The organism is Streptomyces niveus (genome assembly GCF_001723055.1).
Lineage (GTDB): Bacteria > Actinomycetota > Actinomycetes > Streptomycetales > Streptomycetaceae > Streptomyces > Streptomyces niveus.
Genome location: NZ_MDCR01000039.1, coordinates 57,672 through 114,318, shown reverse-complemented (window position 1 = coordinate 114,318; position 56,647 = coordinate 57,672). Strand labels below are relative to the sequence as shown.

52 protein-coding genes (2 of these 52 only partly in view) are annotated in these 56,647 nt (G+C 71.0%); 17 read left to right on the top strand and 35 right to left on the bottom strand.

The window, feature by feature from the left end; all coding sequences use genetic code 11:
- The 13 genes from hypE to BHU15_RS05895 all read right to left on the bottom strand — a co-directional run.
- Positions 1-432, bottom strand: partial view of a hydrogenase expression/formation protein HypE gene (hypE, locus tag BHU15_RS05950; RefSeq protein WP_079127931.1) — the beginning only. 561 nt of this gene lie to the left of the window's left edge; 432 of the gene's 993 nt are visible here — the first part of the coding sequence; its start codon is at positions 430-432; its stop codon lies off the left edge, out of view.
- Between the two features lie 116 nt (positions 433-548).
- A complete protein-coding gene (gene hypD / locus BHU15_RS05945) occupies positions 549-1,652 on the bottom strand; it encodes a hydrogenase formation protein HypD (RefSeq protein ID WP_069626201.1) in 1,104 nt (367 codons plus the stop codon).
- Positions 1,653-1,946, bottom strand: a complete 294-nt coding sequence (locus BHU15_RS05940) for a HypC/HybG/HupF family hydrogenase formation chaperone (RefSeq protein ID WP_031232392.1) — start codon at positions 1,944-1,946, stop codon at positions 1,653-1,655.
- A 67-nt stretch (positions 1,947-2,013) separates the two neighbouring features.
- A complete protein-coding gene (gene hypF / locus BHU15_RS05935) occupies positions 2,014-4,584 on the bottom strand; it encodes a carbamoyltransferase HypF (RefSeq protein WP_079127927.1) in 2,571 nt (856 codons plus the stop codon).
- Positions 4,585-4,586: 2 nt separating this feature from the next.
- A complete protein-coding gene (locus BHU15_RS05930; RefSeq protein WP_069626200.1) occupies positions 4,587-5,117 on the bottom strand; it encodes a hydrogenase maturation protease in 531 nt (176 codons plus the stop codon).
- Between the two features lie 6 nt (positions 5,118-5,123).
- Positions 5,124-5,330, bottom strand: a complete 207-nt coding sequence (locus tag BHU15_RS05925) for a hypothetical protein (protein WP_069626199.1) — start codon at positions 5,328-5,330, stop codon at positions 5,124-5,126.
- A 29-nt stretch (positions 5,331-5,359) separates the two neighbouring features.
- Positions 5,360-5,479 carry a DUF6893 family small protein gene (locus BHU15_RS42250; RefSeq protein WP_376199435.1) on the bottom strand — a complete coding sequence of 40 codons (120 nt, stop codon included), beginning with the start codon at positions 5,477-5,479 and terminating at the stop codon, positions 5,360-5,362.
- Positions 5,476-6,975 (bottom strand): hypothetical protein, encoded by a 1,500-nt coding sequence (locus BHU15_RS05920; protein ID WP_069626198.1) that lies wholly within the window; start codon positions 6,973-6,975, stop codon positions 5,476-5,478. Before BHU15_RS05920 ends, BHU15_RS42250 begins: the two co-directional genes overlap by 4 nt.
- Positions 6,972-7,676 (bottom strand): DUF6084 family protein, encoded by a 705-nt coding sequence (locus tag BHU15_RS05915; protein WP_247748661.1) that lies wholly within the window; start codon positions 7,674-7,676, stop codon positions 6,972-6,974. Before BHU15_RS05915 ends, BHU15_RS05920 begins: the two co-directional genes overlap by 4 nt.
- Complete coding sequence (locus BHU15_RS05910) at positions 7,673-8,374, bottom strand: DUF5947 family protein (RefSeq protein WP_069626197.1); 702 nt, start codon at positions 8,372-8,374, stop codon at positions 7,673-7,675. Before BHU15_RS05910 ends, BHU15_RS05915 begins: the two co-directional genes overlap by 4 nt.
- Positions 8,371-9,330, bottom strand: a complete 960-nt coding sequence (locus BHU15_RS05905) for a NifU family protein (protein WP_218028045.1) — start codon at positions 9,328-9,330, stop codon at positions 8,371-8,373. Before BHU15_RS05905 ends, BHU15_RS05910 begins: the two co-directional genes overlap by 4 nt.
- Positions 9,331-9,367: 37 nt before the next feature.
- A complete protein-coding gene (locus BHU15_RS05900) occupies positions 9,368-11,140 on the bottom strand; it encodes a nickel-dependent hydrogenase large subunit (RefSeq protein ID WP_069626195.1) in 1,773 nt (590 codons plus the stop codon).
- A 126-nt stretch (positions 11,141-11,266) separates the two neighbouring features.
- Positions 11,267-12,322 (bottom strand): NADH-quinone oxidoreductase subunit B family protein, encoded by a 1,056-nt coding sequence (locus tag BHU15_RS05895; protein WP_069626194.1) that lies wholly within the window; start codon positions 12,320-12,322, stop codon positions 11,267-11,269.
- A 53-nt stretch (positions 12,323-12,375) separates the two neighbouring features.
- Between BHU15_RS05895 and BHU15_RS05890 the strand changes: the two genes are divergently transcribed.
- Both BHU15_RS05890 and hypB read left to right on the top strand, forming a co-directional pair.
- Positions 12,376-12,840, top strand: a complete 465-nt coding sequence (locus tag BHU15_RS05890; protein WP_218028044.1) for a hydrogenase maturation nickel metallochaperone HypA/HybF — start codon at positions 12,376-12,378, stop codon at positions 12,838-12,840.
- Positions 12,841-12,844: 4 nt separating this feature from the next.
- Positions 12,845-13,648 carry a hydrogenase nickel incorporation protein HypB gene (gene hypB / locus BHU15_RS05885; RefSeq protein ID WP_069626193.1) on the top strand — a complete coding sequence of 268 codons (804 nt, stop codon included), beginning with the start codon at positions 12,845-12,847 and terminating at the stop codon, positions 13,646-13,648.
- A 41-nt stretch (positions 13,649-13,689) separates the two neighbouring features.
- Here hypB and BHU15_RS05880 read toward each other — a convergent pair whose 3' ends face one another.
- Positions 13,690-16,182, bottom strand: a complete 2,493-nt coding sequence (locus BHU15_RS05880) for an alpha-L-fucosidase (RefSeq protein WP_069626192.1) — start codon at positions 16,180-16,182, stop codon at positions 13,690-13,692.
- 503 nt (positions 16,183-16,685) lie between these two features.
- Here BHU15_RS05880 and BHU15_RS05875 point away from each other — a divergent pair.
- Positions 16,686-17,141 carry a hypothetical protein gene (locus BHU15_RS05875; RefSeq protein WP_069626191.1) on the top strand — a complete coding sequence of 152 codons (456 nt, stop codon included), beginning with the start codon at positions 16,686-16,688 and terminating at the stop codon, positions 17,139-17,141.
- 123 nt (positions 17,142-17,264) lie between these two features.
- On the top strand, positions 17,265-18,104 hold the full coding sequence (locus tag BHU15_RS05870; RefSeq protein ID WP_069626190.1) for an SAM-dependent methyltransferase: 840 nt from the start codon (positions 17,265-17,267) through the stop codon (positions 18,102-18,104).
- Here the strand turns inward: BHU15_RS05870 and BHU15_RS05865 are convergent.
- Positions 18,085-19,008, bottom strand: coding sequence for a helix-turn-helix domain-containing protein (locus BHU15_RS05865; RefSeq protein ID WP_079127924.1), 924 nt, complete (start codon positions 19,006-19,008; stop codon positions 18,085-18,087). The genes BHU15_RS05870 and BHU15_RS05865 overlap by 20 nt on opposite strands.
- A gap of 76 nt (positions 19,009-19,084) precedes the next feature.
- Entirely contained in the window at positions 19,085-19,312 is a 228-nt protein-coding gene (locus tag BHU15_RS05860) for a DUF397 domain-containing protein (protein WP_069626188.1), read from the bottom strand.
- 208 nt (positions 19,313-19,520) lie between these two features.
- Between BHU15_RS05860 and BHU15_RS05855 the strand changes: the two genes are divergently transcribed.
- The 3 genes from BHU15_RS05855 (at position 19,521) to secD (ending at position 22,783) form a co-directional block, all read left to right on the top strand.
- Positions 19,521-19,781 (top strand): hypothetical protein, encoded by a 261-nt coding sequence (locus BHU15_RS05855; protein WP_023543342.1) that lies wholly within the window; start codon positions 19,521-19,523, stop codon positions 19,779-19,781.
- A 160-nt stretch (positions 19,782-19,941) separates the two neighbouring features.
- A complete protein-coding gene (locus BHU15_RS05850) occupies positions 19,942-20,358 on the top strand; it encodes a hypothetical protein (protein ID WP_141726773.1) in 417 nt (138 codons plus the stop codon).
- Positions 20,359-20,434: 76 nt separating this feature from the next.
- Positions 20,435-22,783 carry a protein translocase subunit SecD gene (secD, locus tag BHU15_RS05845; protein ID WP_069626186.1) on the top strand — a complete coding sequence of 783 codons (2,349 nt, stop codon included), beginning with the start codon at positions 20,435-20,437 and terminating at the stop codon, positions 22,781-22,783.
- 92 nt (positions 22,784-22,875) lie between these two features.
- On the opposite strand, the gene BHU15_RS05840 is transcribed toward secD, so the two are convergent.
- Positions 22,876-24,087 carry a S8 family peptidase gene (locus BHU15_RS05840; RefSeq protein ID WP_069626185.1) on the bottom strand — a complete coding sequence of 404 codons (1,212 nt, stop codon included), beginning with the start codon at positions 24,085-24,087 and terminating at the stop codon, positions 22,876-22,878.
- A 376-nt stretch (positions 24,088-24,463) separates the two neighbouring features.
- Between BHU15_RS05840 and BHU15_RS05835 the strand changes: the two genes are divergently transcribed.
- On the top strand, positions 24,464-25,138 hold the full coding sequence (locus BHU15_RS05835; protein WP_069626184.1) for a TetR/AcrR family transcriptional regulator: 675 nt from the start codon (positions 24,464-24,466) through the stop codon (positions 25,136-25,138).
- Between the two features lie 97 nt (positions 25,139-25,235).
- Positions 25,236-25,994, top strand: a complete 759-nt coding sequence (locus tag BHU15_RS05830) for a dienelactone hydrolase family protein (protein WP_069626183.1) — start codon at positions 25,236-25,238, stop codon at positions 25,992-25,994.
- 43 nt (positions 25,995-26,037) lie between these two features.
- Here BHU15_RS05830 and BHU15_RS05825 read toward each other — a convergent pair whose 3' ends face one another.
- The 8 genes from BHU15_RS05825 to BHU15_RS05790 all read right to left on the bottom strand — a co-directional run bounded on the left by BHU15_RS05825 (position 26,038) and on the right by BHU15_RS05790 (position 35,359).
- Entirely contained in the window at positions 26,038-27,336 is a 1,299-nt protein-coding gene (locus BHU15_RS05825; protein WP_069626182.1) for a Gfo/Idh/MocA family protein, read from the bottom strand.
- Between the two features lie 39 nt (positions 27,337-27,375).
- Positions 27,376-28,686, bottom strand: coding sequence for an alpha-glucosidase/alpha-galactosidase (locus BHU15_RS05820; RefSeq protein ID WP_069626181.1), 1,311 nt, complete (start codon positions 28,684-28,686; stop codon positions 27,376-27,378).
- The gene (locus BHU15_RS05815) at positions 28,683-29,735 is read right to left on the bottom strand and encodes a carbohydrate kinase family protein (RefSeq protein ID WP_079127923.1); all 1,053 of its coding nucleotides are present in this window, start codon (positions 29,733-29,735) and stop codon (positions 28,683-28,685) included. The genes BHU15_RS05820 and BHU15_RS05815 overlap by 4 nt, the downstream gene beginning before the upstream one ends.
- 56 nt (positions 29,736-29,791) lie before the next feature.
- Positions 29,792-30,685, bottom strand: a complete 894-nt coding sequence (locus tag BHU15_RS05810; protein WP_069626180.1) for a carbohydrate ABC transporter permease — start codon at positions 30,683-30,685, stop codon at positions 29,792-29,794.
- Entirely contained in the window at positions 30,682-31,728 is a 1,047-nt protein-coding gene (locus BHU15_RS05805) for a carbohydrate ABC transporter permease (protein WP_079127922.1), read from the bottom strand. The genes BHU15_RS05810 and BHU15_RS05805 overlap by 4 nt, the downstream gene beginning before the upstream one ends.
- Before the next feature lie 12 nt (positions 31,729-31,740).
- Positions 31,741-33,084 carry an ABC transporter substrate-binding protein gene (locus tag BHU15_RS05800; RefSeq protein WP_069626179.1) on the bottom strand — a complete coding sequence of 448 codons (1,344 nt, stop codon included), beginning with the start codon at positions 33,082-33,084 and terminating at the stop codon, positions 31,741-31,743.
- Between the two features lie 174 nt (positions 33,085-33,258).
- Positions 33,259-34,077 carry an endo alpha-1,4 polygalactosaminidase gene (locus BHU15_RS05795; protein WP_069626178.1) on the bottom strand — a complete coding sequence of 273 codons (819 nt, stop codon included), beginning with the start codon at positions 34,075-34,077 and terminating at the stop codon, positions 33,259-33,261.
- Positions 34,078-34,351: 274 nt separating this feature from the next.
- A complete protein-coding gene (locus BHU15_RS05790) occupies positions 34,352-35,359 on the bottom strand; it encodes an aldo/keto reductase (protein WP_069626177.1) in 1,008 nt (335 codons plus the stop codon).
- Between the two features lie 86 nt (positions 35,360-35,445).
- Between BHU15_RS05790 and BHU15_RS05785 the strand changes: the two genes are divergently transcribed.
- The 4 genes from BHU15_RS05785 to BHU15_RS05770 all read left to right on the top strand — a co-directional run bounded on the left by BHU15_RS05785 (position 35,446) and on the right by BHU15_RS05770 (position 40,475).
- The gene (locus BHU15_RS05785) at positions 35,446-36,336 is read left to right on the top strand and encodes an AraC family transcriptional regulator (RefSeq protein ID WP_069626176.1); all 891 of its coding nucleotides are present in this window, start codon (positions 35,446-35,448) and stop codon (positions 36,334-36,336) included.
- 139 nt (positions 36,337-36,475) lie between these two features.
- On the top strand, positions 36,476-37,888 hold the full coding sequence (locus BHU15_RS05780; RefSeq protein WP_069626175.1) for a hypothetical protein: 1,413 nt from the start codon (positions 36,476-36,478) through the stop codon (positions 37,886-37,888).
- An 89-nt stretch (positions 37,889-37,977) separates the two neighbouring features.
- Complete coding sequence (locus BHU15_RS05775) at positions 37,978-39,213, top strand: AAA family ATPase (protein ID WP_069626174.1); 1,236 nt, start codon at positions 37,978-37,980, stop codon at positions 39,211-39,213.
- Positions 39,210-40,475: a vWA domain-containing protein gene (locus BHU15_RS05770; RefSeq protein ID WP_069626173.1), complete on the top strand. Its 1,266-nt coding sequence runs from the start codon at positions 39,210-39,212 to the stop codon at positions 40,473-40,475. The genes BHU15_RS05775 and BHU15_RS05770 overlap by 4 nt, the downstream gene beginning before the upstream one ends.
- 20 nt (positions 40,476-40,495) lie before the next feature.
- Here BHU15_RS05770 and BHU15_RS05765 read toward each other — a convergent pair whose 3' ends face one another.
- The 3 genes from BHU15_RS05765 to BHU15_RS05755 are packed head-to-tail and all read right to left on the bottom strand — an operon-like array spanning position 40,496 to position 42,719.
- A complete protein-coding gene (locus BHU15_RS05765) occupies positions 40,496-41,122 on the bottom strand; it encodes a hypothetical protein (RefSeq protein WP_069626172.1) in 627 nt (208 codons plus the stop codon).
- Between the two features lie 30 nt (positions 41,123-41,152).
- Positions 41,153-41,647, bottom strand: coding sequence for a hypothetical protein (locus BHU15_RS05760; protein WP_069626171.1), 495 nt, complete (start codon positions 41,645-41,647; stop codon positions 41,153-41,155).
- Positions 41,648-41,684: 37 nt separating this feature from the next.
- On the bottom strand, positions 41,685-42,719 hold the full coding sequence (locus BHU15_RS05755; protein ID WP_107422790.1) for an alcohol dehydrogenase catalytic domain-containing protein: 1,035 nt from the start codon (positions 42,717-42,719) through the stop codon (positions 41,685-41,687).
- A 148-nt stretch (positions 42,720-42,867) separates the two neighbouring features.
- Here BHU15_RS05755 and BHU15_RS05750 point away from each other — a divergent pair, with 148 nt between their 5' ends.
- A complete protein-coding gene (locus tag BHU15_RS05750) occupies positions 42,868-43,725 on the top strand; it encodes a helix-turn-helix domain-containing protein (protein WP_069626169.1) in 858 nt (285 codons plus the stop codon).
- A 13-nt stretch (positions 43,726-43,738) separates the two neighbouring features.
- Here the strand turns inward: BHU15_RS05750 and BHU15_RS05745 are convergent, their stop codons facing one another.
- Complete coding sequence (locus tag BHU15_RS05745; protein WP_069626168.1) at positions 43,739-44,431, bottom strand: TetR/AcrR family transcriptional regulator; 693 nt, start codon at positions 44,429-44,431, stop codon at positions 43,739-43,741.
- Positions 44,432-44,519: 88 nt separating this feature from the next.
- On the opposite strand from BHU15_RS05745, the gene BHU15_RS05740 reads away from it, so the two are divergent.
- Positions 44,520-45,479, top strand: coding sequence for an NAD(P)-dependent alcohol dehydrogenase (locus tag BHU15_RS05740; RefSeq protein WP_069626167.1), 960 nt, complete (start codon positions 44,520-44,522; stop codon positions 45,477-45,479).
- A 9-nt stretch (positions 45,480-45,488) separates the two neighbouring features.
- On the opposite strand, the gene BHU15_RS05735 is transcribed toward BHU15_RS05740, so the two are convergent.
- The 6 genes from BHU15_RS05735 to BHU15_RS05710 all read right to left on the bottom strand — a co-directional run bounded on the left by BHU15_RS05735 (position 45,489) and on the right by BHU15_RS05710 (position 55,403).
- Positions 45,489-48,230, bottom strand: coding sequence for a glycoside hydrolase family 38 N-terminal domain-containing protein (locus tag BHU15_RS05735; RefSeq protein ID WP_069626166.1), 2,742 nt, complete (start codon positions 48,228-48,230; stop codon positions 45,489-45,491).
- Positions 48,227-51,118 (bottom strand): glycoside hydrolase family 2 TIM barrel-domain containing protein, encoded by a 2,892-nt coding sequence (locus tag BHU15_RS05730; RefSeq protein WP_069626165.1) that lies wholly within the window; start codon positions 51,116-51,118, stop codon positions 48,227-48,229. The genes BHU15_RS05735 and BHU15_RS05730 overlap by 4 nt, the downstream gene beginning before the upstream one ends.
- A gap of 10 nt (positions 51,119-51,128) precedes the next feature.
- On the bottom strand, positions 51,129-51,950 hold the full coding sequence (locus tag BHU15_RS05725; RefSeq protein WP_069626164.1) for a carbohydrate ABC transporter permease: 822 nt from the start codon (positions 51,948-51,950) through the stop codon (positions 51,129-51,131).
- Positions 51,947-52,921 carry a carbohydrate ABC transporter permease gene (locus tag BHU15_RS05720; protein ID WP_069626163.1) on the bottom strand — a complete coding sequence of 325 codons (975 nt, stop codon included), beginning with the start codon at positions 52,919-52,921 and terminating at the stop codon, positions 51,947-51,949. The genes BHU15_RS05725 and BHU15_RS05720 overlap by 4 nt, the downstream gene beginning before the upstream one ends.
- Positions 52,918-54,123 (bottom strand): extracellular solute-binding protein, encoded by a 1,206-nt coding sequence (locus BHU15_RS05715; protein ID WP_167756180.1) that lies wholly within the window; start codon positions 54,121-54,123, stop codon positions 52,918-52,920. The genes BHU15_RS05720 and BHU15_RS05715 overlap by 4 nt, the downstream gene beginning before the upstream one ends.
- Positions 54,124-54,401: 278 nt before the next feature.
- The gene (locus BHU15_RS05710; protein WP_069626161.1) at positions 54,402-55,403 is read right to left on the bottom strand and encodes a LacI family DNA-binding transcriptional regulator; all 1,002 of its coding nucleotides are present in this window, start codon (positions 55,401-55,403) and stop codon (positions 54,402-54,404) included.
- 237 nt (positions 55,404-55,640) lie between these two features.
- Between BHU15_RS05710 and BHU15_RS42090 the strand changes: the two genes are divergently transcribed.
- A complete protein-coding gene (locus BHU15_RS42090) occupies positions 55,641-55,745 on the top strand; it encodes a putative leader peptide (protein WP_364643049.1) in 105 nt (34 codons plus the stop codon).
- A 200-nt stretch (positions 55,746-55,945) separates the two neighbouring features.
- Positions 55,946-56,647, top strand: the 5' portion of a protein-coding gene (locus BHU15_RS05705) for a DUF1684 domain-containing protein (protein ID WP_069626160.1). Its footprint extends 69 nt past the window's final position; 702 of the gene's 771 nt are visible here — the first part of the coding sequence; its start codon is at positions 55,946-55,948; its stop codon lies off the right edge, out of view.

Here is a 56,647-nt window from a genome sequence, read left to right as displayed (position 1 = left end):
GATCACTCCGATCCCCGAGGTGTTGACGTAGACGCCGTCCCCACTGCCGCTGTCGACGACCTTGGTGTCGCCGGTGACCAGCCGGACTCCCGCGGCCCGCGCCGCCGCGCCCATGTCCTGGGCGACGCGGCCGAGGTCGGTGAGCGCGGTGCCCTCCTGGAGGATGAAGGCGGATGACATGAACAGCGGTGTCGCGCCGGACATCGCCAGGTCGTTGACGGTTCCGTTGACGGCGAGGTCCCCGATGGAGCCGCCGGGGAAGAACATCGGCCGCACGACGTACGAGTCGGTGGAGAAGGCGAGCCGGGTGCCGTCGCCGACGGTGAGGACGGCGGAGTCGCCCAGTTCGGGCGCGGCAGCGTCGCCGTACGCGGGGAGGAACAGGTGCTCGACCAGTTCGGCGGACATCGCCCCGCCACCGCCGTGGCCCATGACGACGGTCGGGGTCGCGCGCAGGGGGACGGGGCAGGTCCAGCTCTCGAAGTCGAGACCGTTGCCCGCGGGGGCGCTCGCCGGGGCGGGTACGGGGGGTGTCGTCCGGGTCTCAGTCACTTCGCATCGACCAGTTCCAGGCGGCGGTAGGTGAAGTAGGCGGCGCACGCGCCCTCTGAGGACACCATCGTGGCGCCCAGCGGATTCCTCGGGGTGCACTCCTTGCCGAAGGCGGCGCACTCGTGGGGCTTGATCAGCCCCTGGAGCACGTCGCCCGAGCGGCACAGCGCCGACTCGGCGGTGCGGATGCCGGTCACGTCGAATCTGCGCTCGGCGTCGAACTCCGCGTACTTCTCGGACAGTTGCCAGCCGCTGCCCGGGATCATGCCGATGCCGCGCCAGGTCCGGTCGGTGACCTCGAAGACGTCGCGCAGCATCTCCATGGCGGGGATGTTGCCCTCGTCGCGTACGGCGCGGGGGTAGGCGTTCTCCAGCTCGTGGCGGCCCTGTTCGAGCTGGAGGATCGTGCGGCGTACGCCTTCGAGGATGTCGAGCGGCTCGAATCCCGTGACGACGATGGGTACTTGGTACTTCTCCGCCAGCGGCGGGTACTCGGCGGTGCCCATGACGCTGCACACGTGCCCGGCGGCGAGGAACGCCTGTACCCGGCAGGTGGGTGACTCCATGATGGCGGCGATGGCGGGCGGTACGAGCACGTGCGAGACGAGCAGCGAGAAGTTCCGTACGCCGAGCCGACGGGCCTGATGGACCGTCATGGCGTTGGCGGGGGCCGTCGTCTCGAAGCCGATGCCGAAGAAGACGACTTCCTTGTCCGGGTTGTCACGGGCCAGTTTCAGCGCGTCGAGCGGGGAGTACACGACCCGTACGTCGCCGCCCGCGCTCTTCACCGAGAACAGGTCCTGGCTGCTGCCCGGCACCCGCAGCATGTCGCCGAAGGAGCAGAAGATGACGCCGGGTCGGGCGGCGATCGCCAGCGCGCGGTCGATGATCTCCAGCGGGGTCACACAGACCGGGCAGCCGGGTCCGTGGATCATCTCCACGCCGTCGGGCAGCAGTTGGTCGATGCCGTGCCGGATGATCGAGTGGGTCTGGCCGCCGCAGACCTCCATCATCGCCCAGGGGCGGGTGGTGACGGCGTGGATCTGGTCGACCAGGCGCTTGGCGAGATCGGGGTCGCTGAACTCGTCGAGGTATTTCACTTAACCGGTGCCTTCCGCTGATTCCCGCTGTCTGGCGGCCAGTTCGAAGCCGTCGCCGAACTCCTCCTCCAGGAGCCCGAGTTGTTCGAAGTTCGCCAGCGTGCGCAGGGCCGACTCCTCGTCGAGCCGCTGGATGGCGAAGCCGACATGGACGACGACGTACTCGCCGATCTCCGCGTCGGGGATGTACTGGAGGCAGACCTCCTTACGTACGCCGCCGAAGTCGACCTGGGCCATCAGGGCGCCGTCGACCTCGGCGGTACTGAGCACCCGCCCGGGGACTGCCAGACACATGGTGCCTCCTCCTTCTCTCTTGACGCGGTGATGGATGGGTTGATGGACGGAGTGCTCCGGCGCGGGATCAGCCGGACGCCGCGACCAGCAGTTGGCCCAGTGCGATGCCGCCGTCGTTGGGCGGCAGCAGCCGGGGCCGCAGCACGGTGAAGTCCTTCGCCCTCAGGGTCCGTTGGGTCTCTTCGAGCAGGACGGCGTTCTGGAAGACCCCGCCGCCGAGAGCCACCACGCCGAGCCCGGTGCGGTGCCGGAACAGCTCCGCGAGGTCGACGGTGAGGGCCGCGACGGCAGCGTGGAAGCGCGCGGCGATCAGCTCGGGCGGGACGCCCGCGCGTACGTCGGCGACCACGGCGCGGATCACCGGCGCGGCGTCGGCGACCACCGGTTCCCCGATGTCGCGGCCCGCCAGGACCCCGAAGTCGTACGGCGTTCCCGAGGTCTCCCCCGATGCCGACCGGGCCAGGCCCTCCAGCGCGATGGCCGCCTCCGCCTCGTACGCCACCTCGTGCCGTACGCCCGCCAGTGAGGCCACCGCGTCGAAGAGCCGGCCCATGCTCGACGTCGGCACGCAGCCGAAGTCAGTCGCGAACTGGTGCGCCAGTACGTCGCGTTCCTTGGCCGGGCAGGCGGCCACGGCGGGCAGCTTCTCGTCCCAGGGGATCTTGGCGGCGTGCAGTTGGGCGAGCGCCATCCGGTACGGCCGCAGCACGCTCGCGTCACCGCCCGCGAGGGGGACGTACGCCAAGTGGGCCGCCCTGCGGTAGGACTTGTAGTCGGCGATCAGTGTCTCGCCGCCCCACACCGCGCCGTCGGGGCCGTGGCCGGTCCCGTCGTACGCGAAGCCGATGACCCGCTCGCCGGGGTCGACGCCGTGCTCGCCCAGCACGGCCGCGATGTGCGCGTGGTGGTGCTGCACGGTGCGCACGGCACGGCCGTTGGCGTGCGCGCGGGCCCAGGCGCCGGAGCGGTAGCCGGGGTGGGCGTCGGCCACGAGCTGTTCCGGTTCGACGCCGGTCAGCAGCGCGAGTCGATCCGCCGTGCGGGTCAGCGCGTCGACGGTGGAGAGGTCGTCCATGTCGCCGATGTGCTGGCTGACCCAGGCGTAGCCGCCCTCGCCGAGCGCGCAGGTGTTCTTCAGGTCGGCGCCGGCGGCGAGCAGTGGCGGGATGTCGAAGGGCAGGGCGAGGGGCAGTGGCGCGTACCCGCGTGACCTGCGCAGGGGCAGTTCGGCGCCGGCGACGAAGCGGCTGACCGAGTCGTCGCACGGCACCTGGATGGGGCGGTCGTGCCGCAGCCAGGCGTCGGCCAGCGGGGCGAGTTCGGTCAGCGCCGACGCGTCGTCGGTGACGATCGGCTCGCCGGACCGGTTGCCGGATGTCATGACCAGGGCGTCGGGACCGGGGGTGTCGTCACCGATGCCGAAGAGGAGGACGTGCAGCGGGGTGTACGGGAGCAGCACGCCGAGGTCCGGGTTGCCGGGCGCCACGGTGGCGGCGACGCCCGTCCCGGCGGCCGGGGTACGGCGTGGCAGCAGCACGATCGGCTTCCGGCCGCCGCCGAGGAGGGCCCGCTCGTCGTCGTCGAGTGTCACCAGTCCCTCGGCGACGTCGAGGTCCTTGACCATGACGGCGAAGGGCTTGCCACCGCGCTGCTTGCGGCGCCGGAGTTCGGTGACCGCGGTCTCGTCGCGGGCGTCGCACGCGAGGTGGTAGCCGCCCAGTCCCTTGATCGCGACGATCTTTCCCTCGGCGAGCAACTGCCGTGCGGCGCGCAGCGCTTGGTCGCCGCGGCCGAGCGTCTCGCCCTGCCCGCCGACGAGTTCGAGACGGGGGCCGCAGGCGTGGCAGGCGATCGGCTGGGCGTGGAAGCGCCGGTCGCGGGGGTCGTCGTACTCCGCGCGGCAGTCGTCGCACATGTCGAACGCCGCCATCGTCGTCGCCGCGCGGTCGTAGGGCATGCCGGTGACGATGGTGAAGCGCGGGCCGCAGTGGGTGCAGGTGATGAAGGGGTGGCGGTGGCGCCGGTCGGCCGGGTCGCGCAGTTCGGCCAGACAGTCCCGGCAGGTCGCGGTGTCGGGCGAGACCAGGGTGCGTACCCGGTCCGACGCGCTGGAGGCGGCGATGACGAACTCCGCTCCCCCGGTGGGTGGTTGCTCCGTCACGGCCACGGACTCCACGACCGCGAGCGGGGGCGGGTCGGCCTGCAGCCTGCGGCCGAACTCCGCGACCGCGTCGGCGTCGCCCTCCACCTCGGCCACCACGCCGGAGCCGGTGTTGGACACCGAGCCGGTGAGCGCGAGTTCGGCGGCGGTGACATAGACGAACGGGCGGAATCCCACGCCCTGGACGACACCGCGAACCTCGAACCGGCGGCGTACGCGCGGCTGTTCGGCGTCTTCCGTCTCACGGGCGCCGCTGCCCATCATCTCCAGGCCCGACAGCGCCTCCGCCGCCTTCGTCTCGTCGATGATCTCCATCGCGAAGCCCATGTGCAGCAGCACCCAGTCACCGGCGGCCGGGGGTGCGTCGAGCATGCCGACGTTGATACGGCGCCGGGCGCCCTCCACGTCGACGAGGGCGAGCTGGTCCGCGTACCCCTCGACGATCTCCACCACTCGCCCAGGGATACCGAGACACATGATCAGGACCTCCGGGTCCGGGCGGGTGCGGGTGCGCGTTCTGGAGTGGGTGCGGGTCCGGCCGCCGAGAGCCGCCGGACCAGCGCCCGCACCTCCGCCACCGCTTCGGGTACGGCGGCGGCGACGGCCTCGGTGAGGCCGATGCCCTCCTCGACGTCGGCGGGGGTGCACCCCACAACGTGGGTCAGCGGAAGCGTACCGCCCAGTTGGCCCAGATTTGCCAGGACAGATACCGGATTCATGCCGTGTGCGTCGAATTCACCCGCTCCGAGGTCGTCCGCTCCGACCTCCAGCACCGTCAGCTCACCGGGTGCGCCGCCGCCCGGGTAGGCGTCGACCAGCACCAGCGCGTCGTACCCGTCGAGCAGGTCGTACGCGAGGTGCATGCCCCGGATGCCGTAGTCGACGACCCGGACGCCGCCCGGGAGCGGCGGACCGGGGTCGGTGGCGAGCCGGCGTACGACCTCGGGGCCGAAACCGTCGTCGCCGAGGAAGAGATTGCCGATGCCGGCAACGAGCACGGCTCTGGTCACGTCAGGTCAGTTCCCGCCGGACCGGAGGTTCGGCGAGTCCGGGTCGATGGGCTTCTCGGGCTTGACGGAGGTGTCCGACCTCTTGTCGGAGCGGCCGGCGGGCCGCTCGGCCGGGCCGCCGGAGGGCCGGTCCGAGCCGGTGTCGCGCGACCCCTTCGGGCCCCGCTCCTCCTGTGGTTCTTCGTCGTGGCGTCCACGTGCCGTGTCAGTCATGGGATGTTCCTCTCACTCGTGCGACGCGCTCACATCGAGCGCATGCGGACGTATCGGCGGATGTCGGGGATCGAACGCACGCCGACGGCGACGGCGACGACCGCCATGGCCGCGGCGGCACCTGCGGTGACCATTCCGAGGATTCTCACGAGGGGGTCTCCTTCCGGTGTTCGGGTGATTGGGGCGTTTCGGAGGCGCCGGGAGTGCCGGGGGTGCCGGGGACATCGGTGAGGTCGGGCAGGGGTTCGAGTTCGTCGGGGGCGAAGTAGAAGTAGCGGCCGTACCAGTCGTGCATGTCGGCCGCCGGGTCGTCGACCAGGACGAGGGCGACGTGTACGCCGCCGTCTACGTCCGACAGGACGGCGGTCACGCGCGCCACCTGACCGGCGAAGAAGAGGTCCTGCGCGTCGGCGCGGCGTGACGGGTGGACGCGGACGAGGCTGCCCTTGGCGACGGCGACCCCCTCGATCATGACGGCGTCGGAGCCGGGCGACACGGCGGCGTCGGCCGCCGGGTCCCACCAGGGCGCGCCGCCGGTGTCGAACGCGGCCGGCTCGGCGTCCCGCAGATCGCCGACGGCGCTTGCGGCGGGCCCGGGACGGGGGCCGTGAGGGTCGCGGAGAAGGCCGTGGAGCTGCTGGAGGTCGCCCGGCGACATCTTGTCGCAGCGGTCGATGATCTCGCGGGCGCGGGGGTCGGTGGCCCGCGCCTCCGCCTTCTCCTCCTCCGTCATGGTCATCACCCGGAGGGTGAGGATCTCGTCGATCTCGGTGGAGTCGAACAGCGCGCCGGGGCTCTGTTCGGCGATCTCCGGGTGGTCGTAGAGGATGATCGGCGCGCCGAGCACCGTGTCCGTGGAGCCCTTCGCGCCGGCCAGCACCGGCCAGCACCTGCGCTGTTCGCACCGGGCGGCTGCGGGGGCCGCCTCGTCCGGGGGCTCGCGCAGGGAGAGGAAGCCGGCGCCGTGGGCCTGGAGGAGCAGGTGGGTGCCGATCAGGGAGGCGCGGATCGCGGCGTCCTTGTCGGTGGCGGTTCCCGCGTGCTCGTTGTCGACCGACACCGACAGCCGCAGGAAGCCGTCGTCCCGTGTCGTACGGGTACGGACGCGGGCCGTCAGCGGTTCGCGGCGCCGTACGACGCGGCCGACCGTGACACCGGCCGCGTCCGTCAGCGGCTCGGTCTCCTCGCCGCCGGGGACGGTCCGCAGTTCGTCGGTCGCCCCGTCCTCGCCGCTCAACGGGACCGCACCCAGGTCGAGTTCGCACTCGACCGCCTCGTCCCAGCTCAGGACGGACACACCGGCGACGTCGAGTCCGGCGACGGGGGTGTGGCCGCCGTCCTCGTCCAGCCGCTGCACCTCGCGCACCTGGAGCTGGAGGAACCGGAGGCGAACGGTCACCTGGGGCACGTCGGCCGACGGTTCGTCGGAGATCTGGAGCAGGGTCTGCATCGCCATGCCCGGGTCCTCGGCGAAGCTCCCGGGCGCCGCGTGGGGCGGGCCGAGGACGCCGAACTGCCAGCGGGACTGGTTCTTGTGGGAGCTGGCGCGGTACGGGTACAGCAAGTACCCCTCGTACAGCACCGCGTCGGCGATCGTACGGACATGGTCGAGGCCCACGGGGGGCGCGGGCGTCACCGGGGTCATGTGACCACCTCACCGATCTCGTCAGCGGCGGCCCGCGCCCGCGCGTCCGCCAGTACCGTGGTCACCGTCTCGTCCCAGCTGATCAGCCCGCGCCGCTCCCGGAAGTCGGCGAAGCGGGCGAGGACGTCGTGATCGAGCCTGATCCAGCCGGAGTTGGGGAAATGGGCCGCGATCATCTGCCGCCACACCGCGACGGGTAGCTGATAGCGCGCCTCGCAGTCCCAGGGCACCTGCCGTACGCCGAAGCCCGAACCGCCGCCGCTCCCACCGCCCTTGGTGAAGACGGTGCCCGAGAAGAGCAGGCTGATCGGCACCGTCCCGTCGCCGAGCGCGTGCAGATAGCGGGAGCCGATGACGTCGAAGTCGTAGGTGCAGGGCAGTGCGAGGTCGACCTCGGTGGATCCGGTGAAGCCCTGGACGGTCGTGTGGCACTGCATCCACTGGAACGGCCGCAGGGTGTCCGACCACCTCTCGCGCTCCCCGAACAGCCCGCGCAGGGAATCCTGTTCGGCCGGTCCGTAGTGGCGGCGCTGCGGTTCGATACGGACCTGGCAGCGCAGCACCATCGCGTGGATCCGCTCGTCCGTACCGTCCTCGATCCGCAGCCGCGCGGTCAGTTGGGGAGCGGCGGAGTACGGCTCGGCGACGATGTCGCGTACGGAGAACTCCAGGCCGGGACCGGGGGCAGCGGCGCCGCTCACGAGGGACCACCCGAGGTGGGCGCGGGCCGGCTGCGGGCCTGTACATGCTCGAAGAAGGCGTCCATCGCGGCGTGCGCCTCCCGGCCGCCGTCGAAGCCGCGCCACAACGTCCGCAGCCGGCCGACCAGTTCGTAGCACGCGTCGATCGGGACCAGATGGCAGGAGGCGGCGATCTCGCGACCGCCGCCTCCGCCGCCCGTGTCGGTGCGGCGTACGAGCAGTGCCTCGACGTCCGGCCGCAGCACGGCCAGTTCGGGGCTGGCCTCCACGATGGTCGACCACGCGTCGAGGGGCAGTTCGGACTCGGTGGCCCCGGCCGGGCCGGGGTAGAAGGCGATGGTGCGGTCCTGCGCGGAGTTGCGGAACAGGAACGCCAGACCCACCGGGATCTGCAGTTCGTCCCAGGTGCGCGCGTCCAGCGGGAGCCCGTCGAAACGCAGGTACCGGTCGGGGACGGCGCGGTAGCGCAGTTGCGCGCCGTCGTCGGTGAAGAGCAGATAGCAGGCGCGGCAGCCGCACATCAGGCTGCGGCTCTCCAGATTCACCACGTGCTGGTGTTCCTCGCCGATCGGCGTGGCGCACATCTCGCACCGCTCGCCGGCGACCGGCTCGGGCCGGTTGCGGCTGACCCGCAGCAGCGCGGCGACCGGGGACGCGGCGCGCCCCCGGGGCACGGCGCGGCCGGTGGGCGCGCTCATGTCGCGACCACGTGCGTGGCCGGTACGGCGACGGAGACCGACGCCCCGTCCGCGAGCAGCGGCAGCGGGTCCAGATGCGCCCCGTCGGCCTCCGGGTCGAGACAGGCACCGGCCCGTCGTACGTCGTAGTGCGCGCGGCAGGCGGCGCAGCGCAGCACCCCGTCGCCCGAGCCGCCGCCCAGGCGCCGGGCCAGCGTGGCGCCCTCCATCGGGCGTTCGCACCGGGCGCAGCGGTCGCGGAAGGCGAACAGGTCGGGGCCGATCCGGCAGGCCACGACCGGCAGTCCCCCGGCGGTGAGGCGCGCCACGCCGCCGGGCTCCAGGGTGAGCAGGTCGGGTACCGGCTCCCAGGTGGCGCCGGAGTCCTGACCGCCCGCGCCGTGGAGGGGATCCGCGTCGTGCAGCCGGGCGAAGAGCGCGTCCACCGGTACGAGGGGGCCCGCGGCCTCGGCGGCGTTCCGCTCGGCGGACTCGACCTCGATGGTGGTGATCTCCGGCGCCGCCGCCTCGACCGCGCCCTGTACGGCGAGTTCGAGGGTGGCGGAGGAGGACGGGCAGCCGTCACAACTGCCCAGCAGCCGTAGCCGTACGACGCCTTCGTCCGTGACACCCAGCAACTCGACGTCGCCGCCGTGCGAGCCGAGATACGGCCGCACGCTCTCCAGCGCGTTCTCGACGCGCGTCGTCACGCTGTACGGGTGCAGTCCGTGCACCAGCAGCACGCTCGCCACCAGGTCGTCGGCGGCGAGGGCGGCCAGCAACTCGTCGTCCAGCCGCCCCTGTTCATGGACGAGGTCGAGGAGGCGTTCCAGGCCGGCGCCGTAGAAGTCGGTGACGAGCCGCACCAGTTCCTCGCTGCGCTCGCGGGCGACGACGCCGCCGGCCGCGCTGGCGGCGATCAGGGTGTCGATACGCTCCCCGGTCGCCCGCCACTCGTCGGTCACCGGGCCGGTCACTTCGGGAGCCTCGGTCGTCCGGGGAGCCTCGGGCACGTCACTCACTGCCCGCGGACTGCGTGGGCGAGTGCAGCAGCTCCAGCTTCTTGCCCTCACCGAGATACATGTGCACGCCGCAGGGCAGACAGGGGTCGAAGCTGCGGACCGTGCGCATGATGTCGATGCCCTTGAAGTTCTCCCGGTCGTTCTCCTCGAAGATCGGCTGGCCCTGCACCGCGTCCTCGTAGGGCCCCGGTGTCCCGTAGGTGTCGCGCGGGCTCGCGTTCCACGGGGTCGGCGGGTACGGGTGGTAGTTGGCGATCTTGCCGTCCTTGATCACCATGTGGTGCGAGAGCACACCGCGTACGGCCTCGGTGAAGCCGCAGCCGACGGCCTCCTCCGGGACCTCGAACTTCTCCCACGTCTTGGTGCGGCCGGCCCGGATCTCCACGAGGGCCTTCTCGGCGAAGTGCAGGGCGCAGGCCGCCGCGTACGCCTGGAAGTAGGTCCGCGCGCGGTTGCGCTCGATCGTGTTGCTCCAGCGCGGGACGTGCCACTCCAGCTCGACCGGGCCCTTCAGCGCGGTCTTGGGGAGGTTGATCTTCACGCTCTTGCCGGTGGCCTGGATGTAGCCGATGTCGACCAGGCCGGCCAGCGCGGTGACCCAGAGCCGGGCGAGCGGCCCGCCGCCGGTGTCGAGCGCCAGGTAGTCCTTGCCGTCGAACCAGCGCGGCGACATGACCCAGCTGTACTTGTCGCCCAGGTCGCGCTTCTGCGGCTGCGGGTTGGTGTGCTGGTTCCACGGGTGGCGCTTGTCGACCGGGTTGCCGAGGGGGTCGTGGGTCACGAACATCTCCTGCTCGTCCCAGTCGTTGTAGTACGACGAGCCGAGCAGGATGCGGATGCCGAGGTTGATCTTCACCAGGTCGGTGGTGACGAGCTTGCCGTCCACGACGACGCCGGGGGTCACATACATCTTCCGACCCCAGTCGGTCATGTCCTTGTACTCGAAGTTGCAGTGCTCCGGGTCCTGGAAGGAGCCCCAGCAACCCAGCAGGATACGGCGGTTGCCGACCTGCTCGTAGCCGGGCAGCGCCTCGTAGAAGAAGTCGAAGAGGTCGTCGTGCATGGGCACGACCTTCTTCATGAACTCCACGTAGCGCTGGAGACGGGTGATGTAGTCCGTCATGAGCTGGATGGTCGCCACCGTGCCCACCCCGCCGGGGTAGAGCGTGGAGGGGTGCACATGGCGGCCCTCCATGAGGCAGAACATCTCGCGGGTCATCCGGCTGACCTGAAGGGCCTCGCGGTAGAACTCGCCCGTGAAGGGGTTCAGCGACCGCATGATGTCGCCGATGGTCTTGTACCCGTGGTCCGCCGCGTGCGGCGACTCGGTGCGGTTGGCCTGTTCGAGTACGCCGGGATTGGTCTCCGCGACCATTTTCTCGCAGTAGTCGACCCCGACCAGATTCTCCTGGAAGATGTTGTGGTCGAACATGTACTCGGCGGCCTCGCCGAGATTCACGATCCACTCGCCCAGATGCGGCGGCTTCACGCCGTACGCCATGTTCTGCGCGTAACAGGAACAGGTGGCGTGGTTGTCACCGCAGATTCCGCAGATCCGGCTGGTGATGAAGTGGGCGTCGCGCGGGTCCTTGCCCTTCATGAAGACCGAATAGCCGCGGAAGATCGAGCTGGTGCTGTGGCACTCGGCGACGACCTTCTGCTTGAAGTCGATCTTCGTGTAGATACCCAGACTCCCGACGATCCGGGTGATGGGATCCCACGCCATCTCCACCAGTTCGTCTTTGCCCTGGCTCGTCGCCGTCATGAGGCCGCCTCTTCTTTCCGGTTCGCGATGTCGTGGAACGGTGAATTGCCAGGTGATACCCGGTGCTTGCCAGCCGAGTGCCCCATCGGCCGCCGGAGCGGCGGCCGATGGGGCAGTTCGACGGATTTACCAGTTGCGGGTGGCGCCGGTGGTGAGTTCCTTGCCGCGTTTACGCCATTTCGGTTCGCGGTCGAGGGTGTGGGTGGTGATGTGTCGCAGGCGCCGCATCGTGGCCCCGTAGAGGCCGACGGCATTCGTGGAGAGCTTCCCGCCGGGGGGCTCGTCCATGAACGGCATGAATTTGTCGGGGAAGCCGGGCATGGTGCAGCCGATGCAGATGCCGCCGACGTTGGGGCAGCCGCCGATGCCGTTCATCCAGCCGCGCTTGGGCACGTTGCACTTCACCGTCGGGCCCCAGCAGCCGAGCTTCACGATGCACTTGGGCGAGCCGTACTCCGTCGCGAAGTCGCCCTGCTCGTAGTAGCCGGCCCGGTCGCAGCCCTCGTGCACGGTCTGGCCGAACAGCCAGGTCGGGCGCAGTTCGTCGTCGAGGGGGATCATCGGGGCCTGGTCGGTGGCCATGTAGAGCAGATAGGTGAGCGTCTCGGAGAGGTTGTCCGGCTGGATGGGGCAGCCGGGGACGCACACGATGGGGATGCCCGCCTTGGACTTCCAGTCCCAGCCCAGATAGTCCGGTACGCCCATGGCGCCGGTGGGGTTGCCCGCCATGGCGTGGATGCCGCCGTAGGTGGCGCAGGTGCCGACCGCGACGACCGCCGTGGCCTTCGGCGTCAGCCGGTCGAGCCACTCGCTGGTGGTCATGGGCTGGCCGGTCGCCGGGTCGTTGCCGAAGCCCGACCAGTAGCCCTCGTCGTGCAGCTTCTCGTTGGGGATCGAGCCCTCGACGACCAGGACGAACGGCTCCAGTTCGCCGCGGTCCGCCTTGAAGAACCACTCCAGGAAATCGTCGGCGCCGCCGTTGGGGCCGCACTCGAAATCGATCAGCGGCCAGTGCACGGCGATCTGCGGAAGACCGGGCAGCGCGCCGAGCGCGATCTCCTCGATGCTGGGCTGCGTCGCGGCGGTCAGCGCGACCGAGTCCCCGTCACAGCTCAGTCCGGCATTGATCCACAGCACGTGAATCAGTGTGTCCTCGGCTTTTTTCGCCGCTTCTGTCGGCATAGCACCGCTGCCTTCCGGGATTGTCCCACCCGATACCCATGAATCTCATGTGTGTGGCCTCGCTCACATTGCTACCATCTAGGATCTGGCTGAGTGTTCTGTCAACACGAGTTTCGTCCGGGCGGCCCTATCTGTTCCGCCCCGCGAAGCTGAGCCAATTGGGTGACTTGGGGAAGGCCGGCCCGTCGATGCATGAATTGTCGATTACGCAGAGCATTGTCGACGCGGTATGTGAGCGTGCCGCGGGAAGGCCGGTGCACACCGTCAGTGTCCGGGTGGGAATGCTGACCGCGGTGGTCCCGGACTCCATGCGCTTCTGCTTCGATCTGACCACCGCGGGCACGGTCGCGGAAGGCGCGGCACTCGAAATCGAGCAACCTCCGGGAACCGCGCGCTGCCGGGCGTGTTCGGCGGACTTCACCCTGACCGATCTTGTATTGCTGTGTCCGTGCGGGAGCGCCGATGTGGAGATCACGTCGGGCCGGGAACTCCAGATCATCTCCATGAGAGTGGGCTGACCCTATGTGCGGTACGTGCGGTTGCTCGGGCGGAAGCGAGGGGGGCGGCGGGACGCGTGTCGCCGTACCCCACACCCATCCCCACGAGGGCGATCTCGACCACGGTCACGACCACAGCCACGGCCACGGCCCGGCGGTCGCGATCCGCGGGGCGGCCGGCGGCGGCGAGACCATCACCCTCGAACAGCGGGTCCTCGCCAAGAACGAGGATCTGGCCGCCCGTAACCGCGCCTGGCTGGCCGAACAGGGCATCGTGGCGGTGAACCTGATGAGTTCACCCGGCGCCGGCAAGACCACCCTGCTGGAGCGCACCATCCGGGACCTCGCCGGCCGGCGTCCGGTCGCGGTCGTCGAGGGCGACCAGGAGACGATGCTCGACGCCGAGCGGATCAAGCGGGCGGGCAGCACCGTCGTCCAGGTCAACACCGGCGCGGGCTGTCATCTCGACGCGGAGATGATGCGCGACGCGCTCACGACCCTGACGCCGGAGCCCGGATCGCTCGTCCTGGTGGAGAACGTCGGCAATCTGGTCTGCCCCGCTCTCTTCGACCTCGGGGAGCGCAGTCGGGTCGTGATCATCTCGGTCACCGAGGGCACGGACAAGCCGCTCAAGTACCCGTACATGTTCGCCGCGGCGGACCTGGTGATCATCAACAAGGTCGACCTGCTGCCGTACGTCGACTTCGACATGGCCCGCTGCGAGGAGTACGCCCGCTCGGTCAACCCGGGCCTGCGCCTGCTGGCCGTGTCTGCGACGACCGGCGAGGGGATGCGGGCCTGGTACGACTGGGTGGCCGAGCAGTACTGAGCGGTGGCACGCCCGCTGCGTGTCCTGGTGGCCGTACGCGGCTATCTGGCCCGGACGACGACCTCCGTCAGGGACAGCGGGTTGGTGGCCGACGCCAGTTGGACGCGTACGTAGCGGCCCCGTGCTCCGTCGAGTTCGACGTTTGTCGGGCGGCCCGCCTGGTCCTTCAGGTGGACGGCGGTCACGCCCGGTGCGGTGCGGGTCTCCTCCAGGGAGTCGGAGGTGAAGGGGGTGTCGGAGACCAGCACCCAGTAGTCGGCCAGGCGTTCGGCGCAGCAGTCGGTGCGGTTGAAGATCTCGACGGTGTCGATGGCGCGGGACGCCTCCAGATCGACCTGCCACCACGCCTCACGGGAGGGTTCGGCGGTGTGGGTCGTGGTGTTGTCGCGGAGGTAGTCCCCCGCGGTGTCGCCGTCCACCGCGCGGCTCGCGACTCCGTCCCAGGCCGTGCTCGACTGGGTCGCCGTTCTGCCGCGTGCCACGTTGGGCAGCACGACCTCGGTGCGGCTGGTGAGTTGAAGGATCTTCCCTCCACCGCCGGTGACGACGGCTTCCAGTGCGGCCGGGCCGGTCGCGCCGGTCGCCGGTATCGACACGGGGGCCGTCAGGGTGTGGGTGCGGCCTGCTTCCAGGCCGTCAAAACGCTCTCCCCCGCCAGTGGTCCACCCCTCGGGTGTCCGCAGGGTGAGGGTGCCGCGCGCCGCCCGGTGACCGAGGTTCGTCACATGGACCGGTACGTCCGTCACGGTCCCGACCGTGAGCCGGTCCGGCGCCTGGGCCCAGGAGACGACGCTTCCGGCGGGTGCGACGAGCAGCGCGTCGAGGCGTAGCCCGAGATCCTCGCCCGCGTGGGCGGGCCGCGCGAGGGTGAGGGTGACGGGGGTGACCTGGCCGGGTTGTACGGGGAAGGGGCCGACGGCCTCGCGGGTCAGTTCCTCGCCCGTCACCAGCTTCGACCGGGAGCCGACCTGGAGGCGGTAGAGCGCGTCCGGGCGGGCCTCTCCCCGTACCGCCAGTGACACCCTCCCGGCACGGTCGGGGGTGACGTACGCGGTGTGGCGCACGGTGGTCCGCCGGGTGCTGGAGTAGCTGCCGTCGTCGGCGTAGCTGTAGCCCTGCTCGAAGTCCGCGGCGCCGAGCGCCGCCGCTCCGTCGCGGCCCAGAGGGACGGTCCCCTGCGGGATAATCCGCAGCTCGGAGCCCAGTTCGACCTTGATCACGGGAAGCACCTGGTCGCGGGGGGTCGCGGGCAGCGAGACGACGAGGTCGTCTCCGTCGAGGCGCCAGCCGAGTGCCCCAGCCGCCCCGTCCTCGCGGACCTCCCGTACAGCGCTGGCCAGGCCGGGCAGGCGCAGTTCGCCGGTCTCCGGCCAGTCGGTCACGTGCAGGAACAGATCGCGGTCGTTGACCGTCACCTCGCCCCAGGGCTGTCCACCGAGCCGGGTCGCGGAGGCGTCGAGTACGGCGTCCGGGTGGCGGTCGAGCCAGTCGCCCATTCCGCGCAGGACGTCGGCCTCGAACTCGACCACCGAACCGTCGCCGCGCGGGCCGATGTTGAGCAGATAGTTGCCGCCGCGGGCCCGTACGCCGGTGAGTCCGACGACGAGGTCGCGGATCTTGCCGGGCAGGTCGTCGCGGACCTGCCAGCTGCGGTAGCCCCAGGTGTCGTGGTAGATCGACGCGGGGGTCTGCCAGGCGCCGTCGAGTGCGACGGAGGGGATCTCGTTGTCGCCGAGTGTGCGGAAGTCGCCCTTGTTGTTCCATACCCGGCTGTTGACCGCCGCCTTCGGCTGGAGTTCGCGGACGATGCCGGCGAACTCCTCGCTCTGGGTGCCGGTGGGCGACGACATGTCGAACCACACCTCGGCGATGTCGCCGTAGTTGGTCATCAGCTCGCGTATCTGCGCCTTGATCACGGGTTCCATCGAGGCGGGAATCGGATTGTTGTTGTTGCCGTCGAACGCGTGGCCCTGGTGCCAGTCCACCAGGGAGAAGTAGAAGCCGAACTTCAGTCCCTGGCTCCGGCATTCGTCGGCGAGCGCCTTCAGAGGGTCCTTGCCGTAAGGGGTCGCGTCCGTCACGTCGTAATCGGTGGTGGCGGTGTCGAACATGGAGAAGCCGTCGTGGTGCTTGCTGGTGATGACGACGTAACGCATACCGGCCTGCTTGGCGAGCGAGCAGATCTCCGCGGGGTCGAAGCGGTCGGGCCGGAAGCGGGCGGCGACATCCAGATACTCCTCCTCGGAGATGTTCGCCCACATCTGGATCTGCTCGCTGTAACCGGAGGTGACGGGCTTGCCCTGCCAGACGCCGCCCAGTTCGGAGAAGAGACCCCAGTGGATGAACATCCCGAACTGGAGCCGCTGCCAGGCCGCGAGATCCTCGTCGGCGCTGAGATCGATGGCGCCCGGTACGCCGCGGACGGCCGGTCTGTCGGGCCGGTCCGCCGAGGTCGCGACGGCCGCGGGAGGGCTGGTCGCCACCGCCCCGATGGCGAGCAGCAACGCGAGCACGACTCCGATCACCTTGCGCATGGCGACACTCCTCCGCGAGCGATCCCGTGGATACATCCGACCCCGACATCCCAATTGGGCACTTTGCGCCCAACTTTGACCATCGTGCGGGCCAACTCATCGGATGTTAGAGGTCAGTTGGCGCCGCGTCACCCCCTGCGACGCGGCCGGTTCGGTGGCTTCGATCGAATTCGAAAGGAAAACGACTCACTCGCACAGAAAGTGGATAAGAATTCGAATCGAATATCGAACAGCACTGCGATGGCCGCCCATTGGGGTGTCCGGCCGAATCTGACTTTGCATGAGGGGCTGTTCACGAGAGTCGCGGAGTGACACACGGTACGGTCGTTTCAGCTCCCGGTAAGGAGCCCGCCCCGGGAATGGGTACCAGCCAGAACCCAGGGTGCGAATCGATCAAAAGCGGAGATTCGATGCTTGACCAATTTCGCCGAGGTTGGATAGATCCGCCCTCCGGGCAATCGCACGATAGCAGTGCGCCCGGCATTTCCGCAGCCGTTCCCGGTATGCCGACCAATCAGCACAGCCTTCTCGGCCTCGCCGCTTTCGTACAGCTGCACCGGCCCGACTATCTCCGCTACGCACGGGCGAGACTGGTCGACGAGAGCGCGAGCCGGGCCGCCGTCGAGGCGACCCTCGCCGCCGTCGGCGGCCGGTGGGGCGACTTCCTGCGCGGCGCCCGTCCCGCGGCGGACGCCTGGGGGCAGTTGCGCGCGCAGATCCGGGCCGCGAGCCCGCACGTCGTCGGAGCGGACCCGGCCGTCGCCTGGCTGTACGCCGCCCTCCCGCAGGACGCCGCGGACATCGCCTTGTTGCGGTGGCGGCTGTCCATGACGATCGAGGCCGTCGCCGATCTCATGGGCATCGATCCGCCGGCGGTCGCCGCGTCTGTGCTGACGGTCCGGCGAAAGTGCTCGGCCACGGCACTCCGACAACTGGAGCATCGCGCTTCCCGTCCGTGACACGGACCCGACTCCGGGGCGCATCATCACGCCGACACGTGGTGGTGCGCCTTCGGCTGCCCTCCTAGGATGGGCTCGTATTCCCTGGCGAGATCGGGGCTCGAACCGGGAGGAGTCTGTCCCTTGGCGGACAACAGGCGTGTCGATTTATCCGTACCGAGTGCGGCGCGAATGTACGACTGGCTGCTCGGCGGCCATTACAACTACGAAGTCGACCAGAAAGCGTCCGAGCAACTCCTGAAGGTCGCACCCACCACGAAGGAACTGGCCAGGAACAACCGCTGGTTCCTGGAACGCGTGGTGCGGGTCATGGCCGAGGAGCACGGAATTCGGCAGTTCGTCGATTTCGGCTCCGGACTGCCGACGCAGAACAATGTGCATCAGATCGCTCAGGCCGTTGATCCCCGGACACATGTCGTGTACGTCGACGACGACCCCGTCGTTCTCGCCCACGGACAGGCGGTCTTCGACGAGAACGACCAGAGCGTGGTCATCGCGTCGGACATGCTGGAGACGGACCACATCCTGGGGCACACCGACTTCAAGCGGCTCATCGATCTCGATCAGCCGGTCGGTGTTCTCTTCAACTCCGTCCTGCACTGCATTCCCGACTCCGCCGGACCGGCCGAACTCGTCACACGTGTCGTGGACCGCCTGCGGCCCGGCAGCTTCGTGGTGATCTGCCAGTTGGTCAGCGACGACGCCGAGCTGCGCCGCCAGGTGACGGAGATGATGCTGGAACAGACCCACGGCCGATGGGGTCAGGTACGCGAACGGGCCGAGGTGGACCGGTACTTCGACGGTCTGGTGGTCCAGCCGCCAGGACTGGTCGATGTCACGGACTGGCGCCCCGACTCGGAGCTCCAGCAACGGCAGCGCAGCATCGAGTGGACGGAGTACGGCGGGCTGGCCGAGGTCCCGGCGAGCCGGCGGAGCGCGGTCCCTAGACCTCGTACTGCTTGATCGCGTCCAGCAGTATGGCCCGGCTGTCGCGCCAGGAGGCCGCCGCCTCGTGGCTCAGGCGCAGCATCAGCTCGACGCGCCGTTCCACGTCGTCCGGCTTGACGTAGTACGTCGCGTCGTCGTCCCCCTCGACATACACCATGGCGGGTGGCCCGAGGGGGGCGAAGCGCAGATGCGCCATGGAGCCGTGGTTGGACACGACGCTGCTGCTCAGCGGCACGAACTGGATGGTGACACCGGGCCGGTCGCTGTATTCGAGGAGCTTGCGCAGCTGCTCGGCCATGGTCTGCCGGGTGCCGACCTGGCGGAGCAGCACCGACTGGTCCAGCAGGAACTTCCCCTTGGGCGGGTCGGGCTGCTCGAAGAACCGCCGCTGCCGCTCCTCGCGCAGCGCGAGGCGCTGCTCCACCTGGTCGCCCTCACAGACGCGCAGGCCGTCGCTGATGATCTGGCGCGCGTACGCGGGGGTCTGGAGGAGGCCGGGTGCGATCCGGGCCTCGTAGGCGCAGAAGTACACGGCGTCGGACTCCAGCGCGATCAGCCGCTGCATCCACGAGGCCGCGTAGTCCGAGTAGCGGTCGAACCATTCGGGTTCCAGCGCGCGGCGGGCGAGATGCCTCAGATCGGCGCGCTCGGCCGCGTTCGCCCCGTACTTGGTGGCGAGGATCTCGACGTCCCGCAGATCGGGCGGGCTCAGCGCCCGTTCGAGCCGGCTCACCTTGGAAACAGAGGCGTTGATCAATTTCGCCGAGTGGGTGGCGGTGAGATCGTGGGCCTCACGCATTCTGCGCAGTTGCGTGCCGAGCACGATACCGGCCGCTGTCGGATTGAGACTCGTTTGACGAACGGGGCCGAAAAGCGGGACCGGGTTATCAGGTTGATGGGACACGCGCGCTCCGTTCATGAATAAGCGTGGCTCATCATGGCACGGCGAAGCTCGCGTGTCCCACCGAACTGGTATTCAAACCACACCAGTTGGACTACAGGGTGTCGAACTCGCCTTTCCTCGCACCGTCCAGGAAGGCCGCCATCTCGGTCGCCTCGAAGATCAGCGCCGGCCCGTCGGGATCGGTCGAGTTGCGCATCGCCACCTTACCGCCGGGCAGGGAGGCGAGTTCGACGCACTGACCGTTGGCCGAACTCATCTCGCTCTTGATCCAGTCCGCCGTGAGGGAACCCGCGGAGACACCGTTGCGATAGCCGTCCATACGCTTCTCCTGCCTGTGTGTGGGGGCACGTGCATTCCCGTGCAATTGCACGGGCTGGAACACGGCGATAGTAGACCGGGACCCTCGAAGGGAACTGTCCCCCTGAAGAGTGATCACGGTGTACCCGCCGAGCGCGGCATCAGCCGGAAGAAAAGCGTTCGATTACCCTCGCCGGGTCCCGCCGGTCCACTTTCAGCCAGGAGCAGCCATGACCACGGAGCAGGAAGCCCGCGACGCCATCCATCACGCGTTCGGCGAGAGCGCGCACGCCGAGGTGACCGCCTTCCCGGCGGGCAATCTGTCGATCACCCTCACCAAGGGCGAGCACGCGGCGACGATCGACGGGCACCCGGAGAGCGGCTGGGGATGGACCATCGACCCCGCCGAGGACGAGGGGTTCAGCGGGCACGAGAACACCGCCGACACGCTCGACGAGGCGCTCGCCGACGTACGCGCGGGGCTCATCTGACCGTATCCGTACGGCCGTCCGCCCGACGGCTCGCACCAGGTACCTTGAGACGGTGAATGTCCAGGCACGGAAGCCGCGCGCCCGTCGCGCGAGCCCCGCGCCGGCGAACTCACGGGTGCGGCGGACGGCTTGGAGAGTCCGGCAGCGTGCCGCGGGGGTGTTGTCGGCGCTGCTTCTGGGCGTCGTCACCCTGGTGTCCCCCGCTCCGGCGTCCGCGCTCGGCGTCACGGGCGTGGGCGCCGCGGCGGCCACCCCCGTACAGCGGACACTCCCCCAGCAGACCGACCGGCCGGCGCGTTCCGAGCGGACCTCCGCGGGTGCGCCGACCCGGGTGGCGTCCACCGGAATCTGGGCGCCCGAGCGTACGCGGCAGCATCCGCCGCCCCAGCCCGACAGCGGCGCCCTGCCGGCCCCCTCGGTACTTCCCGTCCCGCGCGCCGTCGTGGAGTGCGGCGCCCTGGCCGGCATCAACGCGCCGGCGACCGGTCCTTCGGGTCTGCCGGACGTCCGCGGACCTCCTCGCGGGAGCAGTCATCCGCACTGTCCCGTTCCCGCGCCGGTGCACCGCCCTCGGTAGAGGTGGGCGGGCCTGAGAGCCAGGCCCGTATCCCCCCGTGGCGCGGCGCGTTCCGGCGCCCTCCCGGAGGATTCCCATGACTCGCGCCACCACGGTGCGGGCAGTTCTGGCCGCGGTCGTGCTGCTCGTATCGCTCTTCGTCACACTCACCATGAGCCCCAGACTGGGGCTGGACCTGCAAGGCGGCACCCGGCTCGTACTCCAGGCCAAGGACTCACCGACCGCGAAGGCGGACCGGGAGAGCACCGACCGTACGGTGGAGGTCCTGCGCGAGCGGATCGACGCGTTGGGGGTCGCGGAGCCGACCGTCACGCGTTCCGGCGAGGACCGTGTTCTCATCGAGCTTCCCGATGTGACCGATCCGCGCGAGGCCGCGGAGGTGCTCGGCCGGACGGCCCAGCTGACCTTCCATCCCGTCATCGGCGTCCCCGACGACGCCGCGCCCGACCCGAAGCCCGACCCGGAGTCGGAGTCGGACTCGGACTCGGACTCGGACTCGGAGGAGCTGGTGCTGCCCGACGAGAGCGGGGGCCGGCTCAGGCTCGGGGCCCCGGATCTGTCGGGCGCGGGGGTGAAGGACGCACGCGCGGAGTTCGACGGGCAGCGGGGAGCGGGCTGGTCGGTCTCCCTCGACTTCCGCGACGACGCGTCCCGCGACTGGACGCGCCTCACCGGAGAAGCCGCCTGCCACCCGCCCCAGGACGAACGGCGCCGGGTCGCGATCGTGCTGGACGAGAAGGTGATCTCCTCACCGCAGGTGAGCCCTTCGGTGACCTGCGGGGCCGGGCTGCCGTCCGGCACCACACAGATCACCGGATCGTTCTCCGCCGACGAGGCCAAGAACCTGGCGCTGCTGATCAAGGGCGGGGCCCTGCCCGTACCGGTCGAGGTCGTCGAACAGCGCACCGTGGGCCCGACGCTGGGCGCCGAGGCGATCAGCGCGAGCGCGCGGGCCGCGGTGATCGGCGCCGGTCTGACCGCCCTGTTCATCACCTTCGTGTACCGGCTCTTCGGCGGTCTCGCCGCGCTGGCCCTGGCCGGGTACACGCTGATCTCGTACGCCGCGCTGGTCGCGCTCGGCGTGACCCTGACGCTCCCCGGACTGGCCGGATTCGTCCTGGCCATCGGTATGGCGGTCGACGCGAATGTGCTGGCCTTCGAACGGGCGCGGGAGGAGTACGCGAGTCGTTCCGGTCGTACGAGCCGCCCGCTGCGGTCCGCGCTGGCCGCCGGATTCCGGAACGCCCGCACCGCTGTCGTCGACTCCAACGTGACGACGCTCCTCGCGGCGGGCCTTCTCTTCGGCCTCGGATCGGGGCCGGTGAAGGGGTTCGGAGTCACGCTCGCCATCGGCGTACTCGTGTCGATGTTCTCCGCGCTGGTCATCGCGCGGGCGTTGACCGAGCTGGCGGCGGGCTCCCGCTTCGTCACCGATTTCCCCGGCGTCAACGGGATCGGCCTGCGGGGCCGGGTGCGTACGTATCTGACCCGCCGGGCCCCTCAGCTGTTCCGCGGGTACCGGCGGTGGCTGGGGGTCTCGACCGTCGTGGTGGCACTCGCCGTGCTGGGTGTCACGTTGCGCGGGCTGAATCTCGGGGTGGAGTTCACCGGCGGGCGGCTCATGGAGTACACGACGAGCCGGCCGGTCGGCATCGACACGGCGCGCACGGCCCTGGCCGACGCGGGCTTCGCCGATGCCGAGGTGACGACGGCGGGCGGGCGGGAGCTGTCCGTACGGACCGGAGACACCGGCGATCGGACCGAGGCCGCCATCAGGGACGCCCTGAGCGCGGAGGGCGGAGCGGCCACGAAGGTACGGGACGACCTGATCGGCCCCAGTCTCGGGGACGAGCTGCGGCGTCACGCGCTCATCGCGCTGGGCATCGCGGTCGGGGCCCAACTCCTCTATCTGGCCGTGCGGTTCCGCTGGTCGTTCGCGGTGGCGTCGGTGACCGCGATGGTGCACGACGTGGTGATCCTGGTCGGGGTCTTCGCCTGGCTGGGCCGTCCGGTCGACGGGATCTTCCTGGCCGCGCTGCTCACCGTGATCGGCTACTCGGTCAACGACTCGGTGGTGGTCTTCGACCGGGTCCGTGAGCTGTGGGCGAGGAGGCCGGGCAGTCCCCTGCTGCCGGCCGCGCGCGCAGCCGTACTCCAGACCGTGCCCAGGACGGTGAACACGGGGATGGGCGCGCTGTTCATCCTCACCGCGCTGGCGGTGCTCGGCGGGGACTCGCTCAGGGACTTCGCGCTGGCGCTGCTGATCGGTATCTGTGTGGGGACGTACTCGTCCGTGTTCACGGCCGTGCCGGTGGCGCTGGAGATGGAGTCGCGCCGGAAGGACGGTGGCCGTACGGGTCAGGGACAGCGGCAGCGGCCGAAGGCCGGCCGCGGGCGGCCGGCCGACAACGGCGCACGGGTGTGACGCGGGCCGGGGACCCAGGCGTGGGGGTGCTCCCACGCCCGGATCCCCGGCCGTCGTGCGGTGAGTTGCCGCGGTGTCGTGCTGCGGTGTCGTTACGGGACGAGCCTGAGGAGCTTGTTCGGGGAGCCGGTGCCGACGCCCGTGATGACGTTGGACGTCGCGCCGTTCACCAGCGCCGTGGCGACGGCCGCCGGGGAGGCGCCCGGGTGGTTCGTCAGGTAGATCGCGGCCGCGCCCGAGACGTGCGGCGCGGCGAAGGAGGTGCCGTTACCGGTGTAGGTCGCGCTGTCCGAGGTGTTCCAGCCGGCCGTGATGTCGGAGCCCGGCGCGAAGATGTCCACGGTCGGGCCGTAGTTGGAGTACGTGGCCCGCGCGTCCGTCCTGGTCGTGGCGCCGACGGTGATGGCGGTGGCCACCCGGGCGGGTGAGTAGTTGGACGCGAGCGCGCCCGAATTGCCGGCCGCGATCGAGTACGTCACCCCGGACGCGATGGATCTGCGTACCGCGTCGTCCAGCGTGGCGCTGGGACCGCCGCCGAGCGAGACGTTGGCGACGGAGGAGGCGACGTGGTTGGCGGTGATCCAGTCGACACCGGCGATGACCCCGGCGGTCGTGCCGGAGCCGTTGTTGCCGAGGACCCGCACGGCGACGATCTTCGCCTTCTTCGCCGCGCCGTAGGTGGTGCCGGCGACGGTCGTGGCGACGTGCGTGCCGTGACCGGCGCCGTCCTGGGCGGTGGCGTCGTTGTCGACGAAGTCCCAGCCGTACGAGGCCCGGCCGCTGATCTCCTGGTGGCTGATGCGCACGCCGGTGTCGAGGACGTAGACGGTCGTGTCGCCGCCCGCCGAGTCCGGGTAGGTGTAGGTGCCGTTGAGCGGGAGGTTCGGCTGGTCGATGCGGTCCAGACCCCAGGGTGCGTTGGTCTGGGTGGCCGTCGCGTGGACCTTCTGGTCCTGCTCGACCCGCGCGACCGCCGGGTCGGCGGCGAGCCGCTTCGCCTCCGCGGTGCTGAGCGTGGCGGCGTAGCCGTTGAGCGCGGAGGTGTAGGTGCGCTTGATCTGGCCGCCGTAGCCGGATATCAGCTTCTTGCCCTCGGCCGTCGACGCCTTCAGCCCGGCCGTCTGCTTCAAGGTGACGATGTAGCTGCCGGGCACCGCCTCGGCCGTGCCGGCGTGCAGGATCCTGCCTTCCGCCGGGGCCGCCTGGGCGGGGGCGGCCAGACCCGCGCCGAGTACCGCCGCCAGGGTCGCCGCGGTGGTGACCGCCACGGTGATGCGCCGCTTGGTGTCGCGTACTGCTGCCATCGAGAGAGTCCTTCGAAAGGTGGCGCGTTGGCTTTCCACGCGCCTGGTGGGGGTGGCGTACGGAGTCGTACGCCGCACACCGACGATGACCTGGCGCGTTCAGGCGGAACAAGCGATTCCGGGGTGATGTCATGGCCGCGACATGGAATTGACACTCCGTCAAGTCGCCGTAACGCAGAGGCAACGCGACCTTCGCGAGACCGTCCGGGGCGGAGCACGTGCGTTGATCGAGTCGGCCCGTGGCTTGTATTAAGTCAGTCGATTGACTCGCTAATCGATCTCGGATTGACTGCGAAGGCCGAGGGGTTCGAGGGGTCGGGGGGCCGGACGCCGAAGTACCCACCCACGCAGCGGCAGCAGTTCGAGGAGGCCAGCGATGAGCGGCGGACACGGCGGGCACGGCAGGACCACGCGGGCCGACCGTGTCACGGACACCCGTGAGGCGATCATGTCGACGGCGGAGCGGCTCTTCGCCGAGCACGGGCTCTCCGCGGTGTCGAACCGTCAGATCTGCGAGGCGGCGGGCCAGGGCAACGTCGCCGCGGTCAGCTACCACTTCACCGGCAGGGCGGGGCTGATCCGCGCCATCCTCCTGAAGCACGGCGAGCAGATCGATCTGATCCGGGGGCGGCACCTGGCGGAGGCCGGCGACAGCGACGACATCCGGGACTGGGTGGGCTGTCTGGTACGGCCCGTGGCGGAGCATCTGGCCTCGCTCGGTATCCCGTCCTGGCAGGCCCGCTTCGGGGTCCAGGTCATGAACGACCCGCTGCTGCGCGCGATCAGCATCGACGAGGCCCTCGTCAGGACCTCCCTGCGGCGGACCCTCGAAGGGCTCAGGCACTGCGTGGAGGACATGCCCGTCGGCGTACGGGCCGAACGCGCGGACATGGCACGCCAGTTGATCACCCACACCTGCGCGGAACGCGAACACGCCCTGGCCCGGGGCGCCGCCCCGCCGCGCTCCTCGTGGGCGCGCACGGCCGGCGCGCTGACCGACGCGATCGTCGGCATGCTCACCGCGCCCGTCACGCCCCGTACCGCCTTGTAGCGTCGCGTCGTACGGCCGACGCCGCACCACCGCGAGCCCGGCCTGAGCCGCGCCGACCACCCGAACCACCGCTCCAGCCACGAAGTGAGACATCCACATGAGCACCGCTGTACAGGGATCGACCGTCGACATCCCGACCCCCGACGGAACCGCCGACGCCTACCTGGTCCACCCCGAGTCCGCCGGCCCGCACCCCGCCGTCCTGTTCTACGCGGACGCCTTCGGGCTGCGCCCGAAGCTGACGGGCATGGCGGACCGCGTCGCGGCGGCCGGCTACACCGTCCTGGTGCCCAACGTCCTCTACCGCGCCGGGCGGGCCCCGCTGGTGGAACTGCCCGCGTTCATCAGCGACGACCGGCGCCCGGAGATCTTCGAGAGCCTGCTTCCCCGACTGCGGTCACTGACACCGGAGATGACCGTCAGCGACGCGGGCGCGTACCTCGACCGGCTGGCCGCCGACCCCCGTACCACCGAGGGACCGATCGGCGTCACCGGCTACTGCATGGGGGCCGGTCTGGCGCTGCGCACCGCCGCCGCGTACCCGGACCGGGTCGCGGCGATGGCCGGGTTCCACGGCGCGCACCTCGCCAGTGAGGCACCCGACAGCCCGCACCTGGGCGCCGGCCGGATCACCGCCGAGCTGTACTTCGGCCACGCCGATCAGGACGCCGCGATGCCCCCGGAGCAGATCGACCGCCTCGAAAAGGCCCTCACCGACGCCGGTGTCCGCCATCGGGCGGAGGTGTACGCGGGCGCGCACCACGGCTATACGCAGGCGGACACCGCGTCGTACGACGCCGAGGCGGCGGAGCGGCACTGGACGGCGCTGCTGGACCTGCTGGGCCGCGCGCTCTGACCGGCACGGCGTGAACGGCGCCGCCGGCCGGGTCGGCGGCCGGTCAGGACGGGGCAGCGGACGCGTCGAGCGGTGCGAGCCGGACCACGCGCCCGGTGGTCCTGGCCTCCTCGGCGGCCCACACCACCCGGTGCGTGGCCAGGCTCTGTCCGGCGGTGGACAGCAGCGGCGAGGGGTCGCCGGTCGCGACGGCCGTGAGGAAGGCGGCCGTCAGCTCCTCGTCGCCCCCGCCGTGACCGTCGTCCTCGGAGGCGCCCGAGCCCGTGAGGGTGTCGATCGTCGTCTCGGAACCGTCGCGGAAGTCCACGACCCGAAGGGTGTGTCCGTCGCCGTCGATGAAGCCGTGCGTGCCCATGAGCTGGGTACGGCGCTGCTCCACGCGCGTGAAGGCGCTCATCGTGAACGAGCAGGTGGCGCCCGACGGGAACTCCATCGCCACCACCTGGTGGTCCACGACGTCGTTGTCGCACGCGTACACGCACCGCCCGTAGGGCCCGGTGCGCAGCGCGTCCAGCACACCGTCCTCGGTGTGGTCGGAGGTCACCGCCGACAGCGGCCAGAACTCGGCGTCCGGGTCGCCCAGGCAGCCGAGGTACAGCCGCTTGGCCGAGTACGGGCAGTCGGGTTCCAGCGGGCAGTCCAGACAGCGCGCGGTCGCGCCGGCCGGGGTGTCCCGCGCACGGAAGTGCGTCAGGTTCCCGAACGAGCTGACGCGGGACGGGCTTTCGCCGATGACATGGACCAGCCAGTCGATGTCGTGGCAGGACTTGGTGAGCAGCATGGGCGCCGAGGTGTCCGTGCGGCGCCAGTTGCCCCGTACGAAGGAGTGCGCGTGGTGCCACCAGCCGACGGGTTCGAGATGCTGGACGCTGACGAGCCGGCCGATCCGCCCGGCGTCGAGCAGCTCCTTGAGGGCGCGGGTGTACGGGGTGTACCGCAGGACGTGGCAGACGGCCAGCATGATGCCCGCGTCACGGGCCGCCTCCGTGATCGCGACGGTGTCGCGCTCGGTGGTCGCCATCGGCTTCTCGAGGAGCAGGTGATAGCCGAGCCCGGCCAGCGCCACGGCGGGACCGGTGTGTGACCGGTCCTGGGTGGCGATGACGGCGGCGTCGGCCAACCGCCGCCCTGTCGCGGCGAGTTCACTCGCGTCGGCGAAGACCCGCTGCGGGGGTACGGCGAACTCGGCGGCTGCCTCCGCGCGACGGCGGGGGTCGGGTTCGGCGACGGCCACCACGGTGCCCGTGCCCTGGGCCACCGCGTGCCGCGCGTAGGTCAGTCCGCGCAGACCGGCCCCGACGAGCGCCAGTGTCACGGGAGTTGCCGTCGCTCCGGTCGTCATCCTGTCCCTGCCTTCCGTCCGAGTGGGGTGGCGCGCCGGTCAGAGCAGGCCGGTGGCCCGCAGCGACGGCTGGAGCAGCTCGCCGTGCGCGCGCACCATGTCGTCGCACAGCTCCCAGATGCGTTCCACGGGCAGCGCGGCGGCGGTCGCCGGGTCGGCCATCGCGGCTTGGCGTACGGAGCGCGGGTCGTCCTCCAGGGCGGCCCTGACGACCAGGCCGTTCATGCTCAGATAGCCGCGGTTGAGCGCCGCGCACTGGGCGGGCAGCTCGCCTATGCGGGTCGGCTGGACGCCCGACGCGTCGACCAGGCACGGGACTTCGACGGTGCCGGTGGCGGGGAGGTTGTCGATCAGACCGTGGTTGGGGACGTTGCCGTAGACGGTCCGGGGGGTGCCGGTGACGATGCTGTGGATGACCTGGGGCGCGTACTCCATGGTGCCCTCGACATCGAGCGGGGCGCCGGCGGCGAGCGCGTCGCGGGTCTTCTCGTAGAGGGCGACGTTCTCGTCGACGATCCCGAGGTACGCGCCGACGGGCAGCCGCAGCCGTTCGATCTCGCTGTCGTGGTGCAGATACCAGGGCACGTACTCGGACGAGTGCTCGCTCGTCTCGGTGGGGTAGTAGCCGAGGCGCCGGTACATGTCGACGCGGACCCGGCGCCGCAACTGGGGCTCGGCGGCGATGAGTTCGTCCAGCCGGGGGTAGAGGTCGGTTCCGTTGTGCTCGAAACGCAGCAGCCACGCCTGGTGGTTGACCCCGGCCGCGCGGTAGGTGACCTCCTCGTAGGGCACGTCGAGCAGGTCGGACAGGTCGCGCAGGGTCCAGTAGACGGAGTGGCACAGGCCCACGACGCGGGTCAGTCCGGTGGCGGCGGTGAGGTACTGGACGTTCATCGCCATGGGGTTGGTGTAGTTGAGCAGCCAGGCGTCGGGGCACAGTTCGGCGATGTCCGCGCCGAGCGCCTTCAGTACGGGGAAGGTGCGCAGCGCGCGGAAGATGCCACCGATACCGAGGGTGTCGCCGATGGTCTGGCGGACGCCGTACGCGGCGGGTACGTCGAAGTCGGTACGAGTCGATCCACCCATGCCGACCTGGACGATGTTGATGACGAACTGGGCGTCGGCCAGGGCCTCCCGGCGGTCCGCGTGCGCGGTGATGCGTGGTGCGGCGCCGCTGCGGTCGGCGATGTGGCGGGCGGCGCCGTGGGCGGTGGCGAGCCGTTCCGGGTCGATGTCGTGCAGGGCGATGTGGATGTCACGGAGTTCGGTGAAGGCGAAGAGGTCCGTCAGGAGCCCCTGGGTGAAGACGACGCTTCCGGCGCCGATGAAGGCGATCTTGGTGGTGCTCATGCGAGGGTGGCTCCGTTGCGATGGGTGGTGGTGCGGGCCGCGTCGGCGGCGGGCGCTCCATGGGTCTGGTGGGCTTCATGGGCCTCGTCCCAGGTGGGCTGGGCGGGCGTGCCTCCGTAGGCGCGGGTGGACAACGCGCCGCAGACCGCGGCGAGTTCGAGCGCGTCGGCGGTCGAGTGTCCGGCCAGGACGGCGGCGACGAAGCCGGCGTCGAAGCTGTCGCCCGCGCCGACCGTGTCGAGCGGGCGGGCGGGGATGCCGGAGGTACGGACCGCGGAGCGGCCGTTGTGGGCGAGGGCTCCGTCGGCGCCGTCCTTGACGACCACCAGCGGTCCACGCGCGGCGAGTTGGCCCGCGACGGTGTCGAGGGGCGCGTCCTCGGGCAGCCCGGCGAGCGCGCGGGCCTCCCGGGCATTGGGCAGCAGGATGTCGGTGACGGCGAGCAGCGCGCCGAGCCCCCGCGAGCCGTCCTTGTCCCAGGTGCCCGCCGGGTCGTCGTTGGTGTCGAGCGAGGTGGTGACGCCCCGGTCGTGCGCCGTACGGAACAGGCCGGGCAGCGCGCGGGCCAGGTACGGCATCAGGAAGTAGGAGGCGGCGTGCACATGGCGGCAGTCGCCGAGCAGCGCGTCGGGTACGTCGTCGGCGCGGGTGGCGGCGAGGGTGCCGGGCGCGGTGAGGATCGTACGGTCGCCGTCGCCGCGTGTCACCACGACGGTCAGCGGGGTCGACAGGGCCGGGTCGGTCCGTACAGCACTGGTGTCGACGCCCCGCGCGGCCAGGGCCGCGACGACGAACCTGCCGGCCTCGTCGTCCCCGACGCGGCCGGCGAAGGCGACCTTCAGCCCGAGCCGGGCGGCGCCGCACGCCATGATCGCGGCGGAGCCGCCGAGTGTCAGCAGCCCGCTGTCGACGAGTTGTTCGCGCTGGCCGAAGGCGAGGGGCGCGTCGAGTGGTCCGACGACGATGTCGGGGTTGACGTCCCCGACGACGAGAAGGTCGAAGGCGCGGGCATGGGGCGAGGCGTGGGAGTTGGGCGGGTTGTGCGGCATCCGGCTTCCCTGGAGTACACGGCGACGTGAGGAGAGATGGGCGAGGTGGTCCGGTCTCATCCCTTGAGCCCGGAGGAGGTGATGGACTGGATGAACGACTTCTGCGCCACGAGGAACGCGATCAGCACCGGCAGCACGGTGATCACGTTGCCCGCCATGACGGCCGCCCACTTGGTGTGGTGCTGCCCCTGGAAGGTCGTCAGTCCGAGCTGCAACGTGTACTGCGTGTCGTGGTTGATGGCGATCAGCGGCCAGGTGAGGTCGTTCCAGGTGGTCAGGAAGGTCAGCACCGCCACGGTGCTCAGCGCGGGCCGCGACATCGGCAGGACGATGAGGAACAGCACCCGCAGCCGGGAGCAGCCGTCCATCCACGCTGCCTCCTCCAGTTCCCTGGGCAGCGAGAGGAAGAACTGCCGCAGCAGGAAGACCGCGAACGGGGTGACGAGCGAGGGCACGATCAGCGCGCCCAGGGTGTCGATGAGGCCGAGGCGCTTCATGACGAGGAAGGTCGGGACCATCGTGAGCTGGAACGGGATCGCCATCGTGGCGAGCATCAGCCCCATCAGCAGCCGGGACCCGGCGAACCGCATCCGGGCGAAGGCATATCCGCCGAGTGCGCCGAACAGCAGGTTGGACGCGACCGCGACGACCGACACGATCAGCGAGTTGGCGAACCAGCGGGGGAACATGGCGTTGCCGAGGACGTAGCGGTAGCCGCCGAGGTCGATGCCCGAGGGCCACAGGGCGGGCGGGAAGCGGTTGATCTCGGCGTCGCTCATCACGGAGCTGAGCACCAGCCAGACCAGCGGGACCGCGAAGACCAGTGCGAGCGGCGCGAGCAGCAGATGCCAGGCGCTGAGCGGCAGCCGGGCGAGCCCCCGGCGCCGGGGCGGCGTGGCGACCGGTGGGGTGGCCGGTGAGGTGGCGACCGGTGCGGTGGTGACCGTCATTTGCCGGCTCCTTCGAGGCGTACGGGGCGGGCCGAGCGCCGCTGTTCACGGCCCCGGACCAGCCGCAGGCCGACGGTGACCAGGCCCAGCGCGACCGCGAGCACGTAGGCCGCCGCCGCGCCGTAGCCGGCGGTGAAGTTCTTGAACGCCTGCTCCCAGATGAAGTAGACGATCACGGTGGTGGACCCGAGCGGCCCGCCCTTGGTCGTCACGTACACCAGGTCGAAGACCTGGAGCGCGTTGATGGTCTGCCACACCAGCAGGAACACGCTCACCGGTGTCATGGCGGGCAGGGTGACGTGCCTCAGGAGCTGCCACCGTCCCGCGCCGTCGAGGCGCGCCGCCTCGATCAGGGACGGCTGGACGTCCTGGAGCGCGGCCAGACAGACCACGACGCAGAAGCCGGTGCCGCTCCACAGCGAGATCGCGACCAGGACGAGCAGGGCCTGGCCGGGGTCGGTGAGGAAGCCCTGCGGGGAGATGCCGAGCGTGTTCAGTACGGAGTTGGCGGCGCCGAACTCGGGGTCGAGGATGAAGGAGAACAGCACGCCCTGGGCCGTGGCCGAGACGACGAACGGCACGAAGATCAGGGTCCGGTAGAGCCCCACGAGCCGGATGCGCCTGTTCAGTACGAGGGCGAGCGCCAGCCCGATGCCGATGCTCAGCGGGACGTACAGCACCGTGTAGAGCAGGGTGTTGCGCACGGCCTGGCTGAAGTTGGGGTCCTGGCTGAGCGCGCGGTAGTTGTCGAGTCCCACCCAGCGGCTGGGGGTGACCAGGTCGGACGCCTGGAAGGAGAGCAGGACCGACCAGGCGACGGGGATGACGCTCAGCCCGAGGATGATCAGGACGGCGGGCGTGATGAACGCCCAGGCGGTCGCGGTCTCGCCGCGGCGCAGCGGTGAGCGGCGGCGCCGGCCGGGCTCTCGCTCGCCCGCACCGGCGGCGTGGTCCGCCCGGTCCCGGTCCTGGCCGTGGTCCTGTTGTCCGTCCTCGCGTGCGTCCCCCGCCGGGAGCGTGAGTGGTGTGGGCAGTCTCGGCATGGTGGTTTCTCCTCAGCGCGGGATGAGCAGCGCGGCGTCGGCCGTACGGGCACATCGGCGCAGTGCGTCGGCGGGGCTGGATCTGCCGAGCAGTACGGCGGCGATCGCCTGGCCGAGTGCCTGCGAGATCTGCGGATACGCGGGGTGGACGGGCCGTACGCGCGCGGTCTCCAGCGCCCGCGTGAACACCGCGAGACCTTCCGTCTTCTCGTCCTGGGCCCGCCAGGCGGGCAGCGCCTGGGTCGGCCGGCTGAGCGGCAGGCTGCCTGCCTGGATGTCCCAGCGGACGTCCTGGGCGGGCTGGGCCAGCCAGGTCACGAAGGTACGGGCGGCCCGCACGCGGGCCGGGCCGTTGTCGAAGACGGTCCAGGTGTCGGGTCCGGAGATGGTGATCGGCTTGCGGCTGTAGCTGGGGAGCGGGACGACGTGGTAGTCGATTCCCGCGTCACGGATGTCGGGGAGCTGCCAGGGTCCGGTGACGACCATGCCCATGCGTCCGGAGAGGAAGACCTGGTACATCTGCTCGCTGCCGGGCTTGGGGTCGACGTACACGCTCTTCGCCCGCGCCAGCGCCTCGACGGTCTCCAGTGCCCGTACGCCGGTCTTGGCGAAGCCGATCGACCGTCCGTCCGGCGCGACGACGTCACCGCCCAGGTCCCACACCATGGGCCACAGCCGCCACACGGTGTCCTCGTCCCCCACTCCCGGCCAGCCGGTGCCGAAGACGCCCCGCTTCCGGTCGGTGAGACGGGCGGCCGTGTCGGTGAACTCCTGCCAGGTCCAGCCGGCTCGGGGCAGGGGCAGACCGGCCTCGCGGAAGATCTTCTTGTCGCAGACGACGGCGAGCGAGTCGAGGAGGGCGGGGGCCGCCCGTACCTGGCCGTTGACGGTGACGGCCTCGCGCGCCGGCGCCCAGTAGTCGCTCCACGGGGTGGGTCCGGAGCGGACCGTCTCGGACAGGTCCACCACGGAGGGGCTGCGGGCGACGCTGGCGAGGTCCGAACCGAAGATGTACGCGATGTCGGGGAAGGAACCGGACGCGAGCGCGGCGGTGATCTTCTGGAGCATGGCGTCGGAGAGGACGCCGCCGCCGGGGTCGACGCGGATCGTGGGATGGGTCCGGTTGAAGTCCTTGACCAGTGCTTCGATCGCCGCGCGGCCGGTGTCGGTCTGCCCGTGCCACAGCTCGACCGTGACCCGTCCGTCGGCGCCGACGCCGTCGGAGGCGCCCCCGGCGCAGCCGGCCGCCGTGGCCGACGCGGCGGCGGCGAGCGCGAGTCCGGAGCCCCGGCGCAGGAGGCCGCGCCGGGACAGGCGGGGCGGTACGCGGGGCGGGTTGCGGCGGTCGACGGCCATGTGAACCTCCGTGCTTCGTACGTCGTGCTCCCGGCACCACGGCGGGCGCGACGGCGACAGCGCTCCGGGCGAGGGGGAAGAGTCGGGGCCCGGCCGGGGTGCGGTCGCCGCGTACGGCGGCGCCGCACCGGGCCGGGTGAACTGCCCTTCGTGGAAGGGCTGACGAGCAGGAGGTCAGCAGGTCTGGCGGAGGTAGCCGCTGCTGCCGGCGGGCCGGACGTCGAGGTCGCGGCGGACGATGCTGAGCCGGTCCCCCCAGCCCTCGCACGCGGTCGCGAGTCCGCCCGCCGTGTACTCGATGACGATCACGTTGTCACCGAAGTACTCGGTGAAGGAGTCGCACTCCTCGTACTCCCCGCACTCCTCGACGATGGCGAAGTCGAGCCCGGTGTCGTCGCGGAACTCGGCGAGGTCGGCGGTGTTCTTCTGACCGATCGCCAGGCCCTTGTCGTGCGCGTGCCGGGAGAGGAGGGTGATGAACTCCCTGGCGGCGGCGGAGCCGAACTGGCCCCGGCTGCGCTCGTAACTGTCGTAGTTGTCGGGCTCCACGGCCTGGAAGCCGCTGCTCGCGCAGCCGTCGATCCAGCCGTTCACCTTGGCGGCGATACGGTCCCGCTTGGCCGGGGTGCTGACGTCCAGGATGGCCTCGTCCCACTCCTCGTCGATGATGACGTCGCCGTTGGCGTCGCGGAGCAGGAGGTCGGGCGCCCACTCGTCCAGTTCGTCGGGCTGGACCTGGAAGGCGTTGACGTAACAGATGTTGTAGAGGCCGGGCGCCGGGGAGTCCTCGCGGTCACGGCTGACCACGCTCACCCCGGCGGGCGGCGTGTACCCGCCGCCGATCTGGTAGTCGAATCCGGCGTGGACCGGCGGGAGGGGCGCGGCGGCCGACGCGCCCGCGGAGGACGAGGCGAGGAGGGGGGTGATCAACGCTGCCGTGAGGCCCGCCACCCCGGTGAGGAACCGGCGGGTACGGACACGTGTGATGCTCACAGTCGAGCTCCAGAAACATGGAGGGTACGTCCCCGCCTCGGACCCTGGAGTGATCCTGGCGACACTGTCCGGGCTTGCGGGCTCCCATGGGCCCGTCCACCGGCTAGGCGTACCTCTGGCGCCGTGTGCTCAGCTCTGCTCGCTCAGCTGCGGCGTTGCGAGGAGTAAAGCGAGCGGACCTCCTTCGTGTCAACAGAGCGGGAGGTCCCCGGCGTCGACGCCGGGGGTCACGGCCGCGTCCTGGTCACCGTCCCCCGGTGACCAGGGGCGGGTGCTACCAGGTGGGCATGATCCCCTCGGGATAGCGGGATCCGGCCGCGCCGCGCGGGAGGATCTCCCGGACGCGCGCGAGGTCCGCCGTCGAGAGCGTGATGTGCGCCGACGCGGTGTTCTCGGCGACACGGCGGGGGCTGCGGGTCCCCGGGATCGGCACGATGTCGTCGCCCTGGGCCAGCAGCCAGGCCAGCGCGAGCTGGGTGACGGTGATGTCCAACTCGGCCGCGAGCGAGGTCAGTTCACCGGTCGCGGCGAGGTTCTGCTCGTAGTTGCCGGGCTGCCAGCGGTCGTCCCAGCTGCGCATGTCGTCGGCGGGGTACTCGGTGGCCGGCTTCACGGTGCCGGTGAGGAAGCCCCGGCCGAGCGGGGAGTACGGCACGAATCCGATGCCCAACTCCCGTACCACCGGCAGCACGTCGGCCTCCACGGCACGCTCGAACACCGAGTACTCCGTCTGGAGCACGGAGACCGGGTGGACGGCGTGCGCGCGCCGGATGACGTCGGGGCCCGCCTCGCTCAGCCCGAGGTAACGGACCTTGCCTTCGGCGATCAGTTCGCCGACCGTGCCGGCCACGTCCTCGATCGGTACGTCCGGGTCCACCCGGTGCTGGTACAGCACGTCGATCCGGTCGGTACCGAGGTGGCGGAGGCTGTTGTCGGTGACCTCGCGGATATGTTCCGGCCGGCTGTCCAGTTCGGACCCGACCCGCTCCGGATCGCTCAGGTCGAAGCCGAACTTGGTGGCGATCACGACGTCGTCGCGGAAGTCCTTCACCGCACGGCCGAGCAACCGCTCGTTGCTGCCGGTGCCCAGGCCGTACAGCTCGGCGGTGTCGAAGAAGTCCACACCGAGTTCGTACGCCCTGCGGATGGTGGCGATGCCGCCGGGCTCGTCGCCGGTGCCGTACGCCATGGTCATGCCCATCGTGCCGAGGCCGATCGCCCCGACCTCCAGGCCCTGCTTGCCGAGGGTGCGCCGCGGAAGGTTCTCACCAGGTTGTGTCATGCCTCCGACGCTACTGACCGCACCCCTGAAGATCATTGGGCACCGGCCGCGTAGAATTGCCTGATCCTCTCACCAAGGAGCACTCCATGCGAGATCAGCTGGACCAGCTCGCGGCGGTCGTGGCCCGGCACGCCGACAGCCTCTGGCACGACAGCGCCGTGCCGCATCAGGTCCTCGTGGCGATCGACGAGCCTCTCGCGCCCACCGACGTGCTGTACGAGCCGATGATCTGCTTCGTCGCCGAGGGGTCGAAGAGGGCCACCGCCGGCGAGCGGAGTTGGGGGACCGGGCGGGGCGAGATGTTCTTCAATCCGCTCGTGCTGCCGGTCACGGCCTTGTTCGACGAGGTGCCGTACCGCTCCGCGGTGCTACGGCTCGACGGGCGGGCACTCACCGGTCTGCTGCTGGAACTGGACGGCGATGAGCCCCGTACGCCGCCCGGTCCCGGTGGGCGGATCACCGCCCCGATGACACCGGAGATCGTCGACGCCGTCACCCGGTGGGTACGGCTGCTGGACACCCCGGACGACATCCGCCCGCTCGCGGCCCGGTTCGAGGCCGAGATCCTCTACCGGCTGCTGGGCAGCCCGCTCGGGCCGGGCCTGCGTCAGTTCACGGCGGCCGACTCCGCCACGGCCCGGGTGCGCACGGCTGCCGCGTGGATCGCCGCGCACTTCACCGAGCCGCTGAGCGTCGACACGATCGCGGCGGTGGCGCACATGAGCACCGCCACCCTCCACCGTCGCTTCAAGGCCGCCACCGGTATGAGCCCGCTGCGTTTCCAGAAACAGCTCCGACTGCAGGAGGCACGGCGGCAGTTGGTCGCCGGTGACACCACGGCGGCGCTGGTCGCCGAGGCGGTCGGGTATGTGAGCGCGACACAGTTCAACCGGGAGTACCGGCGCGCCTACGGCCTGCCGCCCGCCATGGACGCGGCCCGGCTGCGCGGCCGGCTGGCGGGTGCCCGGCCGTCGTGAGACCGTCCGGCGGTCATGAGCCCGTCCGGCGCCCGGGGATATCGATCTGGCAGATCGGGGCCGGGAGCGCTATGGTCACCGCGATGACTACCTTCTCCTCTCGCAGATTGGGGGACCCGTCCGCGCAAGGTGAGTGCTGATGCTCACTGAGACCGCGAACGGGATTTCCCGCTCCTCCCGCCTTTCCTTCTGGCCGCGCGTGCGTGAGTTCGCCGTGCCGCCGTCCATGATCGAGACTGCGACCGCCCGCCGCGGAGCCGGCGACTGGGCGGGGGCGTGTGCCGCCGCAGGCATCGACATCGATTTCGATCCGCGCGCCGTGGCGCGTACGCACGGCTCCGAACTCGCGGCCCGACTCCGGGCCGATCTGCGCCACTTGGCGCCCGATCTGTTGCGCTGGCACCTGCCGAGAATCGCTCCCGACGGTCTGCTGCGCCCGGGACTGACGGTCGCGCTGGCCCGCTACGAGGGCGGCGCGGACGGTCCGGTGCAGCTCGTGGTCCGGACTCCGCCCGCCTGGGCGGATGCCGGTCAGCGGATCAGCCTCGCGCTGTGGGACGGCTCCCTCACCGGCGACGCCACCCGCCGTCATCCGCATCCCCGTCCGGACCGGCGGTTCCGGCTCGATCTGCACCGCCATCTGTGGGACGCGCGCAGGACCGACGAGCTGACGGTACGGGCGGGCGCCAACCACCCGTGCGGCGAAGGGCGTTCGGTGCTGGACGCGGCGGTGCTGGAGCGGCTGCCGTCGGGGCACCACTGTGCCGTGGACCGGTGGGCCGACGAGGCCGGGATCCTGCTCCGGGCCGGGGGCCGGTCCGGCGGTGCGTTCACCGTACGGCTCGGGGCCCGGCGCCGGCTGGACCTGGAACTGGTCGCTGACGAAGGCGGCCTCGGGCCGCCCGTACTGCGGATCGCGCCACCGGACAAGGCCGGCGGCACACCCGCGCCGCCGCTCCTGCCCGACGCGGCGGTGTGGGTGCTGCCCGACCTGGAGCTGCTCCGCGCCGGTGCGATCGACGTCGGTCGGCTGCACCCGCTGGTCGCCTCGGCACTCGTACCCTCGTACGCGCCGTCAGCCGCTCCGTCGAGGATCCCGGAGCAGGCCGGGCAGCCACGCGTCGTGGAGTGCCGGGGAGCACTGCACCGGATCGGTCTCGTCGACGGGGTGCTGGCGCCGCTGGACCACGACCCGGTCGAGATCCGGCGGGAGGAGTTGCTGGCCACCCTGACCGGGACTCCGCTCGCCTGTCTGCGGGCGATCGACGAGGCGCACCGGAGTCCGGACTGCCTCCCCGGCGTGCGCGAACGCCTCGATCACGGCGACGCGGCCGGCGCGCTGGCCGTCGTCGAGGGGCTGTTGGGGCCCGACGCGCTGCTGCGCGACGGCGCTCTCCGGGAGGAGCTGGAGGCCGCCGCGGAGCGGCGTGTCGTCTACGGCCTGTTCAGGGCGGGGCTGATCGGGCCGGGACCGAGGTCCGGGCGCAATCTGCCGCGTGACCGGCGTCCTCTCGGGATCCGCTCGCATCCGCGCCACCTGTCCATCCGCTGACGCGGGAGCGGGTTCGCTCATCCCTTGTCTTCTCTTGTCTTCTCTTGTCCTCGTTCTTTCCTCTCCGACGAACTCAAAGGTGATGCCACTTGTCCACTCCCCTGCCCGGCGAACTCGACGTGGCCGGCGACCTGTTGGCGCTGCTGCGCGATACGACCACGGAACCGCGCCCCGACATCCAGTTGGAGGCGCTGACCCTGGCCGTGGCCGCCGACCTGCCCGTACTCCTGTGGGGTGAGCCAGGCATCGGCAAGACCGCCGCGCTGACGCAGCTCGCCGCCTCGCTGGACCTTCCGCTGACGACGGTGATCGCCAGCGTGCACGAGCCCTCCGACTTCGCGGGCCTGCCCGTCGTCGGGGACGATCCCGCCGAGCAGGGGGTCCCGATGGCCCCGCCGGACTGGGCGGTCCGACTCGTACGGGCCGGACGCGGGCTGCTGTTCCTGGACGAGCTGTCCACGGCGCCGCCGGCCGTGCAGGCCGCCCTGCTCAGGCTCGTACTGGAACGACGGATAGGCGCGCTCCAACTGCCGTCCGACGTACGGATCGTGGCCGCCGCCAATCCCCGGTCCTCGGCGGCGGACGGGTGGGAGCTGAGTCCGCCGCTGGCGAACCGGTTCGTCCATCTGCGGTGGACGCACGATCATGACGTGGTGGTGCGCGGCCTCGGTGGGACATGGCCCGTGGCGACCCTGCCACGGCTGGATCCGCAGCTGTTGCCGGGGGCCGTGGACTTCGCGCGGCGTGCCGTGTGCGGGCTGCTCGCCGCGCGGGCCGGGCTCGTCCACCGGCTGCCGAGCAACGAGGCGCGGCAGGGCGGCCCTTGGCCGTCGCCGCGAAGCTGGGAGATGGCTCTGCGTCTGATCGCGTTCGCGACCGCCGCGGGCTCCTCGCGGGACGTGCTCTCCCTGCTCGTCAGGGGGACGGTCGGGGACGGTCCGGGGCTCGAACTGCTCGCTTCCCTGGACCGGTTGGACCTCCCCGACCCCGAGACGCTGCTGGCCGATCCGGCGGGCGCCGTCCTGCCCGAGCGCGGTGATCTGCGCCAGGCCGTGCTCGACGGGGTGGTGCGAGCGGTCCGCGAGCGCCCGGAGAAGTCCCGGTGGGACGCGGCCTGGGCGCTGCTGGTGCGGGCGATGGAGACCGGGGCGCCGGACCTGGTGGTCGTCCCGGCGACCACACTCGCGTCGTTGCGGCAGGAGGAGTGGGACGTGCCCGCGTCGATCGACCGGCTCGCCGGGGCGGTGTCCCTGTCCCGGCGTGCGGACCGCGCGGCGGAGCGCACGGCGGTCCGTGCCGAGTCGGCCGCCCGGGCGGGCCGGTGACCCCGGAAGCCGGTACGAACGCGGCCCCGGACCAGGACGCGCCGGGAAAGCTGGACCTCGACAAGCTCTTCGCCGCCCGGCTGCACGCCGTCCGGGTCCGGCCCTACATGGCGACGGCGCTGTTCGCGTTGCATGTCGTGGAGTCCCACCGGGTCCCGACAATGGCCGTCGACCGGTACTGGCGGTGCTACGCCTCACCGGCGTTCGTCGCCCGGACTCCGGTGGAGGAGCTGGCCGGTGTCTGGGTGCACGAGGTGTCGCATCTGCTCCGTGACCACCACGGACGCAGTGACCGGTTCGCGCGCGCACACGGATTGACCGGTCCGGGCGAGCGCCTGCGGATGAACATCGCGGCGGACTTCGAGATCAACGACGACGTGTTCGGCGACGGGCTGACCAAGCCCGAGGACGCCGTCGAACCGAGCCCCCTGGGACTGCCTGCCGGGCAGCTGATGGAGGAGTATCTGCGCCGGTTCCGGCTCGGCCCGTACACGCGGGGCATGGCCTGGCTGGACTGCGGCAGCGGTTCCGACGGGCTGGCACGGGGGTGGGACCTCGGTCCTGGCGGTTCGTACGGTCTCAGCGCGCAGGAGCGGGACGCTGTCCGGTTCCGGGTGGCGCAGGGCATCAAGGCCCGTCCCGGGAACACGCCGGAGGGGTGGCAGCGGTGGGCGGACGAGGCGTTCCATCCGCCGCAGCCGTGGCGGGAGTTGCTGGGCGCGGCGGTCCGCTCGGCGACCTCGGGCTCCGGCGCGGGCGAGGACTACTCGTACGGCAGGCCGTCGCGGCGCTCGGCCGGGGTGCCCGGCGCCGTACTGCCGAGCCTGCGGCGCCGGCCACCCCGGGTCGCGGTCATCATCGACACGTCCGCGTCGGTCAGCGACTCCGAGCTGGGCGGCGCGCTCCACGAGGTCGCCGCCATCTCCCGTGCCGTGGGCGGGCGTCGGGACCTGATCACGGTGCTGCCGTGCGACGCGGCGTCCGAGATCGCGTACCCGTTGTGCCGGGCCGCCGGGATTCCGCTGGTGGGTGGCGGGGGAACGGATCTGCGTACGGGCTTCGCCAGGGCACTCCGCAGGGGCCACCGGCCGGACGTCATCGTGGTCCTGACCGACGGGCAGACCCCCTGGCCCGACGCCCGGCCGCCGTGCCGGACGGTGGTGGGCCTGTTCGACCGGTCCGCCGACTCGTGGAACGAGGACGATCCCGACTACGTACCGGACTCGCCGCCCGCGTGGGCGCGCGTGGTGAACATCGGTTAGCCGGGGTGGCGGCGCTCGGCTCAGCCGTCGGCCTGCCCGGGAGGAGGGCGGCCGGCGCGCCGCCGCGCCATCGCGTCCTCGATCGCCTGCTCGACGAGCCGGGTGGACTGCGCCGGAGTGCCGCTCTTGATCAGGGCGCTCATCCGCTGGGCCTCCTGGACGGTCGGCAGGAATCCGGCCAGGAGCAGGGGCAACAGCAGCCGCCGGGCGAGGAGTTCGTTCGCCGAGGTGACATGCGGCCTGCGGAGGACGGAGACGTTGACCCGGACGGCGTGTTCATTGCCCCTCGGAACGCCCGGCCGGTCCGTCTCGATCGCGGCGTAGCGGAAGCCGTGGGCCTGGTCGCAGGCGAAGCAGCCGACGGGGCCGCGGCCGAGTCTGTCACCGCACCGCGCGCAGTGGAGCCGGTCGAGCGCGGCGTCGACCACCCGCCAGTCGTGGCGGTCGGGTTCGGCCGACACCATCCCGGCGAGCGCGGCCTCCTGGTCGTGGGCGACGTCCCATCGGCGCGTGAACGCTGCCCACGCGTCTTCCACGATGCCGTCGACCAGTGCCCGGCAGACCGTACAGGCGGGCGCGCCCCCGTACTCGTACCCGGAGCACTCCGCACAGCGGCGCGGGGCCGCTCCGACCTCGGGTCTCACCATCGCGTGTCCCCTCTCACGGCCGTACCGCGGTCACTCGGCGTTGAGGACGGCGATGCCGGCCTCGCCCGCCTCGAACCGGTCGAACAGCTCCGCGAGCGAGGCCGCCGAACCGTCGTGGTCGATCAGGAGCACCGGCTGCTTCTCCCCGTCCTGTTCGGCGGGGACGAAGTCCGTCACGATCTCACGGCGCAGCAGGACGACCCGGTCCTCGTCCGCGCCGTCGACGGGAAGATCGGCGAAGTCGGCGAGATCGGAGCGATATCCCGGCTCCTTGACGAGGAGCTGTCCGGAAGTGGTGACGACGACCGCGAGCCGGTCGCCCGTCCGCTCGTAGCGGGCCGACAGGTCGAACGGCAGCAGGTAGAACACCCCCTCCTCGCCCTCGTGCCCCCGGTCCAGGAGCCGGGATATCGCGCGCTCCCCGGCGTCCCGCGAGGCACAGTCGTGGCCGAGGAGCACCGCCGGTTCGCCGTCCGGGTCCAGGGCGGGAACCGGGGTGATCCACATGCGCGCCGAGTCGTCCATGGGGTGATTCAAGCGCACGGCACCGACAGGCGCCGGATCACGGTGCGATGAGGACCTTCAACGACTCGCGCCGGTCCATCGTCCGGTACGCCTCGGGCACCTCGTCCAGCGACACCGTACGGTCGAAGACCCGGCCGGGTTCGACCGTGCCGTCCAGGACGGCGGGCAGCAGCTCGTCGATGTAGGCCCGCACCGGGGCCGGGCCGCCGGTCAGCGTGACGTTCGGCCCGAACAGGCTGGTGAAGCCGACGGGGGCGGCCTCGTACTGCGGCACGCCGACCCGGCTGATCACCCCGCCGGCCCGTACGGCGCCGACGGCCATCTCGTACGCGGGCAGATGACCCACGGCCTCAAGCACCGTGTGGGTGCCCTGGCCGCCGGTCAGTTCGCGGACCTTCTCGATGCCCTCCTCGCCACGCTCGGCGACGACGTCGGTGGCGCCGAAGAATCGTCCGAGGTCGGTACGGCTCCGGTGACGGCCCATCAGAATGATTTGCTCGGCGCCCAGTTGGCGCGCCGACAGCACCGCCATCAGTCCGACGGCGCCGTCACCTATCACCGTCACCGTGGTCCGCCGGGTGACCCGGGCCTGCCTGGCGGCGTGGTGGCCGGTGCCGTACACATCGGCCAGCGTCAGCAGTGACGGCAGCAGCGCGGAGTCCTCGGCCACGGGGAGCTTCACCAGGGTGCCACCGGCCTGTGGCACACGGACGGCCTCCGCCTGGGCGCCGCCGATGCCGGCGGCGAAGAACCCGCCGTCGGGGCAGGAGGTCTGAAGCCCCTCCCGACAGAACGCGCAGGTGTTGTCCGCGTACGCGAACGGCGCCACGACCAGGTCACCGCGCCGGAGCCCGGACACGTCCGAACCGGTCTCCTCGACCACTCCGAGGAATTCATGGCCCATCGGAACGGGCCCGGCCGCGGACGTCATGGTGCGGTACGGATGCAGATCGCTGCCGCACACGCAGGACCGGACGACCCGGACAATCGCGTCGGTGGGCCGCTCGATCACCGGATCCGGCGCGTCCTGGACACGTACGTCTCCGGCTTCATGCATGAATGTCGCCCTCATCGGGACATCTCTCTTCCTGCTTCGAATTCAGAATCTGAGCCCCGTCACTCACGTTCGCACCCGCGTCCGCGCCGAAAAAGGGGAGAAATTCATCCTGGGAGAAAACTCTCCCTCCCAGCCGCCCGGCACCGGGTGAGACAGTGGACGTATGAGCAGCGACGCCGCCCACCGGAACGAGCTGGGAGAGTTCCTCAAGGCCCGCAGGGCGGAGCTGAGCCCGCGCACCGTCGGTCTGCCCGACAGCGGCGGCCCGCGCAGGGTGCCGGGGCTGCGGCGCGAGGAGGTCGCGCGGCTGGCCGCCATCAGCACCGACTACTACACGCGTCTGGAGCAGGGCCGTATCCAGGCGTCCGCGCCCGTCCTGGCCGCGCTGACCCGCGCTCTCCACCTGCAGGACGACCAGCGCGCGTATCTCTTCAGCCTGGCGGGCAAGCCGCCGGCGCGCTCCCCGCGCAGGGCGCGGCAGCAGGTCCAGCCGCAGTTGCGGCGGCTGCTCGACGATCTGACGGCCACGCCCGCGGTCGTCATGGGCAGGCGTATGGACATTCTCGCGTGGAACGCGCTCGCGGCCGCGATGATCACGGATTTCGGGCAGATTCCCGAGAAGTCGCGCAATTATGTCCGACTGATCTTCACGGACCCGGACATGCGCACTCTGTATTCCGACTGGAATACGGTCGCGCGTACCTGCGTCGCCCAGCTCCGTATGGAAGCCGCGAAATACCCGGACGATCCCCGGCTTTCCGCGCTCGTCGGGGAACTCTCCGTACATGACGAGCAATTCCGCCGGTGGTGGGCCGCCCACGACGTCGCCACGCTGAGCGTGGGCACCAAGTCCCTGCGGCATCCGGTCGCCGGGGAACTCACCCTCGACTGGGACACCCTCACCGCCACCACCGACCCCGACCAGCAACTCGTCATCTGGACGGCGGAGCCGGGCACCCCGACCTACGACGGCCTGCGGTTCCTCGCCTCCTGGGCCACCGCGGGCGCGTCGGGTTCCTAGGTCGCGCGGGTTCCTAGGTCGCGCGCCGTGCCTTGTGGAGCTGCTGGAGTCCCAACGGCGCCGGAGGCGGCAGGCGTTGGGTGTGCTCGGGCCTGAAGGACTGGAGGAGATAGGCGACCAGCCGCCGGGACGCGGCGAGTGAGACCTGCCGGGACTCTCCGACGACGCCGCTGTTGGCCAGGAGGAGCAGGGTGATGTCGGACGGGTCGAAGTCATCGCGCAGTTGGCCGGCATCCTTGGCCCGCCGCACCAGTCGTTCGAGGCCCTCCTCGGCGCGGGTGCGCTCGCGGTTGTAGTCGACGGCGTCGGGAAACTCGGAGAAGAAGGCGGCGGTGAAGCCCCGGTCGGTGGCCTGCATGGCGCAGACCTGCTCGATGACGGTGCACAGGCCGCGCCAGGGGTCGGGATCCGCCAGTGCCTCGTCCAGGACCGAGACGCAGATGCTGAGCTGTTCGGCGAAGGCTTCGCTGATGAGAGAGGCGCGGGTGGGGAAGCGCCGGTAGAGGGTGGCGGGGCCGACGCCGGCGCGGCGGGCGATCGCCGTCAGGGGTACGTCGGTGCCCTGGGTCGTGAACGCCTCGCGGGCGACTTCGAGGATGCGGTCGCGATTGTGCTGGGCGTCGGCGCGCAGCGGGGTGCCACCGTCGGTGTCGGTCGTGACGGTTTCGGCCGGTGGGCCTGGTTTCCGAGAGGGCTGAGCAGGCATGTCTCTCACTTTACGGCAAGTGGAAGGTGTCGTCCGTTTATCGCGTTAGCTTGATCGTAAGAGCCACGCCGGAGAACAGGACCACACCATGAGCGACATGCGCGCAGCCCTCTTCGACCGTTACGGACCCCCGGAGGTGCTGTACGAGGGCCGGGTGCCGGTGCCGGACGTCAAGCCCGACGAGGTGCTGGTCCGCGTCCACGCGGCCACCGTCAACGGTGGTGAGACGGCGGGCCGGGCCGGGAAGATGCGGCTGGTGACGGGGCGCCGTTTCCCCCAGCGCACCGGGCTCGACTTCGCGGGTGAGATCACCGAGGTCGGCCCCTCGGTGACCGGGCTGCGGGAGGGTCTGCGGGTGTGGGGGCTCCTGGGGCGGTCGACGTTCGGCAGCGCGGCGCAGTACGTGGCCGTGCGGCCCCGGCAGATCGCCCTCGCCCCCGGCAATCTCAGCCCGGAGGAGGCCGTCTCCCTGCTGGCGGGCGGCACGACCTCGATCACCGCCCTGCGCGACAAGGCCGGTCTCAGGCCCGGCGAACGCCTTCTGGTGCGCGGCGCCAGCGGCGGGGTCGGCAGCGTCGCCGTCCAGATCGGCAAGCTCATGGGTGCTCACGTCACGGCTCTCGCGGGTGCGCGGAATCTCGACTTCGTCCGGGGCCTGGGCGCGGACGACGCCTTCGACCACCGGACGACCCATCCGTCCGCACTGGGCACGTTCGACGTCGTCATGGACACCGTCGGCACCGAACACCCCGTCTACCGCCGCCTGTTGGCGCCGGGCGGGCGCATGGTGGCCATCGCCTTCGATGTCGACAACGTCGCCGCCAGCCTGTCGTACATCCTCCGCTCCACGGTCCACGGCTCCCGGCGCGTGCGCGCCTTCAGCGGCAATCCCAAGCACGCGCTGTTCGCCGAGCTGACCCGGTACGCGGAGAGCGGCGACGTCCGCCCGGTGGTCGACACCGTCCACCCGCTCGACGAGATCGCCGAAGCCCACCGGGCGCTGGAGGCGGGCGGCGTCCGTGGAAAGCATGTCGTGCGGGTGGTGTGAGCACGCTCTTCACCGAAGGGCGGGGAACTCCGTCGTGCCCGGGCCCGCGGGGCCCCCGCTCAGGCGCACCGTCGCGATCTCCCACGCGCGCAGCGGGATCCGGACCGTGCCGGGTTCGGCATCGGGCGCGGTCGTACGGGTGTCGTCGGCGCCCAGCAGGCCGACGCGCCGGGCGTGGGTGAACGGGCCGCGTACGACCGCCGTGGTCGGTTCGGGGGACGCGGCGACCAGCCGCACCTCCAGCTCGCCGTCGCGTCGGCGGAGGCTGGTCATGACCGCGCCCTCGACCGACAGGCCCGGGCACGAGACGGGCGGCGCGTCGCGTGGGCCGGATCCCGGCGTGGCGTGCAGGGGGTGGCGGTAGCGTTCGGCCGCCGCCATGAGGTCCGCGTCGTGCCAGTCGCCCGCGTGCGGCAGCACGGCCAGCGAGACGGTGGTCGTTCCCACCATCTGGGCCGCCGGGACGGCCAGTTGGGGGCCCGCCGGTTCCGCGCGGCAGGGGTGGATGTTGCGGCTGAGCCAGCCTGTGGCGCGCAGGACGGTCAACGCGACTTCCCGGTCGAGGAGTTCGTACTCGCACGCCTGGCTCAGCAGCAGGCCCGCGCCGCCCGCGTCGACGAATCCGTGGGCGGGAAACGTCGGGACGGGGCGCTCGCTGAAGCCGCCTTCGGCGGTGCGTCCCCGCTCGACCACGGCGAACTGCCCCTCGGCATGGGAGGTTTCGGCGGGCCGGGCGAGCGGCACGTGGAGGCGTACCCGGTGGTCGAGCGAGGCGTTGTCCAGCGTCAGGTCCAGCCGGGCGAAGGGCTCCCCCGCCCGCAGTTCGACGTCCAGGCGCACACCGCCGGGCCGGGTCGCCGCCGTACGCCGGTCGGCGGTCCGGTCCACGGCCTGCGGCCAGTCGTACAGGCGCTCCACGGTGAGTGAGGCGCGCAGCGGGCCGCCGATCGCGGTGCCGACGCGCAGGGTGCGGGGTGTCGTGACGAGCGTGTCGGTGCCTGGCGGGGCGTAGTTGTAGCTGTCGCCCCGGTCGCCGCCGTCCACGACGCGGCCGACGCCGTCGAGCACGGTCCCGTCGGCGGCCGTGACGCGGAGCGTGCCGTCGTCCAGCGCGGTGACGGTGACCAGGCCGTTGGAGAGCGTCCGGCCTTCGGCCCGTACGGGCCGCTCGGCCGGCTGCGCGCCCCGCACCGCCCGCAGCGACGTCCAGCCGAGCGCCGGTACCCGGGCCAGGCAGGTGACGGTGCGGTGCGCGGCCCGGGTGATGCGTACCGTCCAGTCGCCGCGCGCGCCCGTCACGGCGGCGCGGACGGCCTCGACGTCGAACGGCGTGTCGCCGCCGTGCCGCGCCACGCCGAATTCGAGTACGCGCCGTGCGTCGTCGCAGGACCAGTGGGTGATCTCGCTGCCGAACAGCTCGCGCCCGTGGATACGCGGCAGAAAGGCGGTCAACTCCTCGCCGGGCAGGGCCTCCGAGAGCAGGAGTTGTTCGCCGCGTACCTCGGTCTGGGCGGGCAGCCTGCTGCCGTCGGGCAGTTCGACGGCGATGTCCCGCCAGTCGTCGGGGACTTCGAGATCGACGGTGACGACGTCGTCGCGTGCGGCCGGGGTGGGGTTGAGGACGAGTACGGCGTCCCGCGAGACCTGCGGCGCGAGGCCGCCGGCGACCCTGTCGCGTACGGCCTGTCCGAGGTGTCCGGCCTCGCTGATCCGGGCGAAGACCTGGGTGGCCGTCTCGTCCACGCCGCACCCGGTGACCGAGTCGTGTCCCGACGCGTCGATCAGCCGCCACCACGCCATGTCGAGGAATTTCTCCGGCCATTGGGCCGACCAGAGCGCGGCGAATGGCTCGGCGTAGCGTTCGACCAGACGCTCGGCGCGGGCCAGTGCCTGCTTGAGACGGGGGCGTACGGAGAGCACTCCGGGCAGGATGTTCGCGTGGGCGTGGCTGCGCAGTTCACCTGCCACGACGGGCAACGAGCCGTCGTGCGGGTCGCGTTCGCGCAGGTAGTCGGCGAGGGTGGTGATGGTGACGTCGACGTCCGCCCGGTCCAGGCCGGCGACGAGTTCGACCAGGGACCCGACCGGCGCCGAGTGGTCGGTGCCGTACATCGCGAGGACCGGGTCGGCGCCGAAGGCGGGGGTCAGTCGCCTGCCGAGGTCGGCCATGCGTCCGGCGAAGTGACCGGGGTCGGAGAGGACGTACGCGGCGTTGCCGTAGCCGCCGGCGAGATATTCGGTACGCACCGAGCTGCCGTCGGGTGCCTGCCAGCGGAAGGCGTGTCCGGGGACGCCCGCGGGGACGCCCCGCCACACACAGGCGTGGTCGAGTCCGGCGGCGGAGAGGATCTGCGGCATCTGCGCGCAGTGGCCGAACATGTCGGGGAGGTAGCCGACCGGCATGGCGCTGCCCAGTTCGGTGGCGCGGCGGTGGCCGAGTTCCAGGTTGCGGATGATGTTCTCGCCGGAGCACAGGAACTCGTCGAGGAGGATCTGCCAGGGGCCGACGGCCAGTTGACCGCGCCGGACCAGCCGGACGACGCGCTCACGGTGCTCGGGGCGTACTTCGAGGTAGTCGTCGACGGCGGCCATCTGCCCGTCGAGGGTGAACCGGAACCGTTCGTCGGCCTCGGCCCGGTCGAGCACCTCGTCCAGCAGGTCGACCAGGCGCAGCCGGAACCGTTGGAAGGGCTCGTACCATTCGCGGTCCCAGTGGGTGTGCGGGACGAGCCGTACGTCGGGAGTGGTCATCGCGCCGGAGTCTCCTGTGCGTCGGTGCTGCCCGTCGGGGTGAACGTGAGCGTGAGGGACGCCCTGGCGGGGTGGAGGCGGTACGGGGGCAGGACGCCGGGGCCGCAGGACGCCGACCCGAGTCCGTTCTGGGCGAGGTCGAGATTGAGTACGACGGTGTCGCCGGGTGCGAGGCCCGTGGTGTGGGTCGCCGCGTCCAGGTGCTCGGACGTCCAGCGGCGGGCGGTGAACGCGAAGGCGGGTTCGCCGTCGACGCGCAGGCCCGCGCCGTCGGCGGAGGTCAGCCGCAGCCAGCGCAGGTCGACGCGGTTGCCGTTCTCCTGCGGGCGCACGTACGGCGTCTGGAGGGCGTCGACGGTGCGGGTGAAGCGGCCGATCCGGGCGGCCTGCCGGCTGTCGGCGTACGCCTCACCCGGTCCGCGCCCGAACCATTCGGCGGTTCCGAGACCGCCCGGCAGCGCCATCCGCAGACCGAGCCTCGGCAGGGTGCACGGCCAGGTGCCGTCCGGCTCGACCTCCAGGCGCAGCCGCAGCCGGTGCGCGTCGCCGCTCCAGTGGTAGTCGGCCCGCATGCCGAAGCCGAGTCCGGGCGGGGCGACCCGCGTGCGGACGACGAGTGTGTCGCCGAGCCGTTCGGTGCCCAGGAGCTGGTGCTGCAGCCGGTGCAGTCCGGCGGCCCGCCAGCGGGTCTCCTCGGGGTCGTCGGAGCCGCGGTCGTTGTCGGTGGGGGCCCGCCACAGGTCGAGCCGGGGGCCTTCGACGGGCAGGCCGCCGAGTGCGGTCAGCCGCCCGGTGAGCGGGTCGAACACGCCGGGGCCCAGGCGTAGCTCCGTACCCGTCGTGTCCAGGACCGCCCCTGCGGCCGGTGGTACGGGGGCCGCCGGCGTCACGGGGGTCTGTCCCCAGGCCACGATGTGCCCGGCCGGTGCCCACGCGGTGTCGGCGGCGAGCGCCGCCCGTACGGTGAGCCAGCTTTCCGCGCCGGTGGGCGGGAGTCCGGGCAGCGGTACGTCGGCGCTGTCGCCCGCTTCGACCGGCGGCACGGTGAGGACGCCGTGCGCGATCCCGGTCCCCTCCTCCTCCAGCACCCAGTGGAATCGGAGATGCGCCGTCGACAGGACGTCGTAGTGGTTGGTGACGCGCAGAGCGCCGTCGGCCGCCGTGATCCGCACCGGTTCGAAGACCTTCGCGAACTCCGCGAGGGCCGGGGACGGTGTGCGGTCGGGGTGCACCAGTCCGTCGATGACGAAGTTGCCGTCGTGCAGGGGCTCGCCGAAGTCGCCGCCGTACGCGAAATGGGTATCCCCTCGCGTGTCCCGCCGGGTGATGCCGTGGTCGATCCACTCCCACACGAAGCCGCCCTGGCAGCGCGGATGGCGTTCGAACAGCTCCCGGTACTCCACCAGGCCGCCCGGTCCGTTGCCCATCGCGTGGCCGAACTCGCAGAGGATGAAGGGCAGTTCACGCACGCGCGGATGTCCTTCGACGCCCTGTCCGATGCGGTCCACCTCGTCGTGCCCGGCGTACATCCGGCTGTGGACGTCGGTGTACGAGCAGTCGGTGTCGCCCTCGTAGTGCAGGGGCCGCGTGGGGTCGCGCCGGTGGGTCCACTCGGCGGCGGCGGCCAGATTGCGGCCGGTGCCCGCCTCGTTGCCGAGCGACCATATGACGATCGACGGATGGTTCTTGTCCCGCTCGACCATGCGGCGCATCCGGTCCAGATAGGCGTCCGCCCAGCGGGGGTCGTCGCTGGGGTTGCCCTGCCAGTCGAGTTCGGAGAAGCCGTGTGTCTCCACGTCGCTCTCGTCGATGACCCACAGGCCGTAGGTGTCGCACAGGTCCAGGAACGCGGAGTCGGGCGGATAGTGGCTGGTGCGGACGGCGTTGACGTTGTGGCGCTTCATGAGTTCGATGTCGGCCACCGCGAACTCGCGGGGCACGACCCGTCCCGAATCAGGGTGGAACTCATGGCGGTTGACGCCCCGGAAGACGATACGGCGGCCGTTGACCTTGAGTTGGCCGTCCTCGACGGTGATGGTGCGGAAGCCGATACGTACGGGGACGCGCTCGGTGTCGGTGTGGACCTCGCCCTCGTACAGCCGGGGTTCCTCGGCGCTCCACGGCGCCACGTCCGTGATCTCGGCCGACCGCCCGGCGGGCAGGTCGGTGACGCCCAACTCGGGGACGGTGATCCGGACGCCGCTGTCGGCGTCGAGACGCAGCGTGCCGCGCGCGGTGAGGTGGTCGTAGCCTGCGTCGACGGTGAAGTCCCGTACGCCGCCTGCGGGTCGGGCGAGCAGGGTGACGTCGCGGAAGATGCCGGACAGCCACCACATGTCCTGGTCTTCCAGGTAGCTGCCGGCGGACCACTGGTGGACGCGTACGGCGAGCAGATTGCCGCGCGGTCGCAGCAGTGGGCCGACGTCGAACTCCGCCGGCAGCCTGCTGCCCTTGGTCACCCCCAGTTCGACGCCGTTGAGCCAGACGCGACCGCAGGAGTCGATGCCCTCGAAGCGCAGCACGGCGGGCTCGTCGGGCCAGTCGTCGGGCAGGTCGAAGAGCAGCCGGTGGTCGCCCGTCGGGTTGTCGGACGGCACCTGGGGCGGGTTGACCGGGAACGGATAGCGGACGTTGGTGTAGGCGGGGCTGCCGTGGCCGTGCAGTTGCCAGTGGCCGGGGACGGGGATGTCGGTCCAGCCCCCGTCGTCGAAGTCGTCGCGCTCGATCCCGTCCGGCGCCGCGTCGACGGCCGGTGAGAGCAGGAACCGCCAACTGCCGCCCAGGCTCAGCGCGGGCGCGTCGGAGCGGAAGGCGGACCGGGGCGCCGTCGAGCCGTGACCGGGGGCCGGATCGTCCACGTACGAGAAGTCGGCGTGCGAGGAAGGCAATGGATTCCCTTCAGCCCTTGAGGGCGCCTGCGGCGATGTTGCGGATGAAGTGCCGGGCGCCGAACAGGAAGATGATGATCAGCGGGACGATGGCCACCAGCGTGCCCGCCATGACCACGCTGTAGTCGGTGACGTAGAGGCCGTTGAGCTGGGCGAGCGCGAGCTGGAGCGTGATGTGGCGGGAGTCGATGAGGACGACCAGCGGCCACAGGAAGTCGTTCCACACGTTGACGAACGTGAAGATGCCGAGGAACGCGAGCGCCGGTCGCAGCACCGGCAGTCCGACGTGCAGATACGTACGGAAGAAGCCGCAGCCGTCGATACGGGCGGCGTCCAGCAGTTCGTCCGGCAGGGCGCCGGCGGCGTACTGGCGCATCCAGAAGATGCCGAAGGCGTTGGCGGCGGCGGGCACGATCAGCGCCTTCAGACTACCGACCCAGCCGAGGTCGGCCATCAGGGAGAACTGGGGGATGGCGGCGAGCTGGGTGGGCACGACGAAGGTGGCCAGCAGTATCCCGAAGAGGATCTTGCTGCCGGGGAACGTGTACTTGGCGAAGGTGAAGGCCGCGAGTGAGTCGAAGAACAGCACGGCGACGGTCGTCACGACGGCGACGACCAGTGTGTTGAGCAGCGACCCGAAGAAGTCGATCCGGGAGAACACCTCCCCGATGTTGTGGAACAGCTGGTCGCCGAAGACGAGCTTGGGCGGGGAGGAGTAGATGTCGGGGGTGGTGTTGGACGCCATGACGGCGAGCCAGTAGTAGGGGAAGAGGGTGATCGCGGCGCCGACGAGAAGCGCGGCGTACGTCAGGAAACGGCCGCGCGTGCTCATCGGGCGTCCTCCTTGGTCGTGACCCGGCCGCGCTCGGGGCGTTGCACGAGGCGCCAGTTGAGGATGGAGAACAGCACGACGACGACGAAGATGCCCCAGGCGATGGCGGCTCCGTAGCCGAAGTCGTTGTCCGCGAAGGCGGTTCCGTAGAAGTAGAGGACCATCGTCAGTCCGGCCCCGCCGGGACCGCCGCGGTCGCCGAGCAGCACCTGTGACTCGGTGAAGATCTGGAGCCCGCCGATGGCCGACATCACCAGGGAGAACAGCAGGACCGGCCGCAGCAGGGGCAGCGTGATCCGGAAGAAGGTCTGTACGGGGCTCGCGCCGTCGACGCGCGCCGCCTCGTAGACGTCGGTGGGCAGGGCCTGGAGTCCGGCGAGGAAGATGATGGCGTTGTAGCCGGTCCACCGCCAGATGATCATGATGGCGATGGCGCACCGGATCCCCCACGGGTCGGTGAGCCAGGGGACATGGCCGAGGCCGAACAGGTCGAGGATCCAGTTGAGGATGCCGAACTCGCCGCTGAAGATCGAGCCGAAGACCAGCGACATGGCCACGATCGATGTCACGTTGGGCATGAAGTACGCGACGCGCAGCGCGCCCTTGAAGCGCACGGAGGAGTTCAGGCCGAGGGCGATGAGCAGGGCGAGGACGGTCATCGGGACCGTCGACATGACCCAGATGATCAGGGTGTTGGCTATGGAGTCCCAGAACTGGCTGTCGGTGAGCAGATAGCGGAAGTTCTCCAGGCCGACGAACTTCATCGGGCCCACGCCGTCCCAGCGTTGGAGCGAGAGATAGAGCGAGTAGAAGACCGGGTAGAGGCCGAAGACGGCGAAGAGGATGAAGAACGGGGACACGGCTACGTACTGCGGCAGATGGCGCCATCGCCTGCGTCGCCGGGCGGCGTCCTCGGCCGGTGGGCGCGGGACGGCGGTCGCCGGGGTGTCGAGGTCGGACGTCGCGGTCATGAGAGCACCCCCTGCCGGCGCAGAAGCCGTTCGATCCGGTTCCGGGCGTCCCGCCAGGCGCGCTCCGGGTCCTTGCCGCCGAGTTCCACGTTGGTCAGCTCGTCGGTGTAGGTGTCGCTGAGAGTGATGTCCCAGGGACTGAAGTAGGCGTACTTCACCTGGTCGGCGATGTCGGCGAAGACCCGCACGGCGGACTGGCCGCCGAAGAACGGGTCCGGGGCGGTGATCCGTTCGTCGTCGGCCGCGGCCGGACCGGACGGGAAGAGGCCGATCTCGGCGTAGTTGGCGGCCTGGTTCGCCGGGTTCTGGAGCCAGCTGATGATGTCGAAGGCCGCCTGCGGGTCGGGGCAGGCGGCGGTGATGGCGAGGAACGAACCGCCCTGGTTGCCGGGGCCGCCGGGCGGTGCGCAGACCCGCCACTTGCCGGCGGTGCCGGGGGCCGACTGCTTGATCTCGCCGGTGATCCAGGAGGCGTTGACGAGGCTGACCTCCTGGCCGGTGTTCCAGGCCGCGTGCCGGTCCACGGACTGGCCGCCGGCCGTCTGCGAGCCGCCGAATCCCGCGGTGAGGCGGCGGCCGAACGCCTCGACCGCGCGGTCCCAGGCGAGGCGGACATGGGACTGGTCGTCGAGGTAGGTGTTCTCCGGCGTGAAGTACTTCCGCCGCTCCTGGGCCATCGAGTACGTGAACACCGTCTTGGTGTCGGTGATCAGATAGCGGCCGGGGAGTTTGTCGCGGATCCGTTCGCCGAAGGTGAAGTACTTCTCCCAGGTGGGTACGGCCGCCGCGACGTCGTCCGGTTCGCTGGGCAGGCCTGCCTTCTCGAAGATGTCGTGCCGGTAGTAGAGGGCCGCGGGGCCGATGTCGATGGGGAAGCCGAGCTGGAAGCCGTCGGGGGTGGCGCCCGCATGCCACTTCCACGGCAGGTATCCCCCCGCCAGCTCCCGCGCGCCGTGGTCGTTCATGTTCACGAAGCGGTCGCTGTCGCCGAAGTACCGCGAGATGTTGTCGCCGATCATCGTGATGTCGGGCAGATAGGCACCACCGGCGAGCGCGGCGAGCAGCCGCTGCGTCAGGTCACCGCTCACCTGCGAGGGGACGAACTTGTCGGCGGCGAAGCGCTTGCGGGCGGCCTTCAGCACATTCTCGGAGAAGCCGTTGTACGTGTACCAGAAGGTGAGATGACCGGGGTTCGCGGTCATCGGGCTCGCACATCCGCCGGCTCCGAACGCGGCGGCGCCGAGAGCGGTCGCGCCTGCCAGGAGCCTTCGTCGAGTCAGCGTCATTGAGGACCCTTCCAAGGCCCGTGAACGCTCCCGTGAACGTTCACGAATTGCCGGGAAGTCTCTGACCGGGCGACGCGATGTGTCAAGAGGTGTGACGTACGGGGTGCGTTGGGCGCGCGTACGGCGGCACGCCGCTCCGGACCCCGTACGCGTGAAGGCTCATGGCGCGCTCACAGCATGCCCGGCCGGACCGCTCAGCCGGACTCGCGCAGTCTCAACTCCGCGCGAACCACCAGCTCGTCGGGGCCGAGTGGCTCGCCGCCGGTCAGCAGCCGCCCGGCCTGTTCGACGGCGAGCGCGCCGAGGCTTCGGGTGTCCAGGGCCACGGTCGACAGGGGCGGTTCGACGAGCGTGCCGAGCCTCAGACCGTCGAAGCCGATCACGGCGAGATCCCGGGGGACCCGCCGGCCGAGGCGGCGTGCGGCGCGCAGCGCGCCGATGGCCATGATGTCGTTGAAGGTGAACAGGGCGCTGACCTCGGGGTGTTCGGCGAGCAGCGCCGCCAGCGCGCTCTCGCCGCCCTCGACGCTCTGGTCCGCGCGGCGCACCGGGCCCGCGTCGAGGCCGCAGGCCGCCGTCGCCGCCGCGAACCAGGCGTGCCGGACGCTCGGTTCGGCCCGGCCCGCGTGGTCGAGCATGCCGATGTGCCGGTGCCCCGCCGCGGCGAGGTGGGTGATCGCCGCCCTGACGCCGTCCTCGCCGTCGATCCGTATCGAGCTGAACCGGTCGGTGCGCCGCTCGCGGTCGATGAGCACGACGGGGACACCGCGGGTCAGCTTCTCGATCTCGTCCTCGGGGCGGCTGAAGTATCCGACGACGGCGTCCACCTGGGAGGCGATCACCTCAAGGGTGCCGCGTTCCTCATCGGCGCTGTCGGCGGTGTCGTACACGAGGACGTGCCAGCCGCGGGCGCGCGCGGCTTCCAGCGCGGCGGCGGCGACCTCGGTGAAGAACGGATTGAGCAGATCGGGGATGACCAGCCCGACGCTGATGGTGTCCTGCCGGACCAGCCCCCTGGCGAAGCGGCTCGGGCGGTATCCGAGCGCGAGGGCGGCGTCGAGCACCCGCTGTTTGGTGGAGCCGTGGATCTCGCCCTTGTCGTTCAGGGCCCGGGACACGGTCTGCCGGGACACCCCGGCGGACCGGGCGACATCGTGGATCGTCACCCTGCGGGACTCGGTCCCCGACGGCGCCATCGCTCACCTCCGCGCGTCCGACGGCACCGGCGTGCCGACAGGGACCCGAGTATGCCCCGGCGGCACCGGGTCGCACGACCCGCCGTCGACCGCGACGGCCGGGTCACCGCCGAGAGGCCGGGCGCGGTCACCGTGGGCCGCGGACCGCGCCGAGGAGCAGGCGCCCGTCGCCGCGCGGCGGGCGCATCCGACATCTGACGAACCGTCCGGTTTAGTTTGTTTGACCCCCGGGAAAGCGTGTGCGAATCTTGCGCCGTGTTCCAGTCTCTGCACCTCGTAGGCCGCGCACACGTGGATCTTGTCCGCGTCGCGAGCGCGCTCTGTAGCCCCTCCGCCGTCTGAGCGGTGCCGTGGGCCCCTCCGCCGTACACCGGCCAGGAGGGCCGTCTTGTGCAGCCGGAACCATTTCCCACATCGTGGACGTGCCGGCCACCCTTGTCCGCCCGTAGCCGGGCCGTGGACAGGGGCCTTTTCTCTCCCCGTACCACCTTGCGAGACGTGTGTGTCGAAGCACACATCTCACCTTGCCGAATCGAGTCCGCATGTCCCTCCCGTCGCCCGGCGCCCCCTCGGCGCGGAGCACCGATCCCGCGACCGCCTCCTGGGAGGACTGGCGCGCGCGGCGGATCGCCTCCGTGACGGCGCCCACCGGAAACCTGGCGCTGGTCGAAACCAGATGGCTGCCCTCCGGCACGGTCCCGGCCCCCGACCCGGACGCCGAGCAGCGGAACGCTCCCCCGGGCGTACGCGTCACCTCGCTGGAGCGCGCCGACATCATCACCGGTGAGCCGGAGTTCGGTCTGCGGTTCTGGGACGCCGAGTCCCCCGCGATCCGGCACTTCTCGCACATCGAGACGTACGACCACGATCCGGCGTGGGTGGTACGGGCGACCTTCACCCCCGTCGCCACGGACCGCCGGATCCCGTTCGAGTACATCCGTGACAACGGCGGCAGCCGGGGTCTGATCGTGCCCGGCGACATCACCCTCACGCTCGACGGCGTCGACTACACCCTCGCGGCCTTCGACGACGGCGGGACACTGCTTCTCGTCTTCGCCGACCCGACGAACGGGTCCGGTACGTACGCCTCCGGCCGCTTCCTCTTCGTGGAGCGCGCACCCGGCGGCGACACCGTCACGCTCGACTTCAACCGCGCCTTCGTCCCGCCGTGCGGCTTCTCCGTCCAGTACAACTGCCCGCTCCCCCCGCCGCAGAACCGGCTCCATCTCCCCGTACCCGCGGGC

Coding starts and splice junctions, on each gene's coding strand:
- BHU15_RS05940 (WP_031232392.1), bottom strand. CDS start 1,946: ATGTGTCTGGCAGTCCCCGGGCGGGTGCTCAGTACCGCCGAGGTCGAC.
- hypF (WP_079127927.1), bottom strand. CDS start 4,584: ATGTGTCTCGGTATCCCTGGGCGAGTGGTGGAGATCGTCGAGGGGTAC.
- BHU15_RS05925 (WP_069626199.1), bottom strand. CDS start 5,330: ATGACTGACACGGCACGTGGACGCCACGACGAAGAACCACAGGAGGAG.
- BHU15_RS05920 (WP_069626198.1), bottom strand. CDS start 6,975: ATGACCCCGGTGACGCCCGCGCCCCCCGTGGGCCTCGACCATGTCCGT.
- BHU15_RS05910 (WP_069626197.1), bottom strand. CDS start 8,374: ATGAGCGCGCCCACCGGCCGCGCCGTGCCCCGGGGGCGCGCCGCGTCC.
- BHU15_RS05900 (WP_069626195.1), bottom strand. CDS start 11,140: ATGACGGCGACGAGCCAGGGCAAAGACGAACTGGTGGAGATGGCGTGG.
- BHU15_RS05895 (WP_069626194.1), bottom strand. CDS start 12,322: ATGCCGACAGAAGCGGCGAAAAAAGCCGAGGACACACTGATTCACGTG.
- hypB (WP_069626193.1), top strand. CDS start 12,845: ATGTGCGGTACGTGCGGTTGCTCGGGCGGAAGCGAGGGGGGCGGCGGG.
- BHU15_RS05880 (WP_069626192.1), bottom strand. CDS start 16,182: ATGCGCAAGGTGATCGGAGTCGTGCTCGCGTTGCTGCTCGCCATCGGG.
- BHU15_RS05875 (WP_069626191.1), top strand. CDS start 16,686: ATGCCGACCAATCAGCACAGCCTTCTCGGCCTCGCCGCTTTCGTACAG.
- BHU15_RS05865 (WP_079127924.1), bottom strand. CDS start 19,008: ATGAACGGAGCGCGCGTGTCCCATCAACCTGATAACCCGGTCCCGCTT.
- BHU15_RS05860 (WP_069626188.1), bottom strand. CDS start 19,312: ATGGACGGCTATCGCAACGGTGTCTCCGCGGGTTCCCTCACGGCGGAC.
- BHU15_RS05855 (WP_023543342.1), top strand. CDS start 19,521: ATGACCACGGAGCAGGAAGCCCGCGACGCCATCCATCACGCGTTCGGC.
- secD (WP_069626186.1), top strand. CDS start 20,435: ATGACTCGCGCCACCACGGTGCGGGCAGTTCTGGCCGCGGTCGTGCTG.
- BHU15_RS05840 (WP_069626185.1), bottom strand. CDS start 24,087: ATGGCAGCAGTACGCGACACCAAGCGGCGCATCACCGTGGCGGTCACC.
- BHU15_RS05835 (WP_069626184.1), top strand. CDS start 24,464: ATGAGCGGCGGACACGGCGGGCACGGCAGGACCACGCGGGCCGACCGT.
- BHU15_RS05830 (WP_069626183.1), top strand. CDS start 25,236: ATGAGCACCGCTGTACAGGGATCGACCGTCGACATCCCGACCCCCGAC.
- BHU15_RS05825 (WP_069626182.1), bottom strand. CDS start 27,336: ATGACGACCGGAGCGACGGCAACTCCCGTGACACTGGCGCTCGTCGGG.
- BHU15_RS05820 (WP_069626181.1), bottom strand. CDS start 28,686: ATGAGCACCACCAAGATCGCCTTCATCGGCGCCGGAAGCGTCGTCTTC.
- BHU15_RS05815 (WP_079127923.1), bottom strand. CDS start 29,735: ATGCCGCACAACCCGCCCAACTCCCACGCCTCGCCCCATGCCCGCGCC.
- BHU15_RS05810 (WP_069626180.1), bottom strand. CDS start 30,685: ATGACGGTCACCACCGCACCGGTCGCCACCTCACCGGCCACCCCACCG.
- BHU15_RS05805 (WP_079127922.1), bottom strand. CDS start 31,728: ATGCCGAGACTGCCCACACCACTCACGCTCCCGGCGGGGGACGCACGC.
- BHU15_RS05800 (WP_069626179.1), bottom strand. CDS start 33,084: ATGGCCGTCGACCGCCGCAACCCGCCCCGCGTACCGCCCCGCCTGTCC.
- BHU15_RS05790 (WP_069626177.1), bottom strand. CDS start 35,359: ATGACACAACCTGGTGAGAACCTTCCGCGGCGCACCCTCGGCAAGCAG.
- BHU15_RS05785 (WP_069626176.1), top strand. CDS start 35,446: ATGCGAGATCAGCTGGACCAGCTCGCGGCGGTCGTGGCCCGGCACGCC.
- BHU15_RS05780 (WP_069626175.1), top strand. CDS start 36,476: ATGCTCACTGAGACCGCGAACGGGATTTCCCGCTCCTCCCGCCTTTCC.
- BHU15_RS05765 (WP_069626172.1), bottom strand. CDS start 41,122: ATGGTGAGACCCGAGGTCGGAGCGGCCCCGCGCCGCTGTGCGGAGTGC.
- BHU15_RS05760 (WP_069626171.1), bottom strand. CDS start 41,647: ATGGACGACTCGGCGCGCATGTGGATCACCCCGGTTCCCGCCCTGGAC.
- BHU15_RS05755 (WP_107422790.1), bottom strand. CDS start 42,719: ATGAGGGCGACATTCATGCATGAAGCCGGAGACGTACGTGTCCAGGAC.
- BHU15_RS05750 (WP_069626169.1), top strand. CDS start 42,868: ATGAGCAGCGACGCCGCCCACCGGAACGAGCTGGGAGAGTTCCTCAAG.
- BHU15_RS05745 (WP_069626168.1), bottom strand. CDS start 44,431: ATGCCTGCTCAGCCCTCTCGGAAACCAGGCCCACCGGCCGAAACCGTC.
- BHU15_RS05740 (WP_069626167.1), top strand. CDS start 44,520: ATGAGCGACATGCGCGCAGCCCTCTTCGACCGTTACGGACCCCCGGAG.
- BHU15_RS05735 (WP_069626166.1), bottom strand. CDS start 48,230: ATGACCACTCCCGACGTACGGCTCGTCCCGCACACCCACTGGGACCGC.
- BHU15_RS05725 (WP_069626164.1), bottom strand. CDS start 51,950: ATGAGCACGCGCGGCCGTTTCCTGACGTACGCCGCGCTTCTCGTCGGC.
- BHU15_RS05720 (WP_069626163.1), bottom strand. CDS start 52,921: ATGACCGCGACGTCCGACCTCGACACCCCGGCGACCGCCGTCCCGCGC.
- BHU15_RS05715 (WP_167756180.1), bottom strand. CDS start 54,123: ATGACCGCGAACCCCGGTCATCTCACCTTCTGGTACACGTACAACGGC.
- BHU15_RS05710 (WP_069626161.1), bottom strand. CDS start 55,403: ATGGCGCCGTCGGGGACCGAGTCCCGCAGGGTGACGATCCACGATGTC.